Annotated in this window: 44 protein-coding genes and 5 pseudogenes; 37 read left to right on the top strand and 12 right to left on the bottom strand. The window is 44.5% G+C overall.

Annotated elements, in window-relative coordinates:
• Position 1: 1 nt before the first annotated feature.
• Together RRG12_RS13170 and RRG12_RS13165 are read right to left on the bottom strand one after the other, a co-directional pair.
• Complete coding sequence (locus RRG12_RS13170) at positions 2-220, bottom strand: metallothionein (protein WP_099070196.1); 219 nt, start codon at positions 218-220, stop codon at positions 2-4.
• Between the two features lie 391 nt (positions 221-611).
• Positions 612-743, bottom strand: a complete 132-nt coding sequence (locus RRG12_RS13165; protein WP_268743815.1) for a hypothetical protein — start codon at positions 741-743, stop codon at positions 612-614.
• 88 nt (positions 744-831) lie between these two features.
• On the opposite strand from RRG12_RS13165, the gene RRG12_RS13160 reads away from it, so the two are divergent.
• The 3 genes and pseudogenes from RRG12_RS13160 (at position 832) to RRG12_RS13150 (ending at position 2643) form a co-directional block, all read left to right on the top strand.
• On the top strand, positions 832-2019 hold the full coding sequence (locus RRG12_RS13160) for an NADH:flavin oxidoreductase/NADH oxidase (RefSeq protein WP_420759593.1): 1188 nt from the start codon (positions 832-834) through the stop codon (positions 2017-2019).
• Between the two features lie 190 nt (positions 2020-2209).
• Positions 2210-2455, top strand: a pseudogene (locus RRG12_RS13155) (hypothetical protein); the annotation flags it as partial.
• A gap of 23 nt (positions 2456-2478) precedes the next feature.
• Positions 2479-2643: a hypothetical protein gene (locus RRG12_RS13150; RefSeq protein WP_420759592.1), complete on the top strand. Its 165-nt coding sequence runs from the start codon at positions 2479-2481 to the stop codon at positions 2641-2643.
• A gap of 168 nt (positions 2644-2811) precedes the next feature.
• Here RRG12_RS13150 and RRG12_RS13145 read toward each other — a convergent pair whose 3' ends face one another.
• On the bottom strand, positions 2812-4485 hold the full coding sequence (locus tag RRG12_RS13145; protein WP_420759591.1) for an IS66 family transposase: 1674 nt from the start codon (positions 4483-4485) through the stop codon (positions 2812-2814).
• A 188-nt stretch (positions 4486-4673) separates the two neighbouring features.
• Entirely contained in the window at positions 4674-5123 is a 450-nt protein-coding gene (locus tag RRG12_RS13140) for a DUF1931 family protein (protein ID WP_016863622.1), read from the bottom strand.
• A 387-nt stretch (positions 5124-5510) separates the two neighbouring features.
• Between RRG12_RS13140 and groES the strand changes: the two genes are divergently transcribed.
• The 21 genes and pseudogenes from groES (at position 5511) to RRG12_RS13035 (ending at position 28588) form a co-directional block, all read left to right on the top strand.
• The gene (gene groES / locus RRG12_RS13135; protein ID WP_420759590.1) at positions 5511-5822 is read left to right on the top strand and encodes a co-chaperone GroES; all 312 of its coding nucleotides are present in this window, start codon (positions 5511-5513) and stop codon (positions 5820-5822) included.
• Between the two features lie 262 nt (positions 5823-6084).
• Positions 6085-7134: pseudogene (groEL, locus tag RRG12_RS13130) on the top strand (chaperonin GroEL); the annotation flags it as partial.
• Positions 7135-7511: 377 nt separating this feature from the next.
• Entirely contained in the window at positions 7512-7982 is a 471-nt protein-coding gene (locus RRG12_RS13125; RefSeq protein ID WP_011316759.1) for an Hsp20/alpha crystallin family protein, read from the top strand.
• A 45-nt stretch (positions 7983-8027) separates the two neighbouring features.
• Positions 8028-8618 (top strand): DsbA family protein, encoded by a 591-nt coding sequence (locus tag RRG12_RS13120; protein ID WP_420759589.1) that lies wholly within the window; start codon positions 8028-8030, stop codon positions 8616-8618.
• Positions 8619-8861: 243 nt separating this feature from the next.
• Positions 8862-10751, top strand: coding sequence for a molecular chaperone DnaK (gene dnaK, locus RRG12_RS13115; RefSeq protein WP_420759588.1), 1890 nt, complete (start codon positions 8862-8864; stop codon positions 10749-10751).
• Positions 10752-10938: 187 nt separating this feature from the next.
• Positions 10939-11712 (top strand): ChaB family protein, encoded by a 774-nt coding sequence (locus tag RRG12_RS13110; RefSeq protein ID WP_179075976.1) that lies wholly within the window; start codon positions 10939-10941, stop codon positions 11710-11712.
• A gap of 253 nt (positions 11713-11965) precedes the next feature.
• Entirely contained in the window at positions 11966-13162 is a 1197-nt protein-coding gene (locus RRG12_RS13105) for an alcohol dehydrogenase catalytic domain-containing protein (RefSeq protein WP_420759587.1), read from the top strand.
• Between the two features lie 95 nt (positions 13163-13257).
• Entirely contained in the window at positions 13258-13929 is a 672-nt protein-coding gene (locus RRG12_RS13100) for a BON domain-containing protein (RefSeq protein ID WP_420759586.1), read from the top strand.
• A gap of 52 nt (positions 13930-13981) precedes the next feature.
• Positions 13982-14266, top strand: coding sequence for a TMEM175 family protein (locus RRG12_RS13095; RefSeq protein ID WP_420759585.1), 285 nt, complete (start codon positions 13982-13984; stop codon positions 14264-14266).
• A 94-nt stretch (positions 14267-14360) separates the two neighbouring features.
• Positions 14361-15197 carry a YfdX family protein gene (locus RRG12_RS13090; protein WP_420759584.1) on the top strand — a complete coding sequence of 279 codons (837 nt, stop codon included), beginning with the start codon at positions 14361-14363 and terminating at the stop codon, positions 15195-15197.
• Positions 15198-15417: 220 nt separating this feature from the next.
• Complete coding sequence (locus RRG12_RS13085; protein ID WP_420759583.1) at positions 15418-16413, top strand: YfdX family protein; 996 nt, start codon at positions 15418-15420, stop codon at positions 16411-16413.
• Between the two features lie 286 nt (positions 16414-16699).
• Positions 16700-17704 (top strand): DnaJ C-terminal domain-containing protein, encoded by a 1005-nt coding sequence (locus RRG12_RS13080; RefSeq protein WP_420759582.1) that lies wholly within the window; start codon positions 16700-16702, stop codon positions 17702-17704.
• Complete coding sequence (locus RRG12_RS13075; protein WP_420759581.1) at positions 17701-18009, top strand: chaperone modulator CbpM; 309 nt, start codon at positions 17701-17703, stop codon at positions 18007-18009. The genes RRG12_RS13080 and RRG12_RS13075 overlap by 4 nt, the downstream gene beginning before the upstream one ends.
• Before the next feature lie 270 nt (positions 18010-18279).
• Positions 18280-20901 carry an ATP-dependent chaperone ClpB gene (clpB, locus tag RRG12_RS13070; RefSeq protein WP_420759580.1) on the top strand — a complete coding sequence of 874 codons (2622 nt, stop codon included), beginning with the start codon at positions 18280-18282 and terminating at the stop codon, positions 20899-20901.
• A gap of 105 nt (positions 20902-21006) precedes the next feature.
• Positions 21007-21567: an HdeD family acid-resistance protein gene (locus RRG12_RS13065; protein ID WP_420759579.1), complete on the top strand. Its 561-nt coding sequence runs from the start codon at positions 21007-21009 to the stop codon at positions 21565-21567.
• Between the two features lie 435 nt (positions 21568-22002).
• Positions 22003-22557, top strand: coding sequence for a hypothetical protein (locus RRG12_RS13060; protein ID WP_420759578.1), 555 nt, complete (start codon positions 22003-22005; stop codon positions 22555-22557).
• 106 nt (positions 22558-22663) lie between these two features.
• Positions 22664-23506, top strand: coding sequence for a 2Fe-2S iron-sulfur cluster-binding protein (locus tag RRG12_RS13055; RefSeq protein WP_420759577.1), 843 nt, complete (start codon positions 22664-22666; stop codon positions 23504-23506).
• A complete protein-coding gene (locus RRG12_RS13050) occupies positions 23493-24485 on the top strand; it encodes an FAD binding domain-containing protein (protein WP_420759576.1) in 993 nt (330 codons plus the stop codon). Before RRG12_RS13055 ends, RRG12_RS13050 begins: the two co-directional genes overlap by 14 nt.
• 18 nt (positions 24486-24503) lie before the next feature.
• Positions 24504-26795: a xanthine dehydrogenase family protein molybdopterin-binding subunit gene (locus RRG12_RS13045; protein WP_420759575.1), complete on the top strand. Its 2292-nt coding sequence runs from the start codon at positions 24504-24506 to the stop codon at positions 26793-26795.
• A gap of 57 nt (positions 26796-26852) precedes the next feature.
• Positions 26853-28013, top strand: coding sequence for an XdhC family protein (locus RRG12_RS13040; RefSeq protein ID WP_420759574.1), 1161 nt, complete (start codon positions 26853-26855; stop codon positions 28011-28013).
• Complete coding sequence (locus RRG12_RS13035) at positions 27992-28588, top strand: nucleotidyltransferase family protein (RefSeq protein WP_420759573.1); 597 nt, start codon at positions 27992-27994, stop codon at positions 28586-28588. Before RRG12_RS13040 ends, RRG12_RS13035 begins: the two co-directional genes overlap by 22 nt.
• Positions 28589-28959: 371 nt before the next feature.
• Here the strand turns inward: RRG12_RS13035 and RRG12_RS13030 are convergent, their stop codons facing one another.
• From RRG12_RS13030 to RRG12_RS13010, 5 genes and pseudogenes are all read right to left on the bottom strand, one after another.
• Positions 28960-29343, bottom strand: a complete 384-nt coding sequence (locus RRG12_RS13030; protein ID WP_179075957.1) for a response regulator — start codon at positions 29341-29343, stop codon at positions 28960-28962.
• Between the two features lie 624 nt (positions 29344-29967).
• The gene (locus RRG12_RS13025) at positions 29968-32109 is read right to left on the bottom strand and encodes a response regulator (RefSeq protein WP_420759572.1); all 2142 of its coding nucleotides are present in this window, start codon (positions 32107-32109) and stop codon (positions 29968-29970) included.
• 857 nt (positions 32110-32966) lie between these two features.
• The gene (locus tag RRG12_RS13020) at positions 32967-33146 is read right to left on the bottom strand and encodes a hypothetical protein (protein ID WP_420759571.1); all 180 of its coding nucleotides are present in this window, start codon (positions 33144-33146) and stop codon (positions 32967-32969) included.
• A gap of 109 nt (positions 33147-33255) precedes the next feature.
• The gene (locus RRG12_RS13015) at positions 33256-33636 is read right to left on the bottom strand and encodes a tetratricopeptide repeat protein (RefSeq protein WP_420759570.1); all 381 of its coding nucleotides are present in this window, start codon (positions 33634-33636) and stop codon (positions 33256-33258) included.
• A gap of 812 nt (positions 33637-34448) precedes the next feature.
• Positions 34449-34847: pseudogene (locus RRG12_RS13010) on the bottom strand (IS4 family transposase); the annotation flags it as partial.
• Positions 34848-34947: 100 nt separating this feature from the next.
• On the opposite strand from RRG12_RS13010, the gene RRG12_RS13005 reads away from it, so the two are divergent.
• Entirely contained in the window at positions 34948-35895 is a 948-nt protein-coding gene (locus RRG12_RS13005; RefSeq protein WP_420758163.1) for an IS5 family transposase, read from the top strand.
• 284 nt (positions 35896-36179) lie between these two features.
• Complete coding sequence (locus RRG12_RS13000) at positions 36180-36536, top strand: helix-turn-helix domain-containing protein (protein WP_375467179.1); 357 nt, start codon at positions 36180-36182, stop codon at positions 36534-36536.
• Positions 36537-36774: 238 nt separating this feature from the next.
• Here the strand turns inward: RRG12_RS13000 and RRG12_RS12995 are convergent.
• Positions 36775-37943: pseudogene (locus tag RRG12_RS12995) on the bottom strand (IS4 family transposase).
• A 72-nt stretch (positions 37944-38015) separates the two neighbouring features.
• On the opposite strand from RRG12_RS12995, the gene RRG12_RS12990 reads away from it, so the two are divergent.
• From RRG12_RS12990 to RRG12_RS12965, 6 genes and pseudogenes are all read left to right on the top strand, one after another.
• Positions 38016-38309 carry a hypothetical protein gene (locus RRG12_RS12990; protein ID WP_420759569.1) on the top strand — a complete coding sequence of 98 codons (294 nt, stop codon included), beginning with the start codon at positions 38016-38018 and terminating at the stop codon, positions 38307-38309.
• Positions 38310-38428: 119 nt separating this feature from the next.
• Complete coding sequence (locus RRG12_RS12985) at positions 38429-39112, top strand: hypothetical protein (RefSeq protein WP_420759568.1); 684 nt, start codon at positions 38429-38431, stop codon at positions 39110-39112.
• A 542-nt stretch (positions 39113-39654) separates the two neighbouring features.
• Complete coding sequence (locus tag RRG12_RS12980; RefSeq protein ID WP_420759567.1) at positions 39655-43065, top strand: tetratricopeptide repeat protein; 3411 nt, start codon at positions 39655-39657, stop codon at positions 43063-43065.
• Positions 43066-43166: 101 nt separating this feature from the next.
• Positions 43167-44012 (top strand): annotated as a pseudogene (locus RRG12_RS12975) (tetratricopeptide repeat protein); the annotation flags it as partial.
• Positions 44013-46847 (top strand): tetratricopeptide repeat protein, encoded by a 2835-nt coding sequence (locus tag RRG12_RS12970; RefSeq protein ID WP_420759625.1) that lies wholly within the window; start codon positions 44013-44015, stop codon positions 46845-46847.
• 223 nt (positions 46848-47070) lie between these two features.
• Positions 47071-49710: a CHAT domain-containing protein gene (locus tag RRG12_RS12965; RefSeq protein ID WP_420759566.1), complete on the top strand. Its 2640-nt coding sequence runs from the start codon at positions 47071-47073 to the stop codon at positions 49708-49710.
• A gap of 11 nt (positions 49711-49721) precedes the next feature.
• On the opposite strand, the gene RRG12_RS12960 is transcribed toward RRG12_RS12965, so the two are convergent.
• Positions 49722-49886, bottom strand: coding sequence for a hypothetical protein (locus tag RRG12_RS12960; protein WP_420759565.1), 165 nt, complete (start codon positions 49884-49886; stop codon positions 49722-49724).
• Between the two features lie 141 nt (positions 49887-50027).
• Between RRG12_RS12960 and RRG12_RS12955 the strand changes: the two genes are divergently transcribed.
• The gene (locus RRG12_RS12955) at positions 50028-50921 is read left to right on the top strand and encodes a tetratricopeptide repeat protein (RefSeq protein WP_420759564.1); all 894 of its coding nucleotides are present in this window, start codon (positions 50028-50030) and stop codon (positions 50919-50921) included.
• A 123-nt stretch (positions 50922-51044) separates the two neighbouring features.
• Here the strand turns inward: RRG12_RS12955 and RRG12_RS12950 are convergent, their stop codons facing one another.
• Positions 51045-51872 carry an IS982 family transposase gene (locus tag RRG12_RS12950; protein WP_069074888.1) on the bottom strand — a complete coding sequence of 276 codons (828 nt, stop codon included), beginning with the start codon at positions 51870-51872 and terminating at the stop codon, positions 51045-51047.
• Between the two features lie 92 nt (positions 51873-51964).
• On the opposite strand from RRG12_RS12950, the gene RRG12_RS12945 reads away from it, so the two are divergent.
• From RRG12_RS12945 to RRG12_RS12930, 4 genes are read left to right on the top strand one after another with little or no spacing between them, the layout of a single operon-like run.
• The gene (locus RRG12_RS12945; protein WP_420759563.1) at positions 51965-53722 is read left to right on the top strand and encodes a CHAT domain-containing protein; all 1758 of its coding nucleotides are present in this window, start codon (positions 51965-51967) and stop codon (positions 53720-53722) included.
• Positions 53723-53761: 39 nt separating this feature from the next.
• A complete protein-coding gene (locus RRG12_RS12940; RefSeq protein ID WP_375467132.1) occupies positions 53762-54136 on the top strand; it encodes a trypco2 family protein in 375 nt (124 codons plus the stop codon).
• A gap of 16 nt (positions 54137-54152) precedes the next feature.
• On the top strand, positions 54153-56726 hold the full coding sequence (locus tag RRG12_RS12935; RefSeq protein ID WP_420759562.1) for a CHASE2 domain-containing protein: 2574 nt from the start codon (positions 54153-54155) through the stop codon (positions 56724-56726).
• Between the two features lie 14 nt (positions 56727-56740).
• Positions 56741-57643 carry a DUF928 domain-containing protein gene (locus tag RRG12_RS12930; RefSeq protein WP_420759561.1) on the top strand — a complete coding sequence of 301 codons (903 nt, stop codon included), beginning with the start codon at positions 56741-56743 and terminating at the stop codon, positions 57641-57643.
• Positions 57644-57671 lie beyond the last annotated feature (28 nt).

Raw genomic sequence — 57671 nt, 5'->3', positions numbered from 1 at the left:
TTCAAGCTACCACTGATTGTAACTGCGAATTGTGAATTGGTAATTGCGAATTGGATTGACAATCACAGCCTGTGTGACCACAGCCTTGCCCATTGGGATGATTATTGGCACATTCTTCTCCACAGTAAGCTTTACCATCTTTGATGACAGCATCAGTCAGAGAAACAACGCATAGGCAAGATGGACAAGCACATTTCATTTGAGTAACGGTTGTAGTCATGGATAACATCAAATTTGTTTTGAAGTCATATTATTGAATTGTTTAATAAATAACCATCTGTCTCAAGTAACTATTAAGCATCGCCAAACTTTTCGGTCTACTGACAATTATCTATGTCATTTTTGAATCTTCTTTAGTTTTTATTAGGAAATAAGATGCGTTTCCCCTGGACTACCTCCTACCTTCTGCCTCCCAGCATCTCCTCAGATTTTCCTTAGATTTACCAACTAGCGTTAGTGTTCAAGTTCAGCAAACAATGTCTATGTTATGGAACTGGGTGGGAGCCAACATGCCACTCTAATGTAGGCTGGGTAATACATCGGCGCACCGCAAGGTTCTACCTATGTCCGTCCCGGTGATGTTTTAATCTTATATGGTCGCTTTGCTGCGTTCAGTGAGCTTGATTCACAACAAGCGGGAATTTTGGGAGAATATGCTCACAAAGATGCGATGGGCTATGCCCCGCCGTAGGCGATCGCAAATCAGCAGAGACTCCTTTGAGAACACGATCGTCAAGATTCATAAATACCAGTTTCCACCTAGCAGTCTGCCAAAAAAAGTTGAAAGTCAAACGTTAAGTGTGAGTTCATAAAGCACGGAAAAGTCAAATCATGACTACACAGAACATAACAACTTTGTCATCATCTCCAGCCCAGACCGAATTAAAAACCCCAGGTTATCAAGGCTGTCAATCAAGGAGTCTGCACGACTTGGAAATACCCGAAGTGGATTTGTTTACTCCACTAATAATTCGAGATATCACCTTGCCAAGTCGCGTGGCGATGTCACCAATGTGTCAATACTCAGCAGAGAATGGATTTGCTAACGATTGGCACTTCGTCCACTTAGGGAGTCGGGCTGTGGGAGGAACTGGTCTGATTATGGTTGAAGCGACAGCCGTAACACCCCAAGGACGGATTACACCTGGCGACCTTGGGCTTTGGGACGATAAGCAAATCGAGTCACTAACTCGCATTGTGCGCTTCCTTCGCCAACAGGGATCTGTTACAGGGATTCAATTAGCCCATGCTGGAAGGAAAGCAAGTTGCAATGTTCCTTGGTTGGGTGGTACGCCACTGACACCCGAACAAGGAGGTTGGCAGCCTGTCGCACCTAGCCCAATTCCTTTTCAAGAGAACTCTCCTGTACCAATACCCCTCGATGAGCGTGGTATTCAAGAAGTTATCTTTGCGTTCGTTGCAGCAGCGCAGCGTGCCCTGCAAGCAGGTTTTCAAATGATTGAAATCCACGCAGCACATGGATACTTATTGCATTCTTTTCTTTCACCACTCAGTAATCGCCGAACAGATATTTACGGCGGTTCGTTGGAGAACCGAATGCGTTTATTACTGGAGGTAGTAAGGCGAGTACGAGATGTTTTGCCCAACGGGATGCCGCTTTTTGTGCGCCTCTCGGCTACCGACTGGGTAGAGGGAGGTTGGGATCTCCAGCAATCAATTATATTGTCCCGTGAACTAAAGACTCTGGGCGTTGATTTGATCGATGTTTCCACAGGAGGTTTAGTACCTCATGCCAGAATTCCAGTGGAGAAAGGCTATCAAGTACCTTTTGCTGCCAAAATCCGAGAAGAGGCTGGGATCATGACAGGAGCTGTGGGGCTGATAAATGAGGCTGAGTATGCCGACCAAATAATTACTCGTGGGTGTGCAGATTTGGTTCTCATCGGTCGAGAATTACTCCGCAATCCATACTGGTCGATTTATGCCCGTTGTAGCTTGGATGAAGAACCTAATTGGCCTGTGCCTTACGGTTATGCAGTTAAACGACAGAGAAGGTGAAAAATTTGGCGTTGCACAACAGTGGGATCAACTAGAGAAGGCAGGGGCATCAGTGAGAGGTTAAGGTAATTGCACATTTGTCAAGAGGGTGCAGGAAAAGGCGATAAATCAAGCTTGGAGACTGGCTTTGGCAGGGCTTTGACTACTCCTAAGTCTTGATTTTCTGGGGCAGCAAAGTACTTAATCGGGTCAAATATATCGTGAAATGCTAGAAACAGAGCGAGAGTTGGCAGATGTGGCAGAGCACATGCTGATGGGAGTTGCGACTCGATATGGCAAAAGCAGTGTAGAGTACGGCATGGCGGGAGGAGTTCCTAAGAACCAGCGCCGCAAGGGACTGCGAGGCGAGTCGTCAACTTCCAGTTCACAGCAACCGTCATTTGTTGCCAGTGTGGACAGCAACGGGAATGGAAAAAAATCAGCAGCAACAAGTTAGGATGTGCGCTATTCCTCAAAATTTTGTCAACAAACTTAAACTACCGTCCCCACCAGGAATCAAACACAGGACTTACGCAAAAATCGCCACAAAGCTTAATTTATCGTTCGCGTAGCGTGCCGGAGGCATACCGCCAACGCGAAGCGTCTCGAAGAGAAGAACGCCGAGAATTCATAGAGCGTGCGTAAGTCCTAAAACAGCTTAACGCTTGCCTTCAATGGCGATCGCAGTTTCCAGGTATCGGCTCAATAAGTCGGGGTAGCGAATAAAAGTAAGAAGAGTTGCTAGCATCCGATTTCGTGAGAGTTAACTATATTTTTCTAAAGTAGGCATTGTATTTACATGCAAAGGTTTTACTATAAAGTTTGAGGCGATTGAGAGAATTTTTCTCGAATAATAGTACCCAATTCGGGGATTTTACAACAGAGAGAAATCCGGTCATGTATGTACTCAAAGAAGCTGATTCCCAATTTACGAGTAGTTGCAACAAGAGACATAAAAATGTCCCACGCCTTAGTACCCTCACTCGTTTGAGTGGCGTAACTAATTTTTCGTCGCTGCACCATAGTTCTAGCAGCTAATTCCGCCGGATTATTATGCAACGGTAATTCTGGATGTGACAAGACTAGCAAAAGTTCGGATTCTTTTGCTGCTGTTAATTTTTTTCGCTCATCTAATTGTTTATATCCAGTTTCCGTACCAAATAACTTCCAGAATTTAGACTTTAATTTCTGTTTTGTGTCTAGGTTTGGGGAATCTCTGTAAGCTACTAATTCTCGGTAGTAATCCCAAAATTCCCCAAGAAATTTGTCTAACGTTTGTTGATAAAAACCCACAAATGGACTTAACTTTTTATAATGTCTTGCTTCATGCACCCAACATAATGCCAAATTATCTGTGATTAATTTGAACTGGGGTGCATCATCGCACACCAGAAATTCTATCACTGGTATTTCCGATTGCTGATGATAGAATGTAATTGCCGCACCTTCTAAAACACGAGTGCGGTGTTGAGCACCTAGCTTGCTTAAATACTTATCCAGCAATGAATTAAACTCTGATTGTATAAAAACTTTTTCTTGAGGTAACAATTTAATTTGATTGTGCCATTTAGTTGGGACATTAAAACTTGTGAGCAACTCGTAAGTCAGCTCCCCTAGAACGTATTCCAGCTCTTGTGTGTTTTGCAAGACTCCTATTACGCTTAATCGGTCTTTCTTTGCTGTAGTTGAGTAGACTGTGTAAAAGGGGTTACAAATTACATTCGTGGTCTGATTTACTCCTTTAACACGGGCACTTGTTTGGTCTATATGTTGCCATGAGCTACTTTCTAACCCAGATGTATAGACTTGATTAAATTCCGCTTCAAAAGAGAGTGCGTTTTTAATTAGTAGATTTGATAAATAGCCTGCGGACATTGAGATCCCAATATTCTCCAAAAATTCCAGCAATTTACCTTGGGTCATATTGCCACCATAATATAGGCTCATCACTAAAGCCTTTATTCCTGGTCCAAATTCTCCATCGTAACCAGGTGGTAAAGATGCTAAATATGTTTTTCCCTCACTTGGCGAGTAATATTTTTCTTTCCGGAATAATACGTTATCAGTTTTAAGTGAAATATCTTGAATGATTACCTCTTCGTAGCCTTTGAACTGTGCATCAGCTGGTAACTCACTCGATGGGTAATCAAGAATTTCTGTCCTGTCTACTTTTATACTCTGATTTTTGCTACTTTTAGTATGTTTTTTTGGAGTATGTCGTTCTTTCTCGGATGAATGATTGCTCTGGAAACCTTTTTGTTTATTGCTTTTTATATCTGGTTTTCCCTGTTCACCTTTAAGACGATTGTTTTCGTCCCGCAATTTTTGGTTTTCTTCACGTAGTTCTTTAATCTCTAATTGTTGCTGCTCTATTACGTTTAGCAGAACAGTTAATATATGCCGCAATGACTCATCTGCAAACTGTGATGGGTCGATGGTTTGCAACAATTCCTCTACTTGTTTTTCTGGAGATTGCTTTTGCGCCATGTGATATATTCTACGACGCTCTGTGCATCTATCTACTTTTTCTTTTTTGCACTACCCCTATTTCTTGAGCGGATACGTTTCCAGGAAGGCATATTTAGGCGCTTAACCATTGTTAATCTTGGTATTTGACAAAAAAGCGGAAGTAGCCCCCGCCCATTTTTCGATGCCGTTCCATCTATTTACTGAGTCTACAGCAGCAAGTCAAAAATGCTGAAGGCGCGCTCCCACTGCATCGTCTGGGGGTTCTTGAGATCAGGATCGATGATCTTGAAGGTGCGGGCAAGTGCCACACTAAGTCCACCCACGATGTCTGGAAGCCGTGCCTCGGTCTCTTTACTGTAGTCCAGGTCGAGCAGTGGCCGCGTCGTCATGTAATCCAGTATGGGCTTTAGCTCAATCTCCTCGTTGATCTCCTTGAAGTTGTGAATTCTCTCCTCCAGTCCCTTTGTAATAGGTACATCAAAAGGTTCGATGATGTCGCGCCCGTTCGCCTTCGCCGTAGCCTGGCCACGAAGGAGAAGATCGTAGGTTTTATGATTGACGAAGTCGCTGTAACGCTTAAGGTCGTTCTTGTCCACGTCTAGACCTGCCACAGTGCGGAAGAAGCGCTCGAATTTAGAAATACTGATTACTGACATGATTTAAATCCTCTTTGAGAACATTAAACAACCTCAGTGTTTAACGGTTGAATTGAGCAGATGCTAATAACCTTGAACTTAGTACTGACGGCTCTCTTCAGTCCGCTCCAATGAGGTTTTATTTCAATACAGTTCGGTTAATAGTAGCCGCACCCTTTAGCCTGTGAGCTAAATCTCACAACCAATCACATTTGCAGTGCTTTGCAACTCAGCCGATATCTGCAACTATCAGTACATCCCACCATCGTACTCAATTAAGCTGAACCTCAACAGAAATTCTTGCACCCCGGTTTTTGCCATACAACTGACAAAAACTTTAGTTGTGGGTTTAAAGCCCACTCACTAATGTACCTACTGCCTCCTGCCTTCTCAACAGGAGAATAGCCTATGGCAGCCGTATCGCTGAGTATTTCGACAATAAAACCATTGGGCGATCGCATCTTTATTAAGGTCGCGCAAGCGGAAGAAAAAACTGCTGGGGGAATTTTATTGCCCGACACCGCCAAAGAAAAGCCACAGATTGGAGAAGTGGTGCAAGTCGGCCCGGGGAAGCGTAATGAGGATGGATCTCGTCAGCCAATGGAAGTGAAAATTGGCGAGCGAGTTCTCTATTCCAGATATGCCGGAACCGACATTAAACTCGGTAGCGAAGAATACGTGTTGTTGTCTGAAAAAGATGTCCTGGCGATTGTGGAGTAAGCAGCTTTCAAAGGGACTGAGTATTGGGGAAAAGAGAGCAGGGGGAACAGGGGGAGATAAAACTCCTAACTCTTGTACAGACGCGATAAATCGCGTCTCTATTCAGCACTACTGAAAACATCCTAATTAAAATTAACAAGGACAACATTTCTATGGTAAAGACAATTCTGTACAAGGACACGGCCCGTTGGACATTGGAAAAAGGCTTTGACGCTCTGACCGAAGCCGTCGCTGTCACCCTCGGTCCCAAAGGGCGGAATGAGGCTACATTTCGCCTTACTTTGTGACTGATCCAGAGCGAATGGAGGCAGTACTGGAAGAACCCCACATTTTAATCACCGATCGCAAGATTACAATGGTTCAAGATTTGGTGCCGATTCTGGAGCAAATTGCTCGGACAGGCAAACCCCTACTAATCATTGCGGATGACATTGAAAAAGAAGCTTTGGCAACTTTAGTTGTAAACCATTTGCGCGGTGTGCTGCGAGTCGCGGCGGTGAAGGCTCCCGGCTTTGGCGCTCAACGTAAAGCCATGCTGGAAGACATCGCAGCGCTCACAGGTGCTCAGGTGATTAGCGAAGATACGGGCTTTAAGCTAGAAAATGTCAGGTTAGAAATGCTTGGTAAAGCCCGGCGAGCGATCGTTACCAAAGACGACACAACCATCGTGGCAGAAGGCAACGAAGAAGCTGTCAAAGCTCGCATCGAACAAATTCGTCGCCAAATCCAAGAAGTTGAATCCTCCTACGATAAGGAAAAACTGCAACAACGGCTGGCGAAACTGGCAGGTGGTGTCGCGGTGATTAAGGTCGGTGCTGCCACCGAAACTGAACTCAAAGACCGCAAGCTACGTCTAGAAGATGCAATTAATGCCACCAAAGCCGCAGTTGAAGAAGGAATTGTGCCCGGTGGCGGTACAACAATAGCACACATTGCTCCCCAGCTTGAGGAATGGGCAAAGAGCCAAATGAAGGATGAAGAGTTGACGGGCACTATGATTGTGGCTCGCGCCCTTTATGCTCCACTACGTCGCATTGCTGATAATGCTGGTGCTAATGGTGCGGTGATTGTGGAGCGCGTCCGTGAACTGCCCTTTGATGAGGGATACGATGCCGTTGCTAATAAATTTGTGAATATGTTCGAGGCGGGCATTGTCGATCCAGTGAAGGTGACTCGTAGTGCTTTGCAGAATGCTGCATCTATTGGTGGTATGGTGCTGACCACTGAGGGTGTTGTGGTAGAAAAACCTGACAAGCAGGCGAAAGCGCCAGCTGGTGTCGGCCCTGGTCCTGGCGAAGGCTTCGATTATTGAGGAGACTGGGTATTGGGGAGCCAGTCGCGTGCGGAGAGAAGTGCAGTCTTTGGGAGACACTGCGTTGCGGAGGTTCCCTCCGTTGTAGCAAGTGTCGTCTTTGCCCAAGTGGAGCAACTTCGGAGGGTTTCTCCCGTTGAGCGAACTGGCGTAACTGAGAAAGGTTAAAGGGAAGTTATTTGTTTTTCCCCTTACAATTTTGCCTTGTCCCAATCCCCAATCATCATAATTTCCTCAGAAAGTCCTTAGATTTCTTCTCTATAGTGTCAATAGAGTTCAGCACTGGAAGATAGTAACGCTGTTTCAGCAACTGACAAAACCCAGTCTAATGCAGAATTCTAAACACTCAAGTATAGATCATCAGGAGACTTAAAATTATGGCACTCGTTCGTTGGGAACCTTTCCGAGAAGTTGAAAGTTTGCAGCGGCAGTTAAACCGCTTGTTTGATGAGATAGCACCGACAGGTCGTAGAGAAGAGGAAGGCATTGCCTTTATTCCCTCCGCAGAGATTCAAGAAACCCCCGATGCGGTTCATCTCAAGGTAGAAATTCCCGGTGTAGACCCCAAAGACCTAGATGTGCAGGTATCGCCAGAGGCAGTGTCTATTTCCGGTGAGCGGAAATCAGAAATTAAAACCGAAGAAAGAGGCATCACCCGCACCGAATTCCGCTATGGCAGGTTTCAGCGCGTAATTCCGTTGCCTACCCGTGTCCAGCACGATCAGGTGCAAGCAGAATACAAAGATGGCATTCTCAAGCTGAGGCTGCCCAAGGCTGAAGAAGATAGGAACAAGGTTGTGAAAGTAAACTTAGGTGACGGGCACAGGGGCAACGGGCAAGGGCAGTGACGCAATGTTTTCCAAAGCACTCCCTTAAGAGCAGGAGGTGACAACATGATCACAACAGCAATGGGCGAACTTAGCCTCCCAGTTAGCGATGCCTTCTCTTTCAGAGACGCTACTGCGAACGGCACACCTGAAGGTGAACGCGACCATATCCGAGGGACAAAAAACGCACCCGTCACCCTCGTGGAATACGGAGACTATGAGTGTCCCTATTGCGGTCGTGCCCATTTCATCATCAAAGAACTCCAGCAGTTGACCGGGGATCTCATGCGCTTTGTCTACCGCCACTTCCCGTTAACTAGCGTGCATCCCCACGCCGAGCAGGCAGCAGAAGCAGCAGAAGCCGCTGGGGTGCGAGGTAAGTTCTGGGAGATGCACGACCATCTCTTTGAACATCAACAGGCGCTCGATCGCAAACATCTAATAGAATATGCCGCTAACCTCGGTCTTGATGTGCCTCGGTTTAGTCACGAACTCGCCGAGCACGCCCACGCAGCCAAGATACGCGAAGACTTACTCAGCGGAATCCAGAGCGGGGTCAACGGCACGCCGACTTTTTTCATCAACGGTGTGCGCCACGATGGCTCTTACGACCTCCGCTCATTGTTAGCCGCGATTCAAAACGCAGCCGAATCCTGAGTGCTAAGGAGCCAGAGGGCAGAAGGTTCAAGGATAGATTCTTCCCTCTGCCAAAAGGTCACAAGCCCACGCCAGTTTGCTCAAGTCGGGAAACCCTTACTTTCAGAAGCCGTTGTTAAATCCCCTAAATTTATTTATGGGGATTCCCCTTCTGCCCTCTGACTTCTTAATACCATTTATTCAACTTGTCCTGAATCCAGACTCTCAATTTTTTATCCCAATCTTTGAAGGAGGTTACTAACAATGGCAAAAATCGTTGGTATTGATTTAGGAACTACCAACTCCTGTATAGCCGTAATGGAAGGTGGACAACCCGTCGTTATTCCGAACACAGAAGGCGGTCGCACAACTCCGTCTGTGGTTGCTTACACCAAGAAGGGCGAAAAACTTGTCGGGCAAATTGCCAAGCGCCAGGGTGTAATGAACCCAGAAAACACCTTTTATTCCGTTAAGCGGTTCATCGGGCGCAGGTATGATGAAGTCACCCAAGAGGCAAAACAAGTTACTTACAAGGTGGTACGTGACAGTAATGGCAACGTCAAGCTACACTGTCCCGCTCTGAACAAGGAATTTTCACCCGAAGAAATCTCGGCTGAGGTAGTCCGCAAGCTGATAGATGATGCCAGCACATATCTGGGGGAACCAGTGAGGCAAGCGGTAATTACCACCCCTGCCTATTTCAATGACTCTCAGCGGCAGGCTACCAAAGATGCTGGTAGAATTGCCGGGATTGAAGTTCTGCGAATTATCAACGAGCCAACGGCTGCTGCCCTCGCCTACGGACTTGACAAGAAAACTAACGAAACTATCTTGGTATTTGACTTAGGCGGTGGGACGTTTGATGTGTCTATCCTGGAAGTCGGCGATGGCGTGTTTGAAGTGAAAGCTACCAGTGGCGACACCCACTTGGGCGGTGATGACTTTGATAAGAGAATCGTAGACTGGTTAGCAACCGAATTCCAGCGTAACGAAGGCATCGACCTCCGTAAAGACAAACAAGCCCTGCAACGCCTCACCGAAGCAGCAGAAAAAGCCAAAATTGAACTGTCAGGCGCAACACAGACGAACATTAACTTACCTTTTCTTACTGCAACCCCGGAAGGCCCGAAACATCTAGATATAACCTTAACGCGGGTACAGTTCGAGCAAATGTGTGCCGACTTATTCGATCGCAGCCGCATTCCTGTCGAACAAGCTCTGCGCGATGCTAAACTGAGTCCCGCAGATATTGACGAAGTAATCCTAGTGGGTGGTGCAACTCGAATGCCGGCTGTCCAGCAACTGGTACGGCAGATAATAGGCAAAGACCCACACCAGGGTGTCAACCCGGATGAAGTCGTAGCAATGGGTGCAGCGATTCAGGCGGGTGTGCTTGGGGGTGAGGTAAAAGACGTACTGCTCCTAGATGTTACGCCGTTGTCGCTGGGTGTTGAAACTCTAGGTGGTGTGACGACCAAGATTATTCCGCGCAATACCACTGTCCCAGTGAAGAAGTCCGAGGTGTTCTCAACGGCGGCTGATGCACAAACAAACGTAGAAATCCATGTTCTGCAAGGTGAACGCGAAATGGCATCCGACAACAAGAGCCTGGGAACCTTCCGACTAGATGGGATTCCTCCAGGTCCCAGAGGTATGCCACAAATTGAAGTTACCTTTGACATTGATGCTAACGGGATTCTGTCAGCAACTGCCAGAGAAAAAGCCACAGGTAAAGAACAGTCCATTAGCATCACAGGTGCGTCTACCCTCGACAAATCTGAAGTAGAACGGATGGTGAAAGAAGCCGAGCGCAATGCGGAAGAAGACCGTAGGCGGCGCGAACAAATTGATACCAAAAATATGGCGGATTCTGTCGCCTATCAAGCCGAGAAACAGCTTCAGGATTTGGGTGACAAAGTGCCACCAGCAGACAAGTCCCGCGTGGAAGGCTTAATTCGAGACTTGCGTCAGGCAATTGAGCAGAACAACATCGATCGCATGAAGTCTCTCACCAACGAAATTCAACAAGCCCTGATGCAAATCGGCACTGCGGTCTACTCACAAGCAGGCGCATCTCCAGATGGCGGTACCTCCGCAGACGGACAACGCAGTGGTGAAGATGTCATTGATGCAGACTTTGTGGAACAAAAGTAACAAGACGCAGTGAGCAGTCCGTTGCTCTGGTTCTCAGAGTTAAAGGAACTGCTTTAGGGAGCCTGCGTGCGTCACCCAGAGGGTGACGCAGTGAAATTTTATCAAATACTCTCTTCCTATCCCCGCATCCTTAAATCTGCGCCACATTTCGTGATGTTATCTAGTTCTTTAATTTGGAGTAATTTTTATGACTTCTACATCTGAAAAAACCGCCCTCAAAAGTGTCTCTGCTATCTTCAAAGATGAAAAGAAGATGCAAGAAGTGGTTGAGCGTCTAATCAATCGCGGTATTCCCAAAGATCACATTTCGATTATTGGTCGCAATTTCCATGCTGAAACTCGCATCTCCGGATTTGTGACTAAACAAGATGTGATCTTGGATGGACTCGCCACCGGAGCGATTTTTGGATCGCTGTTTGGTTCTCTGTTGGCTTTACTTACGGGTGTGGGTGTGTTGTTCATTCCCTTTTTGGGAACCGTAGTAGCAGCAGGCCCTTTGGGAGCAGCATTATTAGGAGCGGCAGGCGGTGCTTTGTATGGTTCCTTGGGAGCAGGCATTGGAGCTGCCTTAATCGCAATGGGTATGCCGGAGGACAAAGCTGCTATTTACGAAACACGCCTGAAAGCAGGTGAGTTTTTACTGGTCGCGGAAGTGCCACAAGAACAAGCAGACGAAGTTGTCTCACTGTTAGAAAGTGCGGGTGCGGAAGAAGTCGCTATCACTGACATGAAGATTCCCCGTCAACCAAAAGGTGAACTGGCAGATAATGAGCAGATTTCACCAGAAATTAGAGCAAATCTGTCGGACGACGCGCAAAAAACTTTTGTTGATACCTACAATCGGTCGTTCAGAGAAGCCAATGGAAAAGATAATGCCTTGACGAAGGCTTGGGATCGGGTCAAACAGGTGTTCGATCGCGACGAAAAAGGCACTTATTCCAGGTCTAAAGTCAGATCGTAAATTTCCAGAGTTGCGACCGCGACGAAAAAGGCACTTATTCCAGTCACAAAACAACTTAAAAAACTAGGAGAACCATCATGAACTGATATCACCGACTCCTTAAAGGGCTGCAAGTTTTGATCGTGGGCTTTCTTTTTTCCTCCCTTGAGTACTTGTGGCAGCCAATGCGATGTTGTTGCGCCCCGTGAAACTAGCTGAGGGGGCCTGAAATGAAATTTAGTAGTTCAAACCATAGAAAGAGGATGAACAAGCTATGGTAAGCAATCGTGGAGTAGTCTATATGGGTCCTCGGAAAGTCGAGGTTCAAAGTATCGACTTCCCAAAACTAGTTGACCCTCGTGGCAAGAAGTGCGAGCACGGTGTCATTCTCAAGGTGGTCACCACAAACATCTGCGGTAGTGACCAGCACATCTACCGGGGCCGCTTCGCCGCTCCAGAGGGGATGACGCTGGGTCATGAGATTACTGGTGAGGTCGTCGAGGTGGGCCGGGACGTGGAGTTTATTAAGGTCGGCGATCTCGTCTCGGTTCCATTTAACGTCGCCTGCGGCCGCTGCCGCAACTGCAAGGAGCGGCACACCGACATTTGCATGAACACCAACCCTGACTTCCCGTGCGGAGCCTACGGCTTCAACCTGGGCGGCTGGCCAGGCGGGCAGACCGAGTACCACATGGTCCCCTACGCTGACTTCCAACTGCTGAAGTTCCCCGACAAAGACCAGGCGATGGAGCGCATCCATGACCTCACCCTCCTCTCGGACATCCTGCCCACGGGCTACCATGGGTGTGTCATTGCGGGAGTTGGAACGGGCTCCACGGTGTACATTGCAGGGGCAGGACCAGTGGGTCGGTGTGCCGCCGCCAGTGCCCGCCTCCTAGGGGCCTCCGCCATCATCGTCGGGGACGTGAACCAGACCCGATTGCAGCTGGTGAAGAAGTCGGGTTACGAGACTGTGGACCTGACGCAAGACGTGCCGCTGTCCGATCAGATCGAGTCGATCCTTGGCGTTCGCGAAGTGGACTGCGGGGTGGACGCCGTGGGGTTCGAAGCCCACGGCCATGGGAAAGACGCTGGCGAGCAGCCGGAGGCTGTATTGAACGACCTGATGTCAGTGGTTCGCTTCGGCGGGGGAATGGGCATCCCTGGCATTTATACTAGCTCCGACCCCGGTGGTCCCACAGACCTGGCTAAACAGGGGAAGTTGATCCTCGACTTCGGCAAGGTATGGATCAAGTCGCAGTTCGCCATGTGGGGGCAGTGCCCCGTGATGAAGTACCACCGACTCCTGATGCAGTCCATCATCGGGGGCCGGATGGACTACCTGAGCGAGGTCGCAAACATCGAGTTCATCTCGCTCGACCAAGCACCAGAGGCGTACCGGACATTCGACCAAGGGGCACCGAAAAAGTTCGTCATCGACCCCCACAACAGCACCAAGAAAGCTGCATAGAGCAGGATCATCCTGTGGCAGAAGCAGGTGTTAGAGCCTTTGAAATGAAGTTTAGCAGTTTTAAACCATAAGAGTAGCTCAAAGAAGAAACAACCATGACAACTGCAACCGCAACTCGAACTGACGAGGAAATCCAAAAGGATGTGCTGAATGAGTTGAAGTGGGATTCCCGCGTCCAGTCTACCGAAATCGGCGTGGCCGTCAAAGACGGTGTTGTTACGCTCACAGGCTGGGTCGATTCCTTTTACAAGCGGTGGGCTGCCGAAGAAGCTGCCCACCGCGTCCGTGGCGTATTGGCTGTGGCCAACGACATCGAGGTTCGGCTGCCGGTCTCTGCCGAGCGCACTGACGCCGACATTGCCGCAGCCGCCATTCATGCGCTGGAGTGGGATGCCGGCGTGTCCATCGATAATCTCGATGTCACGGTCTCCAAGGGCTGGGTCACGCTCAGGGGTGTGGTCGAGTGGGAGTACCAGAAGCACGATGCCGAGCGGGTTGTCCGCCGCCTGAAAGGCGTCAAGGGGGTGGCCAACTTGCTCACCATCAAGCCCCGCGTGTCGCCGTCGGAACTCAAGCAGAAAATTGAGCAGGCGCTGGTACGCAGCGCGGAGACCGACGCGCTGCGGATCACGGTCGAGGTGGAGGGGAGCAAGGTCATCCTGAGGGGGGCGGTGCGCTCCTGGGCTGAGAAGCAAGAGGCGGAGCGGGCAGCGTGGTCGGCACCAGGAATCACCTCGGTGGAAAACTGGATCACGATCTCGCCCTAGGACTGACGGTCAGAACGGCCGCCTCTACTATCATCGAAGCAAGCACAAAAGTATGGTGGAACACAGAATCAAGTCAACTATGCAGAAATCACGAGCATCAGCGGAGTCGGACACCCAGCGGATTGAAGCGTTTAGCGATGCCGTATTTGCCATTGCCATCACGCTGCTGATACTGGAAATTCGCGTGCCAGAGTTGAACTCTACGGAGGGAACAACCAACACACTAAGTCTTGCCTCAGCATTATTCGTATTGTGGCCGTCCTACTTCGCCTACATTTTCAGCTTCGTGGTAATTGGAATTTTCTGGGTAAATCATCACTACGTCTTCCAACTCTAGCCAGTGTATAGTAGCGGCGCATAAACATTGTTCGATCGCGACGAAAAAGGCACTCATTCCAGTCACAAAACAACTTAACTAACCGGAACAGATTATGAACTCTCAAACATTGAATCAGCCCGATACTCGTCTTCAGCAGGAAATTGATAAGGAGACGCAAAAGGCAACAGATGAGGCTGAAAAATGCCTAGCTCGAGAAGCGGTTTCCGCCATCAAAGAAACTCGAAATGCAATTAATGCCATTGAGGAGGAAAATACTAAAGCAGCGATCGCTGCTTTAGAACGCGCAACTGGAAAACTTGACATTCTGGTGGCAAGATACCCTCAACTGGGCTTGGTTCCCGTCATGACTCAGGTATCCATAATCGATGTTGCCCCTCTGGATCTTCATGTGATTGAACGAATTCGCACTCAACTTAAGAATGCTTTCAATAACGAAGATTTTCCGACTGCTCGTCAACTTTTGAACAACCTGATGAGCGAGATTCGGACAACAATCGTCAATCTGCCACTAGAAACGTATCCTGATGCTATGAGAGAGGCAGCCCGGTTGTTGAGCAAAGGAAAAACCGATGAAGCCAGAACACTTTTGCAAGTTGCTCTCTCAACCCTAGTGCTAACAGAGAAATCTCGACCAATTCCGCTGCTCAATGCTTACACCCTCTTAGTAGATGCAGTCGATCTAGCAGAGAGCGATCCAGAGCAAAGGCTGAGGTTTTTGAAAGACGCTCGCACTCAACTTAAGTTGGCTCAAGAACTGGGCTACGCCAGAAGTAATCCTGAGTATACAGAACTTGAGCAGGCAATCCAAGATATCGAGCGGCAAGTTAGGGCAAACGAGAGAACCGCAGACCCATTGAGTCGGCTACTGGAAAAATTCTCTAGTTTCTTCAAACGTATATCTGGAACCGCTCCCGCCCAACCAGCTTGATGAAGGTAGAAGGCAGGTGGTCACTGAGCGTAGCCGTTGGCGCAGCCTCTCGTAGAGAAGTGAGGCAGGAGGCGAGAAGAGGATAGGGAGATAGGGAGAATCAAGGGTAATTTTAGTCTTTTCTCCTCCGCTCCTTTGCCCCCCTGCCCCTCTGCTCCCCTGCCCCTCCGCCCCCTACCTTCTTCAATCCAGGTGCAAAACAAGTTTATAAACCAGGAGAATGATCGTGAACCGATATCACAGATTCTTTAGAAGGCTGCAAGTCCTGTTCGTGGGTATTCTTTTCTCCTCGCTTTTATTCATCGCTCCCGTTCATGCAGTTAGCTCTCCTGCGGTATCTCCTGAAAGATTGAATCAGCTTGATACTAGTCTTCAGCAGGAGATTGAAAAGGAGAGGCAACAGGCAACAGCTGAGGCTGAAAGTAAACTGGATCGAGAAGCGATCGCCGCAATCGAAGAAACTAAAAAAGCGATCGCTGCCATTGAGCGGGGAAAGACGACTGAAGCAATTGCTGCCCTAGAACGAGCAACTGGAAAAATTGACATTCTAGTAGCACAATACCCTAAACTAGCTCTAATTCCGGTGGCGGCTGAGGTAGCGATAATCGATTTTGCCCCTCAGGATTTTAATTTGGTTGACCGAATTCGCAAACAAGTTAAGTCTGCTGTAAATGCAGAAGATTTTCCGGCGGCTCGCGAACTGTTGAACAACTTGATGAGCGAGATTCGCACAGCAATCGTCAATCTGCCATTAGAGAGATATCCAGATGCTACCAAGCAGGCAGCTCGGTTGTTGAACGAAGGCAAAATTGATGAAGCCAAAGGCGTGCTGCAACTTGCGCTCTCAACTTTAGTGGTGACAGAACAAGCTCGACCCCTGCCGCTAGTCAAAGCCCATACCGATCTAGTGACTGCGGTTACTTTAGCCCAGAAGGATCGTGACGCAGCACAGAGGTTGCTAGAAGATGCTCGTACCCAACTCAAGTTAGCTCAAGAACTAGGATATGCCAGAGGCGATCGCGAGTATGCAGCATTTGACAAAGCAATTAAAAATCTAGAGCGGCAAGTTAAGGCACGTGAGAACATAACAGGTGCATTTGCCAAGCTTCAAGAACAATTTTCTAGTTTCTTCAACCGAGTATCCGAAGTTGTTAAACCAGATGATTCCCCGAAAAGGGCAGAAGCCAGAAATGAAAGGGAAAAGGTTAAAGGGTAAAGGGAAATGGCACTAAGAAAAGCGTAAATCCTTGGTATTCCTGGCTTTTGGGTGTGGGGAATTAAGAAGATGTTGAACTCCTTGACGCAGTTGCATTCAATTATCTTAAACACTACCCCCAACACTCTGCCCTGACAAGGTTTCACCTTTTATTCGTGCCATTCGGGTAAAGGGTAAAGGCATAATAAATTACATTAATATTACTTTCTTGCCCTTTTCCCCTTACCCTTTCCCCTCATCTTCCTCATGCCCCTGCCCCCCATCTCGTTAATCTCAAGAGGTGCTGATGGTTGCAGTAACCGATTTCAAAGATTATTACCCAATTCTCGGTGTCAGTAAGAACGCCACTCCGGAGGATATCAAAAAAGCCTACCGGAAATTGGCACGGAAATATCACCCGGACTTAAATCCTAACGATAAGCAAGCGGAAGCGCGGTTCAAAGAAATTAACGAAGCTAATGAAGTGCTGTCCGACCCGGAAAAACGCCAGAAGTATGACCAGTATGGTCAGTACTGGCAACAGGCTGCGGCGGGTGCACCTCCACCCAGAGGGGCGGGTACACAAGGTTATGACTTTAGCCAGTATGGCAACTTTGATGATTTCATTGATGAATTGCTGGGAGGGTTAGGTCGCAGTGGCGGTCGTACAAGGCAGCGCGGAGCTAATTATCGCACAACAAGACCAGAAGGATTCCGGGACTACGTAGATTTTGGGTATGGAGAAGACCCCTCCAGCCGCTTCACTAATGTTCCTGCACAGGATACGGAAGCGGCGATCGCTCTCACTTTTTCTGAAGCGTTTCACGGTACACAGAAGCGGCTACAAATTGATGGAGAAACTATCACTGTTCGCATTCCGCCGGGAGTAAAATCGGGAAGCCGCATTCGAGTCAAAGGCAAAGGACAGATGAGTCCTTTTAGTCAGCAACGCGCTGATTTGTATCTGACAATTGAATTATTGCCCCATCCTTTCTTCAAATTTGAGGGCGACAATCTTGCTTGCGAAGTACCTGTCAGCCCAGAGGAAGCTGTACTTGGCGTACAAATAGATGTTCCTACGCCTGATGGCAAGGTAACGATGAAGATTCCGGCTGGTGTGGATTCCGGCCAAGCACTGCGGCTACGTGGCAAGGGCTGGCGCGATCCAAAAGGTAATCGTACCGCTTTGATCGTGCGGTTAAAAATTGTGACACCCAAAGATTTGAGTCCCCAAGAAAGAGAGTGCTATGAAAAATTGCGACAAGTTAGCAGTTTTAATCCCCGTCAAGGCTTAGAAGAGGTGCGATTATGATTTCTAATCTGAGTTTGTCTAGTGTGGTGTGGTCAGAAACAGGCGATCGCCTCTATAGTTTCGAGCAAGCCGCCTACCTCACCCAAACCTCGGTTTTGTTACTAGAACGATTTGCCCGCCTGGGATTAATTGAACCTGTAGGAATCATGCTGCGCCGACAGGATATGTTTCGCGTTGTGCAGATTCAAAGGTTGCACCGCGATCTGAACTTGAATTGGGTCGGAGCAGCAATGGTGCTAGATATGGTAACTGAAATTGCCCAACTCAAGGCGCAACTGCGTGCCTACCGTGCTGAATTACGTTAGCAAGAAAGGCAGAGGGCAGGAGGCAGAAGGCAGAAGGGAAAACTGAAGCCTGCACTCTGCCACGACCGTAGGGAGTAAGGGTTGAAGCCCCACTCCAAATCAGAGATTTTGGAGTCATGCAATCAGTGTAGGCTTCAGACCTACACTGTATTGCAAACCTTCTGCCCTCTGTTTTCTTCACCGCAGCTTTAGCGACGCAGGAGCGTCACTATGAATTACGAATTGGTTTGACTGCCTAAATAATTTATTTCTCAGCTAAGGGACACGATTATGCAACCAACCAATCCTGAGCAATTTACCGAAAAAGCCTGGGAAGCCTTTGTTCGTACTCCCGAAATTGCCAAGCAGTTTCAGCATCAGCAGATTGAGAGTGAACATTTGATGCTAGCGCTACTGGAACAGGAAGGACTCGCCAGTTCTATTTTCAACAAAGCTGGGGTGAATGTTCAAAAACTCCACGAGCGCACTATCAACTTCATCAACCGTCAGCCTAAAGTATCGGGGGCTAGCAGTGGTTCGGTATACATCGGACACAGTTTAGAGACGCTGCTCGATCGCGCCGAACAATACCGCAAAGAGTTTGGTGATGAATATATTTCTATTGAACATTTAATACTTGCCTTTGCCAAAGACGATCGCTTTGGTAAAGGGTTGTTTCAAGAATTGGGACTGGATGAAAAAAAACTCCGCAACATCATTCAACAGATTCGAGGGAGTCAAAAAGTGACAGATCAAAACCCGGAAGTTAAATATGAAGCGCTAGAAAAATACGGACGCGATTTAACCCAATTGGCACGTGAGGGCATACTCGACCCAGTGATTGGACGAGATGAAGAAATTCGCCGCACGATTCAAATCCTTTCTCGTCGGACTAAAAATAACCCCGTGCTGATTGGTGAACCCGGTGTCGGTAAAACGGCAATTGTAGAAGGATTAGCGCAGCGCATTATCAGTGGTGATGTCCCGGAATCATTGCGCGATCGCAAACTAATAGCTTTAGACATGGGTGCGTTAATTGCCGGAGCCAAATACCGGGGAGAATTTGAAGAACGCCTGAAAGCTGTCTTAAAAGAAATCCAAGAAGCACAGGGACAAATCGTCTTGTTCATTGACGAAATTCACACTGTAGTTGGTGCGGGTGCAACGCAAGGATCGATGGATGCTAGCAACTTGCTCAAGCCGATGCTCGCTCGCGGCGAACTGCGCTGTATTGGTGCCACCACACTAGATGAATACCGCAAGTACATTGAAAAAGATGCGGCTTTGGAACGTCGTTTTCAGCAGGTGTATGTCGATCAGCCCAGTGTGGAAGATACCATCTCAATTCTGCGCGGTTTGAAAGAGCGCTACGAGTTACACCACGGCGTGAAGATTTCTGATAGTGCGTTAGTTGCGGCAGCTACTCTGTCTGCGAGATATATTAGCGATCGCTTCCTACCCGACAAAGCTATTGATTTGGTGGATGAATCTGCGGCTAAACTAAAAATGGAAATTACTTCCAAACCAGAAGAATTAGACGAAATCGATCGCAAAATTCTGCAACTGGAAATGGAGCGGCTGTCACTGCAAAAAGAAACAGACAGTGCTTCCAGAGAGCGGTTAGAACGCATAGAGAGAGAACTTGCAGAGTTAAAAGAACGGCAAGTTGCTCTCAATGCTCAATGGCAGGCAGAGAAGCAAATTATCGATCGCATTCGCCAAATTAGACAAGAGATTGAGCGTGTCAATGTAGAAATTCAGCAAGCCGAACGCGATTACGACCTCAACCGGGCAGCAGAACTGAAATACAGCAAACTCACTGAGCTGCAACGACAACTAAAAGAAGCCGAAGTGCGACTAGCCCAAATCCAGACTAGCGGTAAATCTCTGTTGCGCGAAGAAGTCACCGAAGCTGACATTGCCGAAATTATCTCCAAGTGGTCGGGTATTCCGGTGAGCAGACTGGTTGAATCGGAAATGCAAAAACTCTTGCATCTGGAAGAAGAGCTACATAAACGTGTGATTGGTCAGGACGAAGCTGTAAGAGCTGCTGCCGATGCAATTCAACGTTCCCGTGCTGGGTTGGCAGACCCGAATCGTCCCATTGCTAGCTTTATTTTCTTAGGCCCGACCGGGGTGGGAAAAACAGAACTGGCAAAAGCTTTAGCGGAATATCTGTTTGATACCGAAGATGCACTGGTGCGGATCGATATGTCCGAATACATGGAGAAACACGCTGTTGCCCGTCTCATCGGTGCGCCTCCAGGTTACGTGGGCTATGAAGAAGGCGGACAACTCACCGAGGCGATTCGCCGCCGACCTTATTCTGTAATTCTGTTTGACGAAATTGAGAAAGCTCATCCTGATGTATTCAACGTCCTGCTGCAAATCCTGGATGATGGTCGCCTAACTGATTCTCAGGGACGCACAGTAGATTTTAAAAATACGATCGCGATTATGACCAGCAATATTGGTTCAATATACATTTTGGATGTGGCAGGAGACGATAGCAAGTACGAACAAATGCGCGATCGCGTCATGGAAGCAGTGCGAGAAAGTTTCCGCCCCGAATTCCTCAACCGCATTGATGAAATCATTATTTTCCACAGCTTGCGGAAGGACGAGTTGCGCGAAATTGTCAAACTACAAGTGCAGCGTTTAGAGGAGCGACTGCGCGAGCGTAAACTCTCGCTCAAAATCTCCGACGAGGCTCTCAATTGGATTGTTCAGGTCGGTTATGACCCAGTTTACGGTGCTCGTCCCCTGAAGCGGGGGATTCAGCGAGAACTAGAAACTCCGATTGCCAAAGCGATTCTACGCGGCGAGTTCCACGAAGGCGACACAATCTACGTCCATGTGGAACACGAACGACTGGTGTTGAAGCGCTTATCACCTGAACTGGTCAATGCTTAGAGGGGGCAGAGGAGCACAAGGGAGAGATAACTCTTGGAAAGACTTGGGTTAATCGCGTCTCTCTTTCAAGATTTAACAACATATCAAAACATTTTTGGAAAAGCTATGACTTCTGAAGATTTTAGAGAAACCAGAACAAATTCAGCATTGGCAACTGTCTTAGGTGTTTTGATGATTCTGCTGGGAATTGCAGCGATCGCAGAACCATTTATTGCCACTATTGCCATCACAATCGTATTCTCCTGGACTTTAATTATTGCTGGCATCGTCCGAATTGTTCATGCATTTCAATCACGTCACAAACGAGGCTTCTGGACAACACTAGTAGTTGGTATTCTATACGTAATTGGTGGGATTTTGTTGATTAGCAACATCTTTGGTGCTGCACTCTCTCTCACCTTAGCTTTTGGATTTATCATTTTTATTGAGGGTGTATTGGAGGTGATTGCAGCATTTCAAATGCGTCCAGATCCAAACTGGGGTTGGGTACTATTTAGCGGGATCATGGCTATTATTCTAGGGATTTTGATTCTGTATCAATGGCCTGTCAGCACAGTTTGGGTATTGGGAGTATTTGTAGGGATTAATTTTTTGTTGACGGGCCTTTGGATGATCATGCTTTCATTAGCTTCTCGTAGTCTTCCTGACTATAGGGCAAGAGTTTAAAGCAGTTATCAGTTATCAAAGTTTGAGTTGGGGTCTAAATCTCCAACTCAAACGTAGCACGCAATAGTGGTGAGGAACTTTGACTCCCAACTGAAAAACAGTTTACTGTTAACTATTTACTAATTTATTGAATTGAAGAAGGCAGAAGTACGAGGGCAGAGGGCAGAAGGTTTTATTTAAAAGGGGATTCAAACCCCTCCTAAATAAGAGCCACCCTACGGGTTCGCCAGTCGCCTACAGAAGGAAACCTTCTTGCAGCGCTGGCTCACCAAATTAAAAATTTGGTGGGGGGTCTTGAACCCTTACTCCTTCCAGTCGTAGGCAAAGAGCAGGAAGTAGAATTCCCTTCTGCCTTCTGCCTCCTGCCCTCTGCCTTTCTTGATAACTTTCGGTTTTATTGGTGAGCTAGTGCTGCCTCACTGAAATAAGGATAATATGATTACAACAGATAACAAGCAGGCTGTTGGAGTATTTACTAACCGTAAAGCAGCGGAGCAATCAGTTAATGAATTGAAAGCCTCAAGCTTTCCAATGGAAAAAGTTGCGATTTTTGCAAAATTTGCAGATCGCATAAATCCTATTGGCGAAGTATCAGTCAGTTCGCGTATCAACAATCAAAGTGTAGATACAACTGGAGTAGTTGGTGACGCTTTAACTACAAGTTTTTGGGGAAGCGTATTAGTTGGTCTTAGCAGTTTGGTGCTTCCTGGCGGTATTGGAGTAATAATTGCAGTCGGTTCGGTTGGAACAGCATTCATTATCACTGTAGCGGGTCTTGCAGTTAGTACTATAGCCACAAATCATTTAGTAAAGGTGCTAGCTAGTTTAGGTATTCCTGAAGACCGAGCTAGACGTTATTGCGATCGCATCCAGTGCTGTGAATATTTACTAGTACTAAAAGGCAAAGATGAGGAGATTCAAAATGCTGAAGTCATTTTGAAGAAGCATGATATTAACTATTGGGGTATCTATGAGCTACCACAGGTTTAAATAAGCCTTCTTGGGTGGCCGCCGAGATACGGATACCGTTGGCGAAATATTGCTTAACAAAAAAACGCTTGTCTAGGGCTTGTTCGAGAATGTTGCAAGGAGAATCATGGACGACAATCAAGAACGACAAGACTTCGATCTAACCGAAAGCGATGAGCAACTCAGCGCGGACGAAAAAACAATACTCGACGAACTCGGTATTGTTGGTGCTGCTCGCCGAAAATTCTTGGGGCAAAACATGGCTGCGGCACTCGGCACCTTCGCCTTCCACCTGCTGGCTAAAGAGGAGGTCTTTGCCACGCTCGCCGCTTCGCCCGACGCAGTGTTCGCTTCGACTGCTGGGGTGGAAAACGCCGTTAAGGTCTTGTTGAAAATCAACGGCTCTACTCAACGCCTGGAAGTGGATTCGCGCACGGTGCTGCTCGATGCTCTACGCGAAAGACTTGGATTGACCGGCACCAAAAAAGGGTGCGATCAAGGACAGTGCGGTGCTTGTACAGTGATCGTTGACGAACGCCGCGTGCTTTCGTGTCTGACACTTGCCGCGAGCTGCGAGGGAAAAGAGGTGACGACCATCGAAGGGCTGGCTGACGCCGACAACCTTCATCCGATGCAGGCGGCGTTCATCAAACACGACGGCTTCCAGTGCGGCTACTGCACGCCGGGGCAGATATGTTCGGCAGTGGCGCTTTTGCAGGAAGCCAAAAACGGCGACGTGAGTCACGTCACTAACAATTTGCGGACGAGTCCCCAGAATTTAGAGCTCTCTGATGAAGAAATCAGAGAACGCATGAGCGGCAACATTTGCCGTTGCGGCGCTTATCCAGGAATCGTTGCGGCAATCAGAGAAGTTCATTCCGGGCGCGAAACAGCCCAGACCAGGCATTTTGCAAGCGATGAAGAAATTGCCATTGCATTCAATGAGGGCAAAGCCGATGAAATCGTTTAAATATTCTAGCGCTACCGACGCAGCAAGCGCCGTTGGCACTGTTTCCGCTAATCAAACGGCACAGTTTCTCGCAGGCGGGACAAATCTGATTGATTTGATGAAAGAATACGTCGAGCGTCCCAGCGAACTTGTTGACATCTTAGGTTTGAATCTGGCGGAAATTCAATCGACCTCGAACGGAATTTCTATCGGCGCGTTAGCCAAAAATACTGATACGGCTAACCATGCGCTCGTCCGGCAAAATTACCCGCTTCTGTCAATGGCGATTTTAGCTGGTGCCACCGTACAGCTTCGCAATATGGCGACCAACGGGGGAAATTTAATGCAACGCACCCGTTGCCAGTATTTTTACGACATCGCTATGCCGTGTAACAAACGCGAGCCTGGCAGCGGATGTGGAGCTATTCAGGGACTTAATCGCATTCATGCCATTTTTGGCTACAGCGATAAATGCGTGGCGACTTACCCGGGCGATATGGCGAATGCGCTTTATGCGCTTGACGCAGTAGTGAGGATTCGCGGCACGAACGGGCAAGAACGCACAATCCCGATCCAGGATTTTTATCGCTTGCCGGGCGACACGCCGGAAAAAGATAACAATCTTCAGCATGGGGAATTGATCGTCGCCATTGAAATGCCGAGGAATAACTTCGCCGACAAGTCTTATTACCTAAAAGTTCGCGATCGCACTTCATATGCTTTCGCACTGGTTGCCGTGGCTGCTGCTTTAGAAACAAGAGGCAACAACATCAAACAGGCACGCGTTGTTTTGGGAAGCGTCGCGCATAAACCTTGGCGTTCAGGCGAAGCGGAAAGAGTTTTGATCGGAAAACCAGCGACGGAAGAAACTTTTCGGGCTGCTGCCGAAGTGGCTTTCAAAGATGCGAAACCGCTTGAACATAACGGTTATAAAGTCGAACTCGGAAAACGCGCCATTGTTCTCGCTTTGCAGCGAGCGATGTCGGGCGGTGTTGCGTAAGTAGGGAGAATAAAAGAAATGGCAAGATACATCGGAAAAGAAATGAGCCGCGTAGACGGCATCGCAAAAGTGACGGGCAAGGCAAAATACGCCGCAGAATTTCAGGTTTCCAATCTCGCTTACGGTTTTATCGTGCTGGGAACCGTAGCAAAGGGCACGATTAAATCAATCGACACGCGTGAGGCTGAATGCGCTGCGGGCGTAATTCGCGTCTTCACGCACCTGAACGCACCAAAGCTTGATCCGAAGTTTTCCACGGTGCAGGCTCCGTCGCGCGCTACCGATGAGCAAGACAAGTCGTTTCAGGCGCTCCAGTCCGACAAAATCTTCTTCAATATGCAGCCTGTGGCACTCGTCGTCGCCGAGACATACGAGCAAGCGCGTTATGCGGCACGTCTGGTCAAAGTCTCCTACAACACAGAGCCGCACACGACCGACAGCGAGGCGGTGCGAGCGATCGCGCGCGTCCCCACCCAAGCGCCGCCTCTAAAGCCGCGCGGTAATCCCGAAGAGACGATGCGTACAGCGGCGATTGAGACTCAGCCGTTAGTTGTTGAACATACTTTAACGCGCGGTAATCCCGAAGAGACGATGCGTACAGCGGTTGTGAAGGTAGAGGCCGAGTACCGCATTCCTATCGAGCACCACAACCCCATAGAGCCGCACGCGGCCATCGCGGTCTGGCAAGGCGACAAGCTCACGATCTTCGACAAGACGCAGGGGGTCTATGGCGTGCGCGCACATTTGGCTTCGAGCTTCGGCGTGCCCGAGGAAAACGTGAGCGTGCTTTCACCCTTCGTCGGCGGGGCTTTCGGATCGTCGCTGCGCCCGAACTATTATCCGGCGCTGACAGCGATGGCTGCCCGGGAACTCAAACGCCCAGTCAAGGTCGTCTATACGCGCACACAAATGTTCACTGGCCACGGCTATCGTCCGTACACGATTCAGAAGGTCGCGCTCGGCGCAGAGCGATCGGGAAAGCTCTCCACGATGATTCATGAAGTCGTACACAACACCTCCAACATCGAGGAGTTCTCAGACGAAACCACGCTTTTCACGCGCCAGGTCTACGCCTGCCCGAACCTCTACGCGCCGCTGAAGATTACCAACACTGACCTCCCCACCCCGACCTGGATGCGTGCACCGGGGGCCGTTAGCGGTATGTTCGCGCTCGAATGCGCGATGGACGAGCTGGCCTACGCGCTCAAGATCGACCCGCTCGAACTACGGCTGATCAACTACGCCGAAGTAGACCCCGAGAGCGGCAAGCCATTTTCGAGTAAGGCGTTGCGGGAGTGCTATCGGCTCGGCGCGGAAAAATTCGGTTGGAAGAAGCGCCAGTTTGAGCCGCGCTCAATGCGCGACGGACGCCTACTCGTCGGTTGGGGTATCGCAACCGGCGTCTGGGGCGCTTTCCAGATGCCTGCTGCCGCCCTCATAACGCTGCGGGTGGATGGCACGGCGCAAGTTGCTAGTGCGACCAGCGACATCGGCCCCGGCACCTACACGGTGATGACCATGATCGCTGCCGAGTATCTGGGGCTGAAGTTGGAGCAAGTGAAATTTGAACTCGGCGACACGAAGTTCCCTCTGGCACCGTCGCAGGGGGGATCTTGGACGACGGCGAGCGTCGGCTCGGCCGTGCGCGGCGCGGCTCTGGCGATCGGCACGAAGTTGCTCGCACTCGCGAACCAGGAACCGAATTCTCCGCTCAAGGGGGCAGCCGCCGCCGATGTCGAGATGCTCGACGGGAGACTGCGACTAAAAAGCGACCCATCGCGTTTCGTCAACATCTCCGGAGTGATGAAGCGTAATGGTCTCACCGCAATCACGGAAACATTCGAGTCGCGTCCCTCAGAGGAGCGCGAGAAGTATGCGACGTTGGCGCACGGCGCGCAGTTCATTGAAGTGAAGGTCGATCCGGATGTGGGGACTGTTCACGTTACGCGGGCCATTGAAGTGACTGCCAGCGGCAAGATCATGAATCCGAAGGCCTCGCACAGCCAGGAAATTGGCGGCGTTGTCTGGGGCATCGGCATGGCACTGCAAGAGGCGACTGAAATCGACCATCGTTACGGGCGGATCATGAACCCGAATTTGCAGCACTACCATGTGCCGGTTAATGCCGATATTCTGGAGATCGAAACGATCTTTGTTGAGGAGGACGATAAAATCGTCAATCCGCTCGGTGTTAAAGGCATGGGCGAACTCGGTATGGTCGGAATTCCGGCGGCGATCGCCAATGCGGTTTTTCACGCGACCGGCAAGCGAATCAGAGATTTGCCCATCACGCCTGACAAACTCTTGTAGAATTTGCTGCCGCAAATTTAGCGCTATTACATAGTTCCGTAAGTGAGCAATAACTATATGAACGAGTTACAGCATATCCTGCAAGCATTTGTACATAGCCAAAAGTCAGCACAGCGTAGTGCTTTAGCAACGGTAGTACAAACGAGTGGCTCGGTTTATCGCCGACCAGGGGCGAGGATGTTACTGCTTGAAGATGGACAAATGATTAGTGCGATTAGCGGTGGCTGTTTGGAAGGTGATGTTTTTGAACGGGCGCAATCGCTGATGTTTGGCGGTGGTGAACCGATAGTAGTAAGATATGACACTACATCGGATGAAGACATTGTATTTGGCTTTGGGTTGGGGTGTAATGGCGTTGTCGATGTTTTGATTGAATCTTTAGGTGATGAAACTGCTGCGAGCCAAATGTCTTTCATTCAAGATTGTTTGCAGTCTGGGCAAGTGGGAGCGATCGCTACTGTCTTTAAAATAGAGGGAGCGTCAGATATTACAGTTGGTTCTCGAATGATGCTGAAATCAGATGGCACTGTCATCAATCACGTTGCTAATATTTTCATTGCTCAAAAGATAGAAATAGACACTCACCAAGCACTGAGAAAAAAACAAACTTGCGTACAATCATATACTTTACCTCAAGGACGCGTTGATGTGTTGATTGAAGTAATTCATCCATTAGTACCACTGCTCGTATTTGGTTCTGGATATGATACGATTCCCGTGGTGCATTTGGCGAAACATCTGGGTTGGCACGTTACCGTAATTGATGATCGACCAGGATATTTGAGGGGCGATCGCTTTCCTCAAGTTGACCAAATTCTCTGGTGCGAACTCAATGATTCCCACTCATACAAACATTTGCTGACACCGCAAACTGTAGCAGTTGTCATGACACACCGCTATCTGAGCGACCTAGCATTTGTCAAGACTCTGATTCCGTCCCAGGTGCGTTACCTGGGAGTGTTAGGCCCAAAACGCCGGATGCAAAAATTGTGGGATGATCTGTCTGAAGAAAATATCATTACCACATCTGCACAAGAACAACGAATTTATAACCCTGTAGGACTAGACATTGCTGCGGAAACACCCCAAGAAATCGCCCTGTCCATCGTGGCAGAAATTCAAGCTGTAATTGGCGGACGTAGGGGTAGTTTCTTGCGCGATCGCCCAAGCTCGATCCATTCTCTCTTAGAGCAACCATGTCTAACATTGGCATTATAATTTTGGCAGCAGGCGCTTCCACAAGGCTTGGTCAGCCTAAACAGATCCTAGCTTACCAAGGTAAATCACTAATTCGACATATCACGGAGGCGGCGATTAATTCTCAGTGTCGGCCAGTTGTTGTTGTGTTGGGTGCTTACGTCGAAACTATTGAGCCGCATCTGATAAATTTAGATATCCACATTGTTTATAATCAAAAGTGGTCAACTGGTATGGCCAGTTCCATTCGATGTGGACTAAATGCTATTGGGGCGATCGCATCTGAGATTGAAGCGATCGTACTGATGTTATGCGATCAACCGTTTGTTTCCTCCGACCTGATTAATCAACTTGTTACAAGATATCAAGCTACAAATTCGATGATAGTTGCTTCGGAATACGCGGGTATCCTTGGTGTTCCTACTATATTTCACAAAACGTTATTTTCAGAACTAGCTCTTCTCCAGGATGATATCGGTGCTAGAAAAATCATTCGTCAGCATTATTCAAACTGTTCAAGCATTTATTTTGCTGAGGGAATTATTGATGTAGATACTCCTGAGGATTATGAACAACTTCACAAGCATCATCGTTAACAAGTTAAGCTTTAGGGCTATTAGTCAATAAGCAAAAGTACGCAATAGACTAGCATGAATGCTCATATGACTAAATAGAAAAATGGTGGGAACTAGTTATGAGTGCCTATTTTTTAGTCAGTTTACAGGCTCAAGCTAGAAATAAATCAGAAAGCGAAAGCAAAAATGAAGCAATATCACCGCAAATTTCAAGAGAACCAGCAGAGTTTAGTAACCATATTTGATTTTTGAACAAAACTCAGTACACCTTTATTCCTTCTTCCCAGTCCTAAAAGAGCGTTAAGTGATTAACTGGATTTGATATGAAATATCTCCGCATCCCCTTTCTTTGCTTTGCGTCTCTTCCATAAAAAAGGCATTGCACTCTAACCTTACCACCCCAATTGCTCAATAATCTGCTCGCCAAGCTGCAAGACATTGAACGGCTTCAGGATCACTCCAGCAAATTCAGAGGGGTCAAATCCCAGCGAATCGTCTGACGGGTCTGTGGCAGTAAACAATATAACCGGAATCGACTGCGTAGTCGGATTAGTTTTCAAAGATTGCAGCATAGTCAGTCTATCTTCACCATACAGGCTCAGATCGAGCAAAATCACGTCTGGTTGCTGCGTTTCTGCCTGCATCAGTCCTGCCTGTGCAGACTCAGCTGTGAGGATTTTCCAGCTTTTGAGGCGTTCTAGCGTGAACTTGACAATGCTGCACAAGTCAGGTTCATCGTCAATCACCAGGATGCATCGATTTGTATAAGAGGACATAATACCAATTCGTTATTCGTAATGAAGGGGCGTCAGATTTAATCTGGTTTCATGCAATCCAACTTCTCTCTAAATTGATTGATGGAAAATAACAAAGTACGTTCGCGTAGCATTGCCGCTAGCATCATTATTTGAATCAATCCCTTGAGAGCTAATTTGTAAACTAAAGTAAACTACTTGTCTAGTAAGGGTTTTAGGCATTTAAGTTAATAAAGCGCTTATTCGCTGAAACTCAGACCTAGTAATGAGTTAAGTACCCTTAAGATTTTCTTTACGAATCAGTTCTAAGGGATGAAGTATCAATTACTAATTAGCCCTCTTCTATCACTTTCCGGGAAGGCGATCGCTAGAAGCCTCATGAGGGAATCAATACAAGCTATACTATTAGAAAAATAATAGGTCTTGTATTTTTTATTAGAAAATAATCGCGCAATCGCTTGCTATACAAAGGCTCTAGATTTTAGAAAGGGCAAATGTTTTCGGAAAGTGACAGAAGAGGGTTAGGAATTTCCAAGAAATAAATTATCCAATTTATTCATAATTCTATTTTTCTTACTCCCCCTGCTCCCCTGCTAACACAGTGATTGGTTATTTTTTTATTTGGAAGTCCCTTATTTTAAATCCCTACCAGGAATTGAAATTTAAAATTCGCTGAATCAAATCGGCTTCTACGATTGGTTTTAAGATATAGTCATCTGCCCCCGCTGCTAGGGCCCGGTACAGGGTATCAGCATCGGCATGAGCCGATAACAACAACACAGGTAGCCGACTCCAACGCGGATCGCTCTTGACTACCTGGCATAGTTCAATGCCGCTAAACCCCGGCATAGCGACATCCAGCAATAGCAGATCGGGAGTGGTGGCTTCCAAGTATTGCCAAAACTGGCTTGAATCTGCCAAGGTTGTGACCTGAAAGCCCCACGGTTGCAGTTGGGCTTCTAACATGGACAACAATGCCGGATCGTCATCCACAATCAGCAGTCTGGCATTGATAGTGTCAATCCGGTGGAGGAGTTGGCTGACGGCTTGAAACACTTCGGTAGGCGTGGCAGGCTTTTGCAAAAAGGTGTTGGCTCCTAAACGGGTGACTTCCACGCGCTTGGTTAAATCGCCAAGTCCTGTCAGCACCAGCACAGGAATAGTGGGAAATTGGTGCTTCAACTGTGCCAGTAGGGTCAAGCCGCTTTCGGTGGTATTGGGAAAGGTAAGATCCAATATGATGGCATCGGGCGTGAGGTACTGAAGGCGTTGGCGGGCGAGGGTAAGGTCAGTGACGGTTTCCAGGTGAATGCTCCAGTTTGAGGCATTTGCCTGCATTCGCTCAATCAAGTCAGTATCATCATCAATCAACAAAACCACGCGATCGCTAGACTTCAGTACTGGAGTGGGCGCTGTTGTAGCAAAAGTAGGTAACTGCTGGATAACTTGCCTCAGTTGCCCAAGCAGCGATTTTAGTTGAACCGCTTCCTCTGATTGGACAGCAGCCGTTGGTGTTTTCAAGGTGCGTTCGATCTGGCGGGCAAGTTCTGCTGCTTGCGGCATGCCAAATGCCCCCAAAGAGCCAATCAGCCGATGGGCGATGGTCTGGGCGAACTGCCGTCCGTCAGGGGTGAGAGTATTAGTAAATAGGTGGGCAATCGCTTCCTCCAACTTTGCTAGTTGGCCCTGCAATCGCTCCTGAGAATCCTGCCACATCTGCCGAATTGCCGCCACTGCCTCCACCTCTGCATCATCTCGATTTTCATTCAGTGAGTAGGATGAGGAAGATGCGGAGATGGAGAGACATGGTGAACCAGCACCTTGAACTGAGCCGCTTTGCGATGAGGAAGTCGGAGTCTTGGATGCCACATTTTCGACTTGCAAAGACCCCATCGGCCTTGGCTTCTCCCCTTCGGAGAAGACCTGAGTAGCTCCAGTTCCCGTCGAGTCCGTTAGCGCAGCGTTAGCGACTTTAGGAGCGTCACTTCCAAACCCGGAGGGCAAAGACTTGTGGCGACTGGCGAAGGGTAACGCGGAGACCCTATCAAATATATTCCCTGTTTCCTCGCGTCTTTGCGTCTTTGCGTCCTCCGATCCCTGCTCCGGCTTTTCTGGCACAGATTTCAGCCGATACCCCAGCCCATACAATGTTTCAATCGGATCGGAATTTAGCCCAGCCATCTGGAGTTTGCGCCGCAACCCCCGAATTTGAGTTGTTACAGCTTCTTCACCAGGACATTCATCAATCGAACAGATGCGATCGAGCAGAGTCCTTCGGTCAAAAATCCGCCGCGGATGTCGCAAAAATAGCTCCAACAGTTTGTATTCTTTAGGCGTGAGATGTAAGCCTTTACCTTGACACATGACTTCGCAATTATTTGGATCAAGCTGCAACTGACCCCAGCAGAGCACTTTGGTTAATACTGTGCTGCCTCGGCGCAGTAATGCCCGAATCCGAGCTAGCAGTTCTGATAGCTCGTAGGGTTTGGTAATATAGTCATCTGCTCCTGCCTCAAAGCCTGCTATCCTATCTGCCGGATCAACCTTCCCTGTAAGCAGCAAAATAGGCTCTTGCTGATTCTGCGTCCTTAGTTGGCGACACAGACGAATTCCATTCTCATCGGGTAGCATGACATCTAGCACGATCAGGTCATACTCTGTTGCCTCAGCTAACTCCAGTGCCGATCGACTATCACTAGCGGTATCAACTGTAAACTGCTGTGCTACCAGAGAAGTGGTGAGAGCAGCCACCGTATCTTTATCATCCTCAACGATAAGCAGTTTCATAAAACCTATTTTTCAGGCAATTGAGCCAAGTATTTCAAAGGCAACCTGAAGCAAGTTTATCGAAGAAGGCAGGAGGCAGAGGGCAGGAGGCAGGAGGAAAACGGCTCTCTGTCTCCTGCCGCGACCGGACGGGTCTTGGGTGTAAGACCCCGCAGTTAGACGGCGCTTACAATTGGGAGGGGTCTGAATCCTCTCCCAATTGTTCCTTCTGCCTTCTGCCTCCTGCCTCCTGCCTCTTTCAATTACTTGCCCTATCTCTGAAGTGTATTGTGATGTAATATACTCTAATTCATCTTTTATTTATAAATAGCATTCCAGGCTAATGCAACGAATTTTTCTGTTGTCTTTAAATATAAAAATTTCAACCAAACTATAGAAGTTAATCTTAAGTAAGTCGGGGAGAAAATTTATAAGTATCTAACAAAGAATTAAGCAGAAAAATTAGAGTTAAATTTTACACGTTGTCTACTGTAGTTCCCCTTTTCTCCTCTTCTTTGAACTCCATCAATCAGTTTTATCTTGTTCTCTGGTCAGAAACACCCTTAAACGGCTGCCCATATCTCTGTTACCTTCGTAGACACATTATACGTATTTACTTATCTTTACACAGTTTGGTTTTTTCACCTCGTTCTACTTAAATAACGCAAAAAAGTATTAATCTGTAATACAACTAAGCTTAAATAAATTAATGGAAAGCTTCATCTATCCAATAGGTTGAGAATAGTTTATGCCTAATGACATAAATTCATTCGTGTTAATTTCATTTGGGTATATTCAAAGGCTTGAGGGGAGACAAAATACCCTGAAATAGATATATGGCAAGTAGTTTAGCAATTTATGGTAAAAGAAAAAGAGCATTAATTCGCATTCAAAACGTAGTTTAATGCTGCCTGGCGACTTTTACCTAATTCAGTCATCAGCAATTTAACCCTCGCATCTACCTCTTCAATAGAGACTTCACCTTTTTGGTAAGCAACTTCTAACTCATTTAACTTGCACCAGTATTCTTTGGTATCTTCCACAAGGTTAGGAAACATAATTGAAGATATATTTAACAATATTAACTTTCATTACGATTATATCTTGCCAGCTAAAGCAGATGGTTCTGTCGATTTGGTGATATTTTTCCGAAGATCAAGGGTTGAGCTATATAAGTTGAGCTATATAAATAGACGCAACAAGCGTAGAGGATATTATTGTTTCCCAAGGTTTCCGTCTGCTGTAGGCTAGGGCAGAGTTAGGATTAATCTTGATGGCTTGGTTATAATCGGTGATTGCCCTTTGTTTGTCTCTCAATTCAGAGCGGGCAATACCCCGGTTGTAATAGGTATTGGCAAAGTTAGGATTAATCTTGATGGCTTGGTTGAAATCAACGATCGCCCCTTGCAAGTCTCTCAATTCAGAGCGGGCATTTCCCCGGTTATTGTAGGCGTTCGCGTATCCGCCCACCGGGAGCAATGCGATCGCCAAAAGTCTAAGCTTCTCTTCGAGACGCTTCGCGAACGCTTCTCGCCGCCCCCGCCTCATCCCTGCCTAAGTAACAATCGCGCCTCCACAGCTTACGATTGCTCCTTGGGGTAATGGTGCATTTATGTTTGCTTGACCAAATTTTGATAACCATTGGTTAACACGCATTCAGCCAAGGGTGTTGTATTGAGCTTGGTTTATTGCGCCTAACCCTTGTAGAAGAGTGAAAGTTTAAAAGTTTTTCGCTCTTTTTGCGTAAAGTGCAAAACTTGAACTGAAGAGTATTACATAGCGAACGAATTATATGTAAAGCGGGGGGCAACAGTTTAAAACTCCCATATTTATTTTTTTGCAAGCGCTGCTCTGGACTCCTTGCTCCAGGGCAGTTTTTTATTGTACAGGTGGTCTTTTTTGAGTCAAGCACCCGTTGACAGCAATTGAATTAGGAGGGTAATACCTTGTTTACTCGTAGAAGCAGGAATGTTGCGCGGAGAGTCCGTAAAAGCAGAGACTCTAGGTGTAGCAAGCATAAGCCTTGATCACCAGTAAAACTTTTAGTACAGGGATTTAAGCAATGGCAAAGATTCAGCAGACTTGGCAACGTAGGCTGCACTTTTATCCTTAAAGGTTGTTTGAAAAGGGTCGGCTTGAGCCTCAAGTGCGACTCAGAGGCGCGATCTCAAATCCCAAAATTCCGATTCTCTCGTGGCAGTTTCTCGGTAGCCAGGGTAGTTAAACACACATTTGAAGATTTTTCAAATATCCTCCAATGCACAAACTAATTTATTAAAAATGGTGTACTTATGAGCAACAATCAATTATCCAACAGATATAACGACAATAGACTGTACCTTACGGGGGGACAAAAAGGGCTAGGATGCCGATAGGATAAGCCTCATAGCTCTTTCCCCTTGTTGATAATACTTACGCTTATTAGGAGCTAGTGTCATTAACTTAGCTACTAATTCATAAGAATTTTCCATAAAATCAACCCAGTTAGACCCATATAATCCAATATAAAAACTGCTATGACGGCGAATTGTCCGCCCAGATTCTTTAATTCTACCGACATATTTTTGAACACCCATACGTTTAATTTTTTGACCAGATATAGTTGCAGAGGTATAAGCAAGTGAGATTAATAATATTAATGAAATTAGCCGTTGTCCTGATACATTAGTATCTTCTAAGTTGTAACCACCACTCTTAAAATCTCTAAACATTTCTTCAATATCAAACCGTTTTTTATAAGCTTTAATACTCGACTCTAGAAGTATCAAAATGGCGTTGTTGCATGAATAGAGAAAAATGGTAAATTTTACTTATTCCTTCCTACCTCTACTAATCCCCTCCTAGTTTCTTAGTTGGACTATGAAGACGAAAGCCAAAACTAACTACAGAGTCCGTAACTGGCAGGAATATGATGCGGCGCTCAAGCAGCGAGGGAGCCTGACTTTCTGGGTGAGTGAAGAAGTAATCGAACAGTGGCGCAACGAAAAGAAAACAGGACGGAAAGGAGCCTCCAACTATTACAGTGACGTGGCGATCGCTACGATGGGAACTGTACAATCGGTATTTAACTTAGCAGGGCGGCAGACGGAAGGATTTCTAGAATCACTGTTTATCTTGATGGGAATTGAGTTGAAGGTACCAGATCACTCCACCCTATGCCGTCGTTTGAGCAATTTATCGGTGGAACTGCCCGTAATCCCAAAGGATGACGCAATCCATGTTGTAGTGGATTCAACTGGGGTAAAAGTGTATGGTGAAGGAGAATGGAAAGTTCGCACACATGGGGTAGGTAAACGACGGACGTGGCGGAAGTTGCATCTGGGAGTTGATCAAGGAAGCGGAGAGATTTTGGCTGCGGTGGTGACTACTAATGATGTAGCTGATTGCGAGGTACTACCCGACTTGTTGGAGCAGATTGACTCCAATATTGAACAAGTATCTGGTGATGGCGGTTATGACACAAACAAAAGTTACGACACAATCACTCAACGCCAAGCCAAAGCAGTGATTCCACCTCGCAGTAACGCTCAGATTCAACAGCCTCATAACTCTGAACTGCCTCCACATCAAAGAGATGAAAATTTGCGTCGGATACATCAAATTGGTCGCCAGCAATGGAAGCAAGAAAGTAGATATCATCGACGTTCTTTGTCTGAAACAGCTATGTTTCGACTAAAAATTATTTTTGGGGGTAAGCTAAGACGACGCTTTTTTGACAATCAAGCTGTTGAGTTATTTCTGCAATGTGCTGCACTTAATCGCATGATTCAGTTAGGCAAGCCAGATAGCTACAAAGTGGAAAAATAATTACTAACTCTGCTAAGAGTTGGTGTGCCTTTTTTCTGTTTCATGCAACAAAGCCTTTCGGATATGTCATGATATAGATTCCTTGAATGTAAGGACAAAGGGCAATCGCGCTAAGTTTTTCCAGGACTAGTGATTGCCCTCTGCTTTTTATATTTTACCAACTAATAGTGGGTAATACAACAGATGGTAAGATAAGAGTTGGTTATGTGATAAACATTTACAATAAATACTATTAATAGATAGACTTCTGAGAGTGGGTTAGTCTATTTATATGAATTCAAATTATGGCTGTGGAAGTAAGACTTAAAGAAATTAGAAACGCCAGAGGGTTTTCCCAAAACGAACTAGCAAGACGACTGGAGATGTCATTGACTAATGTTCAAAAAATTGAATATGGACAAGCTAAGTCAATACCTTTAGATACGCTGGATAAGTTGTGCAAAATTTTACAATGCGAAGTTGGTGAGTTACTAGTTCGTGTACCGGACGATGATGAGGAAAACTCACAACTACCCATAAGTACAATTACTCCAGCCACGGAGCAAAATAGTCCTGTAGATGAGTCTAAATCTCAAAGCAACAAGAAAGCAAGAAAATCTGTCGGTAGTATATTGTTGCCATTTGAAAAAAGGTCAGCATGAAAACTAAATAGAAATTTATTTAAAAAATAATTGTCAATCCATTAACTACTGTACAGTTCATTGACTAGGACAAAGTAACTGCTGGTTCAACAGAGGTGATGTTAGCTAATACAGTTACATAATGGCAGAACTCAATTCCTGCTTAAACACTGGCAAATTAAAGGTGGAATGATGAACAAACCACCTCGTAAACGCAAAAAAGCCACCTCTGGCGCATCTTGGGGGGCTACAAAAAGGGCTAGGATGCAGATAAAATAAGCCTCATAGCTCTCTCCCCTTGTTGATAATACTTCCGCTTATTAGGAGCTAGTGTCATTAACTCAGCCACCAATTCATAAGAGTTTTCCATGAAATTGACCCAGTTAGATCCATATAATCCAATATAAAAACTACTATGTCGTCGAACAATCCGCCCAGATTCTTTAATTCGGCCGACATATTTTTGAACACCCATACGTTTAATTTTTTGACCAGATATAGTTGCAGATGTATAGGCAAGTGAGATTAATAGTATTAAGGAAATTAACCGTTTTCCTGATGCATTAGTATCTTCTAAGTTATAACCACCGCTTTTAAAATCTCTAAACATCTCTCGGAGGCGGAGTGTCTCCGACTCCGCTCAATATCAAACCGTTGTTTATAAGCTTTAATAGTAGATTCTAAAGTATCAAAATTAGTGAGAATAAACCAGCCCTCCTCAGGCGCAACTCCAAAACGTTTCTGCTTCCATTTACCCGCAAGATTAAAGCTAATAAACCCTGTAGTTTTTGTATATTTAATGCCTTGATAAAAGAACGAGACTCCAGGTGATAAACCGGAATTTTTTAATTGGAGCCAAATTTCTGGTTCTATTTCTATAAAAGCATCTTTTTTTATACGTAAACAAAAGTACACTTTCTGCTCTGTAAGCCAGTTAGCCAATTTCAATGAACAGAATTCGCGGTCTCCTAACACAACGGTTTTATAATCTTTAAAAAGGGGCAGTGCTTTATTAAAAACAACTTTTTGTTCATCAAAATTACTTGAGCCTAATTTATTTAATAACTCAAAGTATATTGGAATAGCCCTTTTATCCCAAACCACACTAATCATTAACAGATTAATACACCCCCAATTAGTCCTGTCAATCACTACATAAATAACTTCATTTAAGGGAAAATATATCTCTAACCAGCTTTTAATAATTGGGAACCAAATTTCTTCAATAGTTATGTAATTTAATGACAAAAATCTTTGAACTCTCTTTCTTCTACTTTCAAAAAATATGGGAATAGGTAAAGCAGTAGCTAGTGCTTCAATGCTAACAGTTTTAATAGATTGTAATAAATTTATCAGGATTTTTAGTAATAAATATTCTGCACGTCCCAATTCTCGCTTAAGGTTTGTTTCGTAGAATTCTGGTAACATTATCATTAAATAGAGCTTGTTGAGAATGAATACTCTTTTTCTTTTACCACAAATTGCTACACTCTCTATTGTATGGGCATTCTAGACCATTTTGTCTCCCCTCAAGCTGGCGCATCTGCCGATTCAGTTTCAGCAGCTAACTCTACAAATGAGGATATTCCTCAGCAAGAAGACCCAGGTTCAGCAACAATTACGGTTACTGCTGTCGAAGTTCCAGAGTTAACCGAGCAGGAAATTAGCGATCGCTTACTCCTGGAGAGGAAAGTGGAGCGGGCGTTTTTTGAAGCGGGGAAGGCTTTGATGGAACTCCGCGATCGCAGATTATACAGCACTTACGGCAGCTATGAGGTACATCCCCAAATCTGAAAGCTTTGAAAGGAGAGGGCAAGGAGAAAAACTGTATTGCATAATAGCCGGAAGCGCTGTATCGTTCCACGCACAAAACCTTTGAGGAGTATTGCCGTTCACGGTTTGGTTATACACGAATGGCAGCAACCTATAAAATTGCTGCCGCGACAGTTATGGAGAATTTGTCAACCATTGGTTTACAGAATGCGGAAATAACCACAGATGGTTTACAGTCTCCAAAAATGTCAACCATTGGTTTACAAAATGTCGAAATGTCAACCATTGGTTTACAAATACTGCCGACCAACGAACGTCAAGTACGCCCCTTGGTTGCCCTAGAGCCAGAAGTCCAGCGCACTGCATGGCAGCAGGCAGTGCAAGTTGCTGGCGGTAAAGTGCCAACTGGTAGAATCGTCAAAGATGTTGTACAGCGCATCATGGAACGAACCCAAGTACCCAATACCTACCAAATTGGCGAGGTGTGCCAAATACTAGCAAAGGACAACCCCGAACTGAGAGGCAAAGGTGGCTGTTGGGCAATTGTCAGCGCAGTGAATGACTTTAGTTGCACCGTGAGAATGTGGGATGGCGAGTACGCCGTTGGGTTGCAGCACCTGAAATCATTCAACTACCTGCCTGCCGAATGTGAGCAGATGCAGTTGGTGTGCGATCGCATCAGTAGGCTACGGGAAAACGAGAACTTGGAAGAGGCAGCCCATACTGTGCTGAAGCACTTGGGGGAGTTGAAGCGACCGTATTTGACAGCGTTTGAGGAAGAGCTTTTGAGCTTTATAGAGGGAAAATATTCATTGCAGGAATGACTAGCGCCCGCACAGGATTGCACCAAACAATTTACCAGATGCGGTATGGCTTGGCTAGTGAGCAACTGTTAGTACGACAGATTGCAGTACTGGCGAATGTGCTAATCATGATGTAGGGCTACAAGCTGAGGGCGGGGTAAGTTTACTTGCGCTTGCGTCCCTATAAGAATTTGATTTGAGAGATGTGAATGGAGGGATACGTTGGCTAATGGTAGCAGACAGGGGAGCGATCACCTAAGCCAGAATCACAAAACTTGGTTAAAATCTACATTTCGCACTTCATCGTGTAATATACAAAGATATCCAACATCTGGCTAATAGTTCTTAAATAAGAATCAAAAATCAACAATATTCAATGGTATTAATACTTAAGTATTGAGCATTCTTAAGGAATTTTCTTGAATCTCGATGTATGACATAGCTATTAAAGTAAATTCTTTGTTAAGTACCAATGCTTGCATTATTTGTCTAAATTGTCTGATGTCTAGTGATAACGCAGATTGAAGCGTCAATCTACTTGTACCCATCTAGAGGAGTTGCCAATGTTCTACCGTCTCAAATTTTTCACCATTGTAACTCTAGTGTTTTCATTGACATACACCGTCGGTGCTGCTCAATCAAGGACAGGGGAAATTGTGCAAGTATCTCCGAAAGCAGAGACGCAAACCACGCAACCTGGCACAGAAGGGCTGGTGCATCTGTTGCAATTAGGCGAACGCCAGTTAAATAAAAATCAGTTTCAAGAAGCTTTAGGGACATTTCAAGCGGTTTTAACTGTTGTCAGACTTATAAAAGAACGCCAACTCGAAGCGAGAACTCTCCACAATATTGGGATAGTATACCGTGAAATGAAAAACTACCCTCAAGCTTTAGAGTTTTATCAACAAGCTTTAGCTGTTCGCATAGATGTCGGCAATCGCCGTGGGCAAGGCATAACTCTTAATGATATTGGCTTAGTCTACTATAACCAAAAACAATATACTAAAGCACTGGAGTTTTATCAGCAAGCTTTAGCTATTCATAAAGAAGTTGCTAACAAGGCAGACGAGGGAACAACCCTTGATAATATTGGCTTAGTCTACTATAACCAAAAACAATATACTAAAGTACTGGAGTTTTATCAGCAAGCTTTAGCTATTCATAAAGAAGTTGCTAACAAGGCAGACGAGGGAAAAACACTCCACAATATTGGGGTAGTATACCGTGAAATGAAAAACTACCCTCAAGCTTTAGAGTTTTATCAACAAGCTTTAGCTGTTCGCATAGATGTCGGCAATCGCCGTGGGCAAGGTATAACTCTTAATGATATTGGCTTAGTATACTATAACCAAAAACAATATACTAAAGCATTGGAGTTTTATCAGCAAGCTTTAGCTATTCATAAAGAAGTTATCAACAAGGTAGACGAGGGGACAACCCTTGATAATATTGGCTTAGTTTACAATAAACAAAAGGATTATCCTAAAGCCTTAAATTATTATCAGCAAGCTTTAGCTAATCGCCAGGAACTTAAGAATAAGGTAGGGCAAGCAAATATTCTCAAGCATATTGTTGAAGTTTATCAAAACCAGTATCAGTATCCTAATGCCCTAAAAGTCTTGAACCAAATATTAGCTATTCGTCAAGAAAATGGCGATAAGAAGGGGCAAATCTCTGTTTTACTTGATATGGGAAATATTTATAAAGATACAGGAAAATATGCAAAAGCTTTACGATATTTTGAGCAAACTTTAGCTATTGCAAAAACTATAGAAAATAAAGAAGAAAGAATTAAGTATGAGTTTGTGGCTCGTGGCTTTATGGCGGTATTAAAGCCATATCTAGGTCAAGTTATGCAATTTTCTGATTTTGTTCCTGAGCCAGTATCACCAGTAAATAAAGATGAAATTGATAATTTCTCTCAAACTTCTGATTTCAATCAGCAGGTGGATGTAATTGCTAAAGAAGTGGGAGCGAATGGGAAAGATATTAAAGGATTAGTAGACTATTCAAACGAACGCATAGCTTCTTATCAGAAAGATTTAGATAATGCTGCCAAACAAGGTAAAATTCCAGAGACATATATACTTTATAATAGTGGTAAATTTTATAATGCAATAGGGCAATATAACAGAGCGCAAAACTTTTACCAGCAAGCTTTAGCCGCTAGCAAACGTAGTGATGAGAAGGAGCAAGGTGAAATACTTAACTATATTGGAGTAACTTATTATAATCAAGGAGAATATATCAAAGCCCTGGATTTTTTTCAACAATCAGTCATGAATTTGCAATCAACTGTAGATATTGCAGCACAAGGATTTGCTCTTAATAACATGGGAGCAACTTACAGCGCTTTGGGACAAGATGCCAATGCCGAAAAAAAATTATTTAATGCTATTAATATTTTTGAATCTCTACGCTTAGGATTAACTGATGATCAAAAAATATCAATTTTTGATGCACAAATTCGTACCTACCGCAACCTCCAAGAAGTTCTAATTGCTCAGAATAAAAGCAAAGAAGCGTTAGAAATTTCTGAACGGGGGCGTTCTAGGGCATTTGTGGAGTTATTGACTTCACGCTTGTCTGGCAAAAATATAAGTCAGATCGTAGAAAAACCTACACTATCACTGCTGCAAGAAATTGCCAAACAACAAAATGCCACTCTCGTTGAATATTCTATTATTGGTGATGGCTTCAAGATTCAGAATAAACAAGAAACTCATAAATCAGAACTCTACATTTGGGTAATCAAGCCCACTGGTGAAGTTACTTTCCGCAAAGCTGACTTCAAACCCCTATTGCAACAACAAAATATTTCTCTAAGAGATAAAGTTGCTCAAACCCGTCAGTCGATTGTTCAAGGTGTGAATGTTACTAATCGTAGTCATAAGATCACTCTCACACCAGGAGATCGCGTTAAGTTTAATGACGATGATCCAGACTGGGAAGCTTGGCAAGTAGTATCAGTTGATATTAAAAACGGCAAAATCACTATCCGCTTGCCCTCTTGGGAAGCAGAGAAACCAGCAATAGAACGTCCAATAGCTGATGTAGCGAAAAAAATTGGTATAAATAGTTCTGGTGCAAACGCCAAAAACTTACAGTTACAGGAACTTTACCAGCTACTTATCCAACCAATTGCAGACATACTGCCAAAAGAGGAAACAGCCCGCCTCATCTTCATTCCGCAAGATGCTTTATTTTTAGTTCCTTTCCCAGCATTACAAGACCCATCAGGGCAATACTTAATTGATAAACATACTATCCTTACCGCCCCTTCCATTCAAGTATTAGTATCTACTCATAAACTGCGGCAGAAAGTTCCAGGTTCAGCCAAAGATATTTTGGTAGTTGGCAATCCCACAATGCCCAAGATTTCAAAAAACCCTGGAGAATCACCTAAGCAGTTAAGTGCGCTTCCTGGTTCAGAAAAAGAAGCTCTTGCAATTGCTTCCTTCTGGAAAACTCAAGCTTTGATTGGTAATCAAGCTACTAAAAATGCAGTGTTGCAAAAACTACCACTAGCTAAAATCATTCATTTGGCAACTCATGGTTTATTGGATGATATCCGAGGATTGGGAAGCTCTATCGTCTTTGCTCCCGAAGGACAAGATAACGGTTTATTAACAGCAGAAGATATCCTAAACTTATACACAGCACCCCAAGGTTCTACCTTAAGTGCTGAATTAGTTGTCTTAAGCGCTTGTGATACGGGACAGGGTAGGCTAACAGGTGATGGGGTAATTGGGTTATCTCGTTCCATAATTGCCGCAGGGGTTCCCAGTGTGATAGTTTCTCTGTGGTCGATACCCGATGCACCCACTGCTGAGTTAATGACCGAATTTTATGAAAATTTCCGCAAAAATCCTGATAAAGCCGATGCTTTGCGCCAAGCGATGCTGACGACGAAGAAAAAACATCCCAATCCTGCTGAATGGGCAGCTTTTACTCTGATTGGGGAATCAAAGTAACCCAATTTTAACCTCAATATAAAATGAAGAAATTGTATAGAGGCTAGGGATAATCTACTAATCGGTTAATACTGGTGATAAGTGCTTTATTTGTCGCTTATATGCACTCAAAAAACTTTGTTCTTGGTATTGTCTCTTTTGTGGTTGCTCTTTCAACTGCTTTTTCGTTTAATTTATCTGCACTATTTTTTACGTTACAGGTGTCAGCGCAAACCTTAGATGAACGTAAAGCGGAAGCAGATAGACTTAATCAACAGGGTCTTAAGCAGGTTGATGCAAGTCAATTTGAAGCTGCCTTGCAATCATTCCAACAGGCACTGACTTTGTATAGATCAATCAAAAATGACCAAGGTGAGGGTTGGGCATTAGGAAATCTGGGATGGGCATATTTAAATCAGGGCGACTACTTTAAAGCAATTGATTACTCTGGGCAGTGGTTAGTAATTGCACGAGCAATCAAAGACCGTACCAGCGAAGGCAAGGCATTGGGAAATCTGGGATGGGCATATTTAAATCAGGGCGACTACTCTAAAGCAATTGATTATTCTGGGCAGTGGTTGGTGTTTGCGCGAGAAACAAAAAAGCCTAATTTAGAAGCAAGGGCGCTACTGAATCTTGGAGCAGCTAATGCTGGACAAGGAAATACAGCTAAGGCGATTGATTATTATCAGCAGAGTTTAGTAATTACACAGGGTGCAAGTTACACCAATTCAAGAGAAAATCAAAATCGTGAGGTAGAGTTAAAAGCTTTATCGGGTCTGGCAAATGTTTATGTTTTGATTAAACATTATCTTAAGGCTATTGAGTCATTGGAGAAGAATTTAGTTATTGTTCGGCACATTAAAGATAAACGAGCAGAATCTCAAGTCTTAGCTAGTCTAGGAGAGGTTTACATTGTTGCGGGGAATAACAGCAAGGCTCAAGCGTCTTTTCAGCAAGCATTAGCGATCGCACGAGAAAATAAGGATTTTCAACTAGAAACAGCACTATTGCAAGCAATATCATTTGCTCAAAGCCCAAATAATTCCCGAAAACCGGAAGCAGATAGAATCTTTGCTCAAGGTATTCAACAATTTAAAATCAGCCAATTCAAAGCAGCATCAGAGTCATGGGAACAAGCACTATTAATCTATCGAGAAATAAAAGACTCTATAGACGAGGTAAATACACTGATTAATCTCGGTATTACCTACGATAACTTGGGAGACTTTCCAAAAGCGATTAAATACCATCAGCAGTCCTTGGCGATTGCACGAGAAATTAAATACCGTAAAGGCGAAGCACAATCACTCTCAAATCTCGGTACTGTCTACCTTAACCAGGGAGATTACCCAAAAGCGATTTATTACCTAGAACCATCCTTAGCGATTGCACGAGAAATTAAATACCGTGAGGGTGAGGCTGATGCGCTGAGAAATATCGGTGTTGTCTATGTAAGCATGGGAGACTTTCCAGAAGCGATTAAATACCATCAGCAGTCCTTGGCGATTGCGCGAGAAATTAAATATCGTCAAGGCGAAGCACAATCACTGTCAAATTTGGGTACTGTCTACCTTAACCAGGGAGATTACCTAAAAGCGATTGAGTTTCAACAACATAGTTTGGCGATCGTGGTGCGAGAAATTAAAGACCGTTTAAGCGAAGGGAAAATACTAGGAAATCTCGGTAATATCTATTTTTTTCTGGGAGAGTATCAGAAAGCAGTTTACTATCATGAAGAGTCATTAAAGATCGCACAAGAAATCAAAAACCGTAAAGCAGAGGGTCAGTCACTGCTAAATCTTGGTGCTGCCAACCTTTATCTGGGATATGACCAGAAAGCGATTCATTTTATTGGGCAGTCCTTAGCGATTGCACAAGAAATTGAAGATCGCCACAGCGAGGGAAACGCCCTTTCAAATCTTGGTGATATCTATTCTAAATTAGGAGATTATTCAAAAGCGATTGATTACGACCAGCAGCATTTGATTGTCGCACGAAAAATTAAAGATCGTAAGGGCGAGAGTATTGCGCTGGGAAATATTGGTCTTATTTATTCTTACCAGGGAAATTATGCAAAAGCGATTGATTATTCTCAACAGTCCTTGGCGATCGCACGAGAAATTAACGACCCTCAAAGCAAAGGGAACTTGCTGAGTAATTTAGGATTTTTTTTATACAAACAAGGAAATCTCAAGTTGGCAGAGAGTATCCTATTTGAGGGGATGAAAGTAAGGGAATCTCTACGACAAAAAAAATTACATGACAACGAAAAAGTATCGATTTTTGATACGCAACGTAATACCTACAGGGTTTTACAACAAGTTTTGATAGCCCAAAATAAAAATGATGCAGCTCTAGAAGTAGCCGAACAAGGAAGAGCGCGTGCTTTTGTTGAGTTACTTGCTTCTCGAATCTCCTTTAACCCTAAAGAGCAATCACCTGCTTCACCGAATATTGAAGAGATTAAACAAATAGCTAAAACGCAAAATGCTACCCTCATTCAATATTCAATTACTTATGATGACTTTAAAGTTGCAGGGAAAGTAGAATTCCAAGAATCAGAACTATACATTTGGGTAATCAAGCCAACAGGTAAACTTACACTTCGCAAAGTTGACCTTAAACCCTTGTGGCAGCAACAAAATATCTCTCTTCGAGATCAAGTAGTCCAAACTCGTCAATCAATTGTTAAAGGAGTGAATGTTGCTATTCGTGGTAATAATATCACCTTTACACCAGGCGATCGCGTTAAACTCAATGACGATGATCCAGCCTGGGAAGCTTGGCAAGTAGTATCAGTTGATATTAAAAACGGCAAAATCACTATCCGCTTGCCCTCTTGGGAGGCAGAGAACCCAGCGATAGAACGTCCAATAACAGATGTTGTAGAAAAGGTGACAAACAGCTCTAGCGTAAACGCCAAAAACACTCAATTACAGGAACTTTACCAGCTACTCATCCAACCAATTGCAGACTTACTGCCAAAAGAAGAAGCTGCTCGTGTTATCTTCATTCCCCAAGATGTGCTATTTCTCGTCCCATTCCCAGCGTTACAAGATCCATCAGGGCAATACTTAATTGATAAACATACCATCCTTACCGCTCCTTCGATTCAAGTATTAGATTCTACTTACAAACTCCGGCAAAAAGTTCCAGGTTCAGCCAAAGATATTTTGATAGTTGGTAATCCTACAATGCCCAAGATTTCTAAAATACCTGGTGAACCACCTAAGCAGTTAGATGCACTTCCTGGTTCAGAAAAAGAAGCTCTTGCAATTGCTTCATTTTGGAAGAGCAAAGCTTTGATTGGCAATCAAGCGACGGAAGAAGTGGTGTTATCAAAGCTACTCAATGCCCGAATTATTCATCTAGCAACTCATGGCTGGTTTGATGAATTTGGGGGATTGGGAAGTGGCATAGCTCTTGCTCCCTCAGCCAAGGGTGACGGTTTACTCAAAGCAGAAGACATTTTCAATTTGTACGCACCCCCACAAGGGTCGCCTTTGCGTGCTGAATTAGTCGTTCTGAGTGCTTGTGATACTGGGCAAGGTCGGTTAACAGGTGATGGGGTAATAGGGTTATCCCGTTCCATAATTGCTGCTGGAGTTCCTAGTGTAATAGTTTCCCTATGGTCGATACCCGATGCACCCACTGCTGAGTTAATGACAGAATTTTATGAAAATTTCCGCAAAAATCCTGACAAAGCTACTGCTTTGCGCCAAGCGATGCTGACGACGAAGAAAAAACATCCCAATCCTGCTGATTGGGCAGCTTTTACTTTGATTGGAGAGTCTGAATAACTCAAGTTTGCTTACCAATAAATAGTTAAGGAGTGTGAAATGTCAGAAGGAAATTCTATTCGGTTAGCAGAATTAGTTTCGTCCTAAAATTAAATTTTCAGATATTTTACTGAGGCTAAAACCGCAATTATACAGGGACGAAGAGTAGTAAAAACAAAGTTAAATTTATAGACCTTGACTAGATGTTCAGATGTCAAGATAAAAATTTTACCCAGGTCACACCATGCTTGCCCGAAAAATCCTCTTAACTTTACCTTTTGCGATTCTAGTTACCGCTTCGACACCTCTCGTGTTTCCAGCGCTATTTAATGTATCGTGGGTATTGGCGCAAACTGCAAATGAGCGGAAAGCAGAAGCAACTCGACTAAATCAGCAAGGTATTAGGCAGTTACAAACCAGTCAATTTGAGGCGGCATTACAGTCTTTTCAACAGGCTCTCTTGATTTACCGGGAAATTAAAGACCTCCCTTGGCAGGGTCAGGCTCTGGGCAATCTGGGAGGAACTTACCTTTCCTTGGGGAACTACCCTAAAGCCATTGAGTACGCACAGCAGACTTTGGTGATTGCACGTGCCATCAAAGATCGCCAAACTGAGGGCAAGGCTCTGGGCATTTTGGGGCTTGCTTACCAAAATATCGGGGACTACCCCAAAGCCATTGAGTACCACCAGCAGTGGTTGGAGATAGCACGCGCTATCAAAGATCGCCAAAGTGAGGGCATGGCTTTGGGTAATCTGGGAGAAGATTACAAATCCCTGGGAAACTATACCAAAGCCATTGAGTACTCTAAACAGTGGTTGGCGATTGCAAAGGAAATCAAAGATCGTCAAAGTGAGGGCAAGGCTCTGAGCAATTTGGGAAATACTTCCCTTTACCAGGGAGAGTATGCCAAAGCTATTGAGTACTACCAGCAGCATTTGGTGATCGCAAAGGAAATCAAAGACCACCAAAGTGAGGGAGATGCACTGGGGAATCTGGGAGTTGCTTACCTTTCCTTGGGGGAGTATGCCAAAGCCATTGAATCCCACCAGCAGCATTTGGTTATCGCACGCTCAATTAAAGACCGCCAAGGCGAGGGCAAGGCACTGGGGAATTTGGGAGTTGCTTACCTTTCCTTGGGGGAGTATGCCAAAGCCATTGAGTCCCACCAACAGAATTTGGCGATCGCAAAGGAAATCAAAGACCGCCAAGGCGAGGGATCGGCGCTTAATAATTTAGGACTTGCTTTCCTAAAATCTGGTAATCTTGCCTTGGCAGAGAAAACCCTAATTAAGGGACTTCAGGTTTGGGAATCTCAACGGCAACGATTAGGCGGTAATGATGCCAATAAAGTGTCAATCTTTGAGGGGCAATCTCGCACTTACCGCACTTTACAACAAGTCTTGATAGCTCAAAACAAAAATAATGCAGCCCTAGAAATTGCCGAACGCGGACGGGCGCGTGCTTTTGTAGAGTTACTTGCTTCTAAATTATCTCCTAACCTCCAACAACAATCACCCACTTCTTCAACAATTGAAGAAATTAAACAAATCGCTAAAGTACAAAACGCCACTATTGTTGAATATTCAATTATTTACGATGAATTCAAAGTTCAAGGTAAACCACAAGCCAACGAATCAGAATTCTATATTTGGGTCATAAAACCCACAGGCGAAGCCAAATTTCACTCAGTTGACCTCAAACCCCTGTTGCAGCGACAAAATATCTCCCTAACAGATAAAGTAGTCCAGGCTCGTGAGTCGATTGTTAAAGGTGTGAATGTTGCTAGGCGTGGTAATAAGATCACTCTCACCCCAGGTGATCGCGTTAAACTCAATGACGATGATCCAGATTGGGAAGCTTGGCAAGTAGTATCAATCGATGTTAAAAACGGCAAAATCACTATCCGCTTGCCCTCTTGGGAGCCAGAAAAAGCACCTATAGAACGCCCAATTACTGATGTTGTAGAAAAGGTTACGAATAGCGCCAGCGCCAACACGAAAAACCCCCAATTACAGGAGCTTCATCAGCTACTCATCCAACCAATTGCAGACTTACTACCAAAAAAAGAAACAGCCCGCATCATCTTCATTCCCCAAAATTCTCTATTTCTCGTTCCCTTCCCAGCATTGCAAGACCCATCAGGGAAATACTTAATCGATAAACATACAATCCTCACCGCTCCTTCCATTCAAGTATTAGATTCTACTCATAAACTCCGACAACGACAAAAAGTAGCAGGTTCAGCTAAAGATGTTGTGGTAGTCGGTAATCCAACTATGCCAAAGGTTTCTTTAAAAGCAGGAGAACCACCTAAGCAATTAAATCCGCTTCCTGGCTCAGAAAAAGAAGCCCTAGCTATTGCTTCCTTCTGGAAAACTCAAGCCTTGATCGGCAATCAAGCTACTAAAAATGCTGTGTTACAAAAACTACGTAAAGCCAAAATTATTCATCTTGCAACTCATGGCTTATTGGATAATATTCAGGGATTGGGAAGTTCTATCGTTTTTGCTCCCGAAGGTCAGGATAACGGTTTATTAACAGCAGAAGAGATTCTAAATTTGTATGCACCGCCGCAAGGTTCTACTTTAAGTGCGGAATTAGTCGTTTTGAGTGCTTGCGATACAGGACAGGGAAAGCTGACAGGTGATGGAGTAATAGGGTTATCCCGTTCTATTATCGCCGCAGGTGTTCCCAGTGTCATAGTTTCCCTGTGGTCGATACCCGATGCACCCACTGCTGAGTTAATGACAGGATTTTATCAAAATCTCGAACATCAACCAGATAAAGCTACTGCATTACGCCAAGCAATGCTGACGACGAAGAAAAAATATCCCAATCCTTCTCAATGGGCGGCTTTTACTCTGATTGGAGAGTCTGAGTAACTCAAGTTTAGTTACCAATAAATAGCTAAGGAGTGTGAAATGTCAGAAGAAAATTCTATAGGATTAGCAGAATTGATTAAGCAGATAAAGCAAGAATTGCTTTCAACAGAGGCAGAAGGAGCCTGATTTTCCAGTTCAAGACTCTCAATTTTCTGATCTTTTTCTTCTGGACTCATAACTGAACATTACCATTATTCTTCCTTGCTTGGAATAATCCCGACCATCCTACCTGGGGAGTTACGATTTTTTACATAAGCTCCGAAATGTGGGAGAGATATATAAGTGTTTAATCTGGCATATACGAGGGGAGACTGTGTATGAATTTTTATCTGCGCTGCTTAAGCGCGTTTACTGCAACTATATTGCTGTCGCAGAGTTTTCCGTTAGAAATGACTGGGAATACCTGGGGAAGTGGTGCGGTTGTAGCACAGACAACAGGTGATCGCAAAGAAGAGGCAGAACGATTATATCAATTAGGTGTTAAACAATTAAATCAAAGTCTTTTCTTAGAAGCTTTAATATCATTTGAGCAAGCTTTAGTAATATCGATACAAACGCAAGAACCTTTACTAGAGGGCAGGATACTAAATAATATTGGCAGAGTTTATTTCAGATTAGGAGAATATCTAAAAGCATTAGATTATTATCAACAATCGTTGAAGGTACGTCAAAAAATTGATGATAAGGGAGGGGTTGGTGCAACACTCGATAACATTGGTTTATTGTTCAACGAAATTGGGGATTATAGAAAAGCTTATGAGTATTATAAAGAAGCTTTAATTGTTACCAAAAAAGCGGATGATAAAGTAGGAGAAAGTATTATACTTAGCAATATTGGTTTACTATACATCAATCTGGGGCAATTCTCAAAAGCCTTAGAGAGTTTTCGAGAAGCTTTAATCATTGCCAAACAAATTGACGACAGATATGGAGAAGCAACAATACTCAATAATGTAGGAATAGTATATGATAAACTTAAACAATCTACAGCAGCTTTAGACAATTATCAACAAGCTTTAGCTATTCGTAGAAAAATTATTGATAAGCAAGGAGTAGGTGTAACACTCCAAAATATTGGAGCGCTTTACTACAACTTAGAACAGATTCCTAAAGCCTTAGAAAGTTATCAGCAAGCTTTAGCTATCTTGAAAGAAATTGGTAGTAAGCAAGGAGAAACTAGAACACTCTCTAATAACCCAAGTTGCGGGTAATAGAATACAAAAGAGGAGATGGAAAGTGTAGGCACAGTAAATAAGGGTTGTACGAACTCCAACCACTATAAAAATGCCATTAGGAATGTTCAGTGTAGTTTAATAGAGAGTAACATTTGCAACTTAGTCAATAAAAGCTTGTTGCAGAGTGTAAGCAAAAATAAAAGCTTGTAACTTCAGTAAAAACCCCTCAAATGTTACGGCATGAAGCGATTTTTGGAAGAAACGAGTGATGCCGCTAAACACGGTTTCAATGTAATGACGAATAGACTGTTTAATGTATTGATTCCACGGTGCATCTTGGCGTTTAGAGTTACTTTTTCGCATGACCTGCATCGAGATTTGACTAGTTTCAATTAAGTCATCTTCCACAGTGTAATCAAGATAGGCAGAATCGGCGTAAACTTGACTCCCAGGCATTAAATTCAAGGGTAAAGCACTCAATCCCCGTATATCTGTTGCGCTAGCTGGCATGAACACAAATTCGACAGGAATACCTGTTTTGGTAGTCAATAACTGTACTCTCACTCCATAAAAATAACGTTTCTTGGATGCGATATAACCCCGATATTCTTCCGAGTGAATTAACTTCGCATTAAAGATGCGAATATTATCACATATTGGTACGGGGAACGAGTCTAAAAGATATTCCGTATCTTCACTAATTTCTTTTAGTGCTGTTCCCATTTGATGAAATAAATCGTTCATCAACATCGATACCTTGTGTAATCGCCGATTAAATCGTGATTTTTCTAACATTCCTGGTATCAAGTTATGGTCTTTCATATAGCTGCAAGCCTTGCTATGATTCCCACCAAAAAACATTGCCGCTATCATTGCCGTGGTGATAATTTCTGCATCACTCATTTCACGACGAATATCCTCATCATGTCCAATCGCCTTCAATAGGTCATCTATGACAGAATAGATAGTAACTATTTCATTTAACATATTTCCCTCCTAATTTTCTGTCTGGAGGGATTTTATTGTTTTTATACCCCTATGTCATCTTTCTTGGTATGTAACTAGCAACTTGAGTTAATATGGGGTTAGTATACGAAAGACAGGGACAGTACAATAAAGCTTTTGAAGCTTATCAACAAGCTCTAATTATTAGTAAAAGAATTGGCGATAAACTTGGCATTGCTATAACACTTAATAATATTGGAACAGCATATCTTACTCAAAATAAATACTATCAAGCTGAAGCAAATTTATTCGCCTCGATAGAAAATTGGGAAACTCTACGAAATGGATTAGTAGATAATGATAAAATTTCCATATTTGAGCAGCAAGAATACTCCTATAGATTTCTACAACAAGCTTTAACTGCTCAAAATAAAACGGATCAAGCGCTAGAAATATCTGAACGCGGTCGTGCTAGAGCTTTTGTTGAGTTAATTGCATCTCGTTTGACAACTACTAGTAACAGCAAGATGAAACCACCAACAATTGAAGAGATAAAAAAAATCGCTAAAATACAAAATGCTACCATAGTTCAATATTCAATTCCTTACTATAACTTTAAAGTTGCAGGTAAACAACAATTCAAAGAATCAGAACTATATATCTGGGTAATTAAACCCACAGGAGAAATTTCTTTTCGCCCTAGTGACCTCAAATCCGTGTGGCAGAAACAAAACATCTCCCTAAGAGATAAGATTGCCCAGGCTCGTCAGTCGATTATTAAAGGTGTGAATGTTGCTAGTCGTGGTAATAATATCACCTTTACACCAGGAGATCGCGTTAAACTCAATGACGATGACCCAGACTGGGAAGCTTGGCAAGTAATATCAGTTGATATTAAGAACGGCAAAATCACTATCCGCTTGCCCTCTTGGGAAGCAGAGAAACCAGCAATAGAACGTCCAATAGCTGATGTAGCGAAAAAAACCAGTATAAATAGTTCTGGTGCAAACGCCAAAAACTTACAGTTACAGGAACTTTACCAGCTACTTATCCAACCAATTGCAGACATACTGCCAAAAGAAGAAACAGCCCGCGTCATCTTCATCCCCCAAGACGCTTTATTTTTAGTTCCTTTCCCAGCATTGCAAGATTCATCGGGGCAATACTTAATTGATAAACATACTATCCTTACCGCCCCTTCCATTCAAGTATTAGAATCTACTCATAAACTGCGCCAAAAAGTTCCAGGTTCAGCCAAAGATATTTTGATAGTCGGTAATCCCACAATGCCCAAGGTCTCAAAAAAACCTGGAGAATTACCTCAGCAATTAGGTGCGCTTCCTGGTTCAGAAAAAGAAGCTCTTGCAATTGCTTCCTTCTGGAAAACTCAAGCTTTGATCGGCAATCAAGCTACAAAAAAAGCTGTGTTGGGAAAACTACCACTAGCTAAAATAATTCATTTGGCAACTCATGGCTTGTTGGATGATATTCAGGGATTGGGAAGTTCTATTGTCTTTGCTCCTGAAGATCAAGATAACGGTTTGTTGACAGCAGAAGAGATATTAAATTTATATACACCAACCCAAGGTTCTACCTTAAGTGCCGAATTAGTCGTATTAAGTGCTTGCGATACGGGACAGGGTAGACTAACAGGTGACGGGGTAATTGGGTTATCTCGTTCCATAATTGCTGCTGGGGTTCCCAGTGTAATAGTTTCCCTGTGGTCGATACCAGATGCACCCACTGCTGAATTAATGACAGAATTTTATGAAAATTTCCGCAAAGATCCTGACAAAGCTACTGCTTTGCGACAAGCGATGTTGACGACGAAGAAAAAACATCCCAATCCTGCTGATTGGGCAGCTTTTACTTTGATTGGAGAGTCTGAATAACTCAAGTTTGCTTACCAATAAATAGTTAAGGAGTGTAAAATGTCAGAAGAAAATTCTATTGGATTAGCAGAACTGATAGAGCAGATAAAGCAAGAGTTGCTTTCAACAGAGGCAGAAGGAGAAAAACCCATACCCTTGTTTAGTGTTGACCAAGTGAGTCTGGAATTGCAAGTGACAGCACGTAAAGAGGGGAAAGCTGGTATCAAAGTCTACGTTGTGGAATTAGGTGGTGGAGGCAGCCGTGATGATGTACAAAAAGTTACTGTCACCTTAACTCCTTTATTGAGTAAAGAAGAGCGAATTGCGCTTTATAAAACACGCTATCCCCAAAAGTGGAAGTTGCTGGAAGAAACTAGTATAGAAGGATTGTTGAAGGGCAGCAATGACGAACCCCTTGGCGACCTCTTAGGCTAAATAGCAAGGATGGCTAATGGAGCTATTAAAGGTATACCTATCTCCGATTAATGAGGCTGATTTCAAAGTCAGTGTCAATGGGTCACGAGTTGGTCAAGCGGAAGCCAACTCAACATTACCTTTTTGGCAAGACGGAATAAACTTGCTGATTACCGTTATCAAATCTCTAGAAGCTATTCGTTTTCGACCAGAGGACTTTCAGCGCTCTGGGGAACAAGATTGGATGGTGCAAGTTGGTCTACTAGTTCAAGATCGAAAAGCCTTTCATCCCTATTTTCTAACAAATATTGGCAAGGCACTGTATCAATCACTTTTTCCTCCAGGCTCTAAACTTGAAAAAGTTCTGCAAAATGCAATTAATTTAGCCCAAAATAACGGAACTCAACTGCATATACAACTGGAAATAGCAGCAGATATATTAGGCTCAACTCGTTTACCTGATTATCCTTGGGAATTAATGCACGATGACCGAGGGTTTTTGACTCAACATCAAGTTACCTTCTCTCGTTACATTACCTATGATGCTGCACCGCCGAAGCTACCATTAATGGAGCAAGTTAACGTTTTGTTAATCTCCTCTGCGGCTTCTGACCCAGAAAATGCTTTGGAAAAGCTGCCACAGCAAGAACAACTTGCAGTACGCAGAGGTTTAGGAATAGCCGAGAAAGAAGGTCATATTCGGCTAGTTGAACTGAAACCCCCGACTTTAAAAGCTTTGCGGGATTATCTGACTGAACATCGGAATGAGACAGCACCTCATGTTATCCACTTTGATGGACATGGCTTGTTTGGTAAATGCTGTAACAATACATTGGATAATGGTCAGTTATGTCGAACGATACATAAAGGTATAAAAATAAACAGCTGCCAACGTTGCCATGCCTCACTTCCTGAACCGCAAGGATATCTAGTTTTTGAAGATGAAACTGGCAAACCAAATTATGTGAGTGCTAAAGAAATTGGTATACTGCTACAGCAAAATAGTTTTACTGATGATTCTAAACAGCTACGTGGTGTGGCTCTAGTGGTATTGAGCGCCTGTCAATCTGGTTTGGCATTAACTGGAACTTCAGTGTTTAATGGTGTAGCTCAAAGCTTAATTGCTCACCGCACTCCAGCAGTCGTAGCGATGCAGTATTCTGTGAGTGTGCCAGGTGCAACAGCTTTTAGTGAGCAATTTTATCGTTCACTTGGTCAAAAAGACCCCTTGGCAATGGCAGTGAGTCAAAGCCGAGAAGCAATGGGTACAGAAGGCAAGCAGTGGTATCGTCCAGTACTTTATCTGCGCTGGCAAGATAACGAAGGCGGTCAACTCTTTGCAGCACCCACTCCAGTTATTTCTACACGAATTAAATTAAAACCCTCTGTTTTTGTTCCATCTGCAAGTTTAGTCATAACAGCTTTGGTGTTTGGAGTACGACTGCTAGGAATACTGCAATCATCAGAGCTAAAGATATTTGACCAGATGATGCGACTGCGCCCAGACGAGAGAATAGATCCCCGGATTTTGGTTGTTACTATTGATGATGAAGATTTAAAATATCAAGATAATCAGGGAATGAAAAGACGCGGGTCGTTATCCGATACCGCATTAGCTCAACTTTTAGAAAAACTAAAACCTCATCAACCAAGTGTGATAGGCTTAGATATCATTCGTGATTTTCCTGTTAGCAACGACCAGCCAGAATTAGCAAACAAATTACAAAATAATGATAATTTTATTGCCATCTGCATAGGTAACGACCTCACAACTGGGGATAAAGGTATTGAACCTCCACCAGAAGTTCCAACAGAGCGTTTAGGTTTTGCTGATGTGGTTGTAGACGATGATAAAATTCTCCGCCGCTATCTGTGGGGTGCAACTTTTAACAGTAAAACTGCTTGTGAAACAGAAGTTTCTTTGAGCCTTAAGCTGGCACTATATTACTTAGCTAAAAAAGGTATTAAACCTGAAACCACGCATTCGGAAGATTTACTATTAGGAAAAACTCGCTTACAACGTTTACAGGCAAGAGCAGGAGGCTACCAAAATTTACACAATGATGGCTACCAAATGCTACTTAATTATCGCTCTCGAAATATTGCCAGACAAGTTTCTCTAAGAAATATTCTAGAAAATAGTTTTGACCCTTCCTGGGTGAAAGACCGAATAGTTATCATTGGCGTTACTGCTAGGAGTGTAAAAGATGATTTTTATACCCCATACAGTCTTAACGAACAGTCAGACCAAATAATGCGGGGTGTATTTGTTCAAGCCCAAATGGTAAGTCAAATTACTAGTGCGGCATTAGATGGTCGTCCTCTGCTAAGAGTACTGCCTTGGTGGGGAGATGTTTTTTACATCTGGCTCTGTTCTTTAGCGGGAGGTGTGTTTGGCGCAGTTGTGTTGCAGAGACTTGCTTGGCGCGATCGCAAAATAATTCTTGTGATTATAAGCACAGGTATTATTTTTGTCATCTCCTATGGCATCTGCTTTTTTCTTTTAATTCATGGCTACTGGCTACCATTTCTTCCTTCTACCATAGCTTTCCTTGCTACAAGTATAATTACGTTTAGCTATATGCACCAATTAGCGTATAAACGCTGTTAAGAAGACAGAAGAATATGTCTGTGTATTTTGTATATATCTTTATTCCATACTTCTATGAAAAAATGATAAAGTTACTTTTTAGACATCTGAGTTTAGCTTTAATTTTCCCTTTAACATTAGGCGCTTATCCTCTTGTTAAAGCAAACCCACGTTATAATAATGTTTTGGAAAATGAAGTTATTTCAAAGCAGTCAAAAAAACAACAGCCTCAAACCCCAGTACCTACAAATACACCTCCAACTTCAGGACTTATTTCCCAGATTATTCGCTTCTTATTACCCTCAAAAGGTGCCCCTGGTAAGCGAAGCTATGCTGCGGCAAGAGCGGATTGTCCAGCGATTGAAAAACCTCTGACGGCTTTAGTTCCAAAGACAAACATTGGTTTAACTATTTCTGAACATCCGACATTCTGGTTTTATATTCCTTACCAGCCCACAGACATAAATCCAGTTGAGTTCTTGCTAATAAATAATAAAAATAATCCGGTTTATAAAACTACTTTTCAGTTAACAAGTACACCAGGAATTATTAGTGTCAACTTACCTCAAAATATACCAGCCTTAGAAATTGGTAAAAAATATAACTGGGTATTATCCTATATGTGCGATCCAGGAAATCGCTTGAAGGATACTTTTGTTAAAGGATATATTCAGCGAGTTTCTATCAACTCTAATGTGAAAAATGATTTAGAGAAAGCAAGCAGACCGAGAGAGCAGATTTTGCTGTTCGCTGAAAATGGTCTTTGGTATGATGCTTTGACGATCCTGGCTAACGAACGCCGTCAAAAACCCAAGGATGCACAGGTAACAAAAGATTGGAAAGATTTATTGCTGTCCTCAGAAGGGGACTTAACAGAGATTAAAGAGATTGTTTCAGAACCTATTGTCTCTTGCTGCCAAAATATTGTAACTCAATAGCTGAAGCACCTGAAGTCCTTCAACTACC

Source organism: Nostoc sp. CALU 546 (assembly GCF_048836525.1).
The sequence above is the reverse complement of the archived record's forward strand: the minus strand, read 5'-3'. Positions and strand labels throughout refer to the sequence as shown.

What these genes read in the sequence shown, in the direction of transcription:
- RRG12_RS13170 (WP_099070196.1), bottom strand. Translation starts at nt 220, where the DNA reads ATGACTACAACCGTTACTCAAATGAAATGTGCTTGTCCATCTTGCCTA.
- RRG12_RS13165 (WP_268743815.1), bottom strand. Translation starts at nt 743, where the DNA reads ATGAATCTTGACGATCGTGTTCTCAAAGGAGTCTCTGCTGATTTGCGA.
- RRG12_RS13160 (WP_420759593.1), top strand. Translation starts at nt 832, where the DNA reads ATGACTACACAGAACATAACAACTTTGTCATCATCTCCAGCCCAGACC.
- RRG12_RS13145 (WP_420759591.1), bottom strand. Translation starts at nt 4,485, where the DNA reads ATGGCGCAAAAGCAATCTCCAGAAAAACAAGTAGAGGAATTGTTGCAA.
- RRG12_RS13140 (WP_016863622.1), bottom strand. Translation starts at nt 5,123, where the DNA reads ATGTCAGTAATCAGTATTTCTAAATTCGAGCGCTTCTTCCGCACTGTG.
- groES (WP_420759590.1), top strand. Translation starts at nt 5,511, where the DNA reads ATGGCAGCCGTATCGCTGAGTATTTCGACAATAAAACCATTGGGCGAT.
- RRG12_RS13125 (WP_011316759.1), top strand. Translation starts at nt 7,512, where the DNA reads ATGGCACTCGTTCGTTGGGAACCTTTCCGAGAAGTTGAAAGTTTGCAG.
- RRG12_RS13120 (WP_420759589.1), top strand. Translation starts at nt 8,028, where the DNA reads ATGATCACAACAGCAATGGGCGAACTTAGCCTCCCAGTTAGCGATGCC.
- dnaK (WP_420759588.1), top strand. Translation starts at nt 8,862, where the DNA reads ATGGCAAAAATCGTTGGTATTGATTTAGGAACTACCAACTCCTGTATA.
- RRG12_RS13110 (WP_179075976.1), top strand. Translation starts at nt 10,939, where the DNA reads ATGACTTCTACATCTGAAAAAACCGCCCTCAAAAGTGTCTCTGCTATC.
- RRG12_RS13105 (WP_420759587.1), top strand. Translation starts at nt 11,966, where the DNA reads ATGGTAAGCAATCGTGGAGTAGTCTATATGGGTCCTCGGAAAGTCGAG.
- RRG12_RS13100 (WP_420759586.1), top strand. Translation starts at nt 13,258, where the DNA reads ATGACAACTGCAACCGCAACTCGAACTGACGAGGAAATCCAAAAGGAT.
- RRG12_RS13095 (WP_420759585.1), top strand. Translation starts at nt 13,982, where the DNA reads ATGGTGGAACACAGAATCAAGTCAACTATGCAGAAATCACGAGCATCA.
- RRG12_RS13090 (WP_420759584.1), top strand. Translation starts at nt 14,361, where the DNA reads ATGAACTCTCAAACATTGAATCAGCCCGATACTCGTCTTCAGCAGGAA.
- RRG12_RS13085 (WP_420759583.1), top strand. Translation starts at nt 15,418, where the DNA reads ATGATCGTGAACCGATATCACAGATTCTTTAGAAGGCTGCAAGTCCTG.
- RRG12_RS13080 (WP_420759582.1), top strand. Translation starts at nt 16,700, where the DNA reads ATGGTTGCAGTAACCGATTTCAAAGATTATTACCCAATTCTCGGTGTC.
- RRG12_RS13075 (WP_420759581.1), top strand. Translation starts at nt 17,701, where the DNA reads ATGATTTCTAATCTGAGTTTGTCTAGTGTGGTGTGGTCAGAAACAGGC.
- clpB (WP_420759580.1), top strand. Translation starts at nt 18,280, where the DNA reads ATGCAACCAACCAATCCTGAGCAATTTACCGAAAAAGCCTGGGAAGCC.
- RRG12_RS13065 (WP_420759579.1), top strand. Translation starts at nt 21,007, where the DNA reads ATGACTTCTGAAGATTTTAGAGAAACCAGAACAAATTCAGCATTGGCA.
- RRG12_RS13060 (WP_420759578.1), top strand. Translation starts at nt 22,003, where the DNA reads ATGATTACAACAGATAACAAGCAGGCTGTTGGAGTATTTACTAACCGT.
- RRG12_RS13055 (WP_420759577.1), top strand. Translation starts at nt 22,664, where the DNA reads ATGGACGACAATCAAGAACGACAAGACTTCGATCTAACCGAAAGCGAT.
- RRG12_RS13050 (WP_420759576.1), top strand. Translation starts at nt 23,493, where the DNA reads ATGAAATCGTTTAAATATTCTAGCGCTACCGACGCAGCAAGCGCCGTT.
- RRG12_RS13045 (WP_420759575.1), top strand. Translation starts at nt 24,504, where the DNA reads ATGGCAAGATACATCGGAAAAGAAATGAGCCGCGTAGACGGCATCGCA.
- RRG12_RS13040 (WP_420759574.1), top strand. Translation starts at nt 26,853, where the DNA reads ATGAACGAGTTACAGCATATCCTGCAAGCATTTGTACATAGCCAAAAG.
- RRG12_RS13035 (WP_420759573.1), top strand. Translation starts at nt 27,992, where the DNA reads ATGTCTAACATTGGCATTATAATTTTGGCAGCAGGCGCTTCCACAAGG.
- RRG12_RS13030 (WP_179075957.1), bottom strand. Translation starts at nt 29,343, where the DNA reads ATGTCCTCTTATACAAATCGATGCATCCTGGTGATTGACGATGAACCT.
- RRG12_RS13025 (WP_420759572.1), bottom strand. Translation starts at nt 32,109, where the DNA reads ATGAAACTGCTTATCGTTGAGGATGATAAAGATACGGTGGCTGCTCTC.
- RRG12_RS13020 (WP_420759571.1), bottom strand. Translation starts at nt 33,146, where the DNA reads ATGTTTCCTAACCTTGTGGAAGATACCAAAGAATACTGGTGCAAGTTA.
- RRG12_RS13015 (WP_420759570.1), bottom strand. Translation starts at nt 33,636, where the DNA reads ATGAGGCGGGGGCGGCGAGAAGCGTTCGCGAAGCGTCTCGAAGAGAAG.
- RRG12_RS13005 (WP_420758163.1), top strand. Translation starts at nt 34,948, where the DNA reads ATGAAGACGAAAGCCAAAACTAACTACAGAGTCCGTAACTGGCAGGAA.
- RRG12_RS13000 (WP_375467179.1), top strand. Translation starts at nt 36,180, where the DNA reads ATGGCTGTGGAAGTAAGACTTAAAGAAATTAGAAACGCCAGAGGGTTT.
- RRG12_RS12990 (WP_420759569.1), top strand. Translation starts at nt 38,016, where the DNA reads ATGGGCATTCTAGACCATTTTGTCTCCCCTCAAGCTGGCGCATCTGCC.
- RRG12_RS12985 (WP_420759568.1), top strand. Translation starts at nt 38,429, where the DNA reads ATGGCAGCAACCTATAAAATTGCTGCCGCGACAGTTATGGAGAATTTG.
- RRG12_RS12980 (WP_420759567.1), top strand. Translation starts at nt 39,655, where the DNA reads ATGTTCTACCGTCTCAAATTTTTCACCATTGTAACTCTAGTGTTTTCA.
- RRG12_RS12965 (WP_420759566.1), top strand. Translation starts at nt 47,071, where the DNA reads ATGCTTGCCCGAAAAATCCTCTTAACTTTACCTTTTGCGATTCTAGTT.
- RRG12_RS12960 (WP_420759565.1), bottom strand. Translation starts at nt 49,886, where the DNA reads ATGAGTCCAGAAGAAAAAGATCAGAAAATTGAGAGTCTTGAACTGGAA.
- RRG12_RS12955 (WP_420759564.1), top strand. Translation starts at nt 50,028, where the DNA reads ATGAATTTTTATCTGCGCTGCTTAAGCGCGTTTACTGCAACTATATTG.
- RRG12_RS12950 (WP_069074888.1), bottom strand. Translation starts at nt 51,872, where the DNA reads ATGTTAAATGAAATAGTTACTATCTATTCTGTCATAGATGACCTATTG.
- RRG12_RS12945 (WP_420759563.1), top strand. Translation starts at nt 51,965, where the DNA reads ATGGGGTTAGTATACGAAAGACAGGGACAGTACAATAAAGCTTTTGAA.
- RRG12_RS12940 (WP_375467132.1), top strand. Translation starts at nt 53,762, where the DNA reads ATGTCAGAAGAAAATTCTATTGGATTAGCAGAACTGATAGAGCAGATA.
- RRG12_RS12935 (WP_420759562.1), top strand. Translation starts at nt 54,153, where the DNA reads ATGGAGCTATTAAAGGTATACCTATCTCCGATTAATGAGGCTGATTTC.
- RRG12_RS12930 (WP_420759561.1), top strand. Translation starts at nt 56,741, where the DNA reads ATGTCTGTGTATTTTGTATATATCTTTATTCCATACTTCTATGAAAAA.